Source organism: Gallalistipes aquisgranensis (genome assembly GCF_014982715.1).
In the GTDB taxonomy this organism is placed as follows: Bacteria; Bacteroidota; Bacteroidia; order Bacteroidales; family Rikenellaceae; genus Gallalistipes; species Gallalistipes aquisgranensis.
Map to the genome: position 1 here is coordinate 1,498,687 of NZ_JADCJY010000001.1, position 57,671 is coordinate 1,556,357.

The 57,671-nt window shown below is 61.2% G+C and carries 45 protein-coding genes, 1 other RNA gene and 1 pseudogene (2 of these 47 only partly in view); 13 read left to right on the top strand and 34 right to left on the bottom strand.

Annotated elements, in window-relative coordinates:
• Positions 1–26, top strand: partial view of a hypothetical protein gene (locus INF32_RS06050; RefSeq protein ID WP_226387461.1) — the end only. It extends 1,105 nt beyond the left edge of the window; 26 of the gene's 1,131 nt are visible here — the last part of the coding sequence; its start codon lies beyond the left edge, outside the window; it ends in the stop codon at positions 24–26.
• Positions 27–121: 95 nt separating this feature from the next.
• Here the strand turns inward: INF32_RS06050 and INF32_RS06055 are convergent, their stop codons facing one another.
• From INF32_RS06055 to INF32_RS06085, 7 genes are all read right to left on the bottom strand, one after another.
• Positions 122–1,648, bottom strand: a complete 1,527-nt coding sequence (locus INF32_RS06055) for a hypothetical protein (RefSeq protein WP_226387462.1) — start codon at positions 1,646–1,648, stop codon at positions 122–124.
• 40 nt (positions 1,649–1,688) lie between these two features.
• Positions 1,689–4,328 carry a glycoside hydrolase family 2 TIM barrel-domain containing protein gene (locus INF32_RS06060; RefSeq protein ID WP_226387463.1) on the bottom strand — a complete coding sequence of 880 codons (2,640 nt, stop codon included), beginning with the start codon at positions 4,326–4,328 and terminating at the stop codon, positions 1,689–1,691.
• 146 nt (positions 4,329–4,474) lie between these two features.
• Positions 4,475–6,274: a glycoside hydrolase family 71/99-like protein gene (locus INF32_RS06065; protein WP_394368332.1), complete on the bottom strand. Its 1,800-nt coding sequence runs from the start codon at positions 6,272–6,274 to the stop codon at positions 4,475–4,477.
• Between the two features lie 100 nt (positions 6,275–6,374).
• Positions 6,375–7,910 carry a hypothetical protein gene (locus INF32_RS06070; protein WP_226387465.1) on the bottom strand — a complete coding sequence of 512 codons (1,536 nt, stop codon included), beginning with the start codon at positions 7,908–7,910 and terminating at the stop codon, positions 6,375–6,377.
• A 33-nt stretch (positions 7,911–7,943) separates the two neighbouring features.
• Positions 7,944–8,552, bottom strand: a complete 609-nt coding sequence (locus INF32_RS06075; protein WP_226387466.1) for a fasciclin domain-containing protein — start codon at positions 8,550–8,552, stop codon at positions 7,944–7,946.
• A 21-nt stretch (positions 8,553–8,573) separates the two neighbouring features.
• Entirely contained in the window at positions 8,574–10,013 is a 1,440-nt protein-coding gene (locus tag INF32_RS06080) for a RagB/SusD family nutrient uptake outer membrane protein (RefSeq protein WP_226387467.1), read from the bottom strand.
• A gap of 10 nt (positions 10,014–10,023) precedes the next feature.
• Positions 10,024–13,143, bottom strand: a complete 3,120-nt coding sequence (locus tag INF32_RS06085) for a SusC/RagA family TonB-linked outer membrane protein (protein ID WP_226387468.1) — start codon at positions 13,141–13,143, stop codon at positions 10,024–10,026.
• Between the two features lie 528 nt (positions 13,144–13,671).
• On the opposite strand from INF32_RS06085, the gene rlmD reads away from it, so the two are divergent.
• Genes rlmD through INF32_RS06120 form a run of 7 tightly spaced genes read left to right on the top strand, consistent with a single transcriptional unit; the run spans position 13,672 to position 19,712 of the window.
• Positions 13,672–15,084 (top strand): 23S rRNA (uracil(1939)-C(5))-methyltransferase RlmD, encoded by a 1,413-nt coding sequence (rlmD, locus tag INF32_RS06090; RefSeq protein WP_226387469.1) that lies wholly within the window; start codon positions 13,672–13,674, stop codon positions 15,082–15,084.
• A 39-nt stretch (positions 15,085–15,123) separates the two neighbouring features.
• Entirely contained in the window at positions 15,124–15,822 is a 699-nt protein-coding gene (locus tag INF32_RS06095) for an SIMPL domain-containing protein (RefSeq protein WP_226387470.1), read from the top strand.
• Between the two features lie 48 nt (positions 15,823–15,870).
• Positions 15,871–16,551, top strand: coding sequence for a tRNA (5-methylaminomethyl-2-thiouridine)(34)-methyltransferase MnmD (gene mnmD, locus INF32_RS06100; protein WP_226387471.1), 681 nt, complete (start codon positions 15,871–15,873; stop codon positions 16,549–16,551).
• Between the two features lie 8 nt (positions 16,552–16,559).
• The gene (locus tag INF32_RS06105; protein WP_226387472.1) at positions 16,560–17,015 is read left to right on the top strand and encodes a cytidine deaminase; all 456 of its coding nucleotides are present in this window, start codon (positions 16,560–16,562) and stop codon (positions 17,013–17,015) included.
• A 24-nt stretch (positions 17,016–17,039) separates the two neighbouring features.
• Positions 17,040–17,744 carry an RluA family pseudouridine synthase gene (locus INF32_RS06110; RefSeq protein WP_226387473.1) on the top strand — a complete coding sequence of 235 codons (705 nt, stop codon included), beginning with the start codon at positions 17,040–17,042 and terminating at the stop codon, positions 17,742–17,744.
• Between the two features lie 39 nt (positions 17,745–17,783).
• Complete coding sequence (locus INF32_RS06115; protein ID WP_226387474.1) at positions 17,784–18,743, top strand: glycosyltransferase family 2 protein; 960 nt, start codon at positions 17,784–17,786, stop codon at positions 18,741–18,743.
• A 6-nt stretch (positions 18,744–18,749) separates the two neighbouring features.
• Entirely contained in the window at positions 18,750–19,712 is a 963-nt protein-coding gene (locus tag INF32_RS06120) for a glycosyltransferase (RefSeq protein ID WP_226387475.1), read from the top strand.
• A 113-nt stretch (positions 19,713–19,825) separates the two neighbouring features.
• Here INF32_RS06120 and aspA read toward each other — a convergent pair whose 3' ends face one another.
• From aspA to INF32_RS06165, 9 genes are all read right to left on the bottom strand, one after another.
• The gene (gene aspA, locus INF32_RS06125; RefSeq protein ID WP_226387476.1) at positions 19,826–21,259 is read right to left on the bottom strand and encodes an aspartate ammonia-lyase; all 1,434 of its coding nucleotides are present in this window, start codon (positions 21,257–21,259) and stop codon (positions 19,826–19,828) included.
• Positions 21,260–21,519: 260 nt separating this feature from the next.
• Entirely contained in the window at positions 21,520–24,813 is a 3,294-nt protein-coding gene (gene secA / locus INF32_RS06130; protein WP_226387477.1) for a preprotein translocase subunit SecA, read from the bottom strand.
• Positions 24,814–24,880: 67 nt separating this feature from the next.
• Complete coding sequence (locus INF32_RS06135) at positions 24,881–26,155, bottom strand: DUF2851 family protein (protein ID WP_226387478.1); 1,275 nt, start codon at positions 26,153–26,155, stop codon at positions 24,881–24,883.
• Positions 26,156–26,212: 57 nt separating this feature from the next.
• A complete protein-coding gene (locus tag INF32_RS06140) occupies positions 26,213–26,539 on the bottom strand; it encodes an iron-sulfur cluster assembly protein (protein ID WP_226387479.1) in 327 nt (108 codons plus the stop codon).
• The gene (locus tag INF32_RS06145; RefSeq protein ID WP_226387480.1) at positions 26,536–26,970 is read right to left on the bottom strand and encodes a SufE family protein; all 435 of its coding nucleotides are present in this window, start codon (positions 26,968–26,970) and stop codon (positions 26,536–26,538) included. The genes INF32_RS06140 and INF32_RS06145 overlap by 4 nt, the downstream gene beginning before the upstream one ends.
• A gap of 7 nt (positions 26,971–26,977) precedes the next feature.
• On the bottom strand, positions 26,978–28,594 hold the full coding sequence (locus INF32_RS06150; protein ID WP_226387481.1) for an alkaline phosphatase family protein: 1,617 nt from the start codon (positions 28,592–28,594) through the stop codon (positions 26,978–26,980).
• A 56-nt stretch (positions 28,595–28,650) separates the two neighbouring features.
• Positions 28,651–28,977 carry a hypothetical protein gene (locus INF32_RS06155; RefSeq protein WP_226387482.1) on the bottom strand — a complete coding sequence of 109 codons (327 nt, stop codon included), beginning with the start codon at positions 28,975–28,977 and terminating at the stop codon, positions 28,651–28,653.
• A complete protein-coding gene (locus INF32_RS06160) occupies positions 28,970–29,971 on the bottom strand; it encodes a GSCFA domain-containing protein (RefSeq protein ID WP_226387483.1) in 1,002 nt (333 codons plus the stop codon). The genes INF32_RS06155 and INF32_RS06160 overlap by 8 nt, the downstream gene beginning before the upstream one ends.
• A 10-nt stretch (positions 29,972–29,981) precedes the next feature.
• Complete coding sequence (locus INF32_RS06165) at positions 29,982–31,268, bottom strand: DUF4861 domain-containing protein (protein ID WP_226387484.1); 1,287 nt, start codon at positions 31,266–31,268, stop codon at positions 29,982–29,984.
• Positions 31,269–31,360: 92 nt separating this feature from the next.
• Between INF32_RS06165 and ispE the strand changes: the two genes are divergently transcribed.
• The 3 genes from ispE (at position 31,361) to INF32_RS06180 (ending at position 34,196) form a co-directional block, all read left to right on the top strand.
• Positions 31,361–32,191, top strand: a complete 831-nt coding sequence (gene ispE, locus INF32_RS06170) for a 4-(cytidine 5'-diphospho)-2-C-methyl-D-erythritol kinase (protein ID WP_226387485.1) — start codon at positions 31,361–31,363, stop codon at positions 32,189–32,191.
• 133 nt (positions 32,192–32,324) lie between these two features.
• The gene (locus INF32_RS06175) at positions 32,325–33,869 is read left to right on the top strand and encodes an acyl-CoA carboxylase subunit beta (RefSeq protein WP_226387486.1); all 1,545 of its coding nucleotides are present in this window, start codon (positions 32,325–32,327) and stop codon (positions 33,867–33,869) included.
• A 12-nt stretch (positions 33,870–33,881) separates the two neighbouring features.
• The gene (locus INF32_RS06180) at positions 33,882–34,196 is read left to right on the top strand and encodes an acetyl-CoA carboxylase biotin carboxyl carrier protein subunit (RefSeq protein ID WP_226387487.1); all 315 of its coding nucleotides are present in this window, start codon (positions 33,882–33,884) and stop codon (positions 34,194–34,196) included.
• 273 nt (positions 34,197–34,469) lie between these two features.
• On the opposite strand, the gene tpiA is transcribed toward INF32_RS06180, so the two are convergent.
• Together tpiA and lysS are read right to left on the bottom strand one after the other, a co-directional pair.
• Positions 34,470–35,228: a triose-phosphate isomerase gene (gene tpiA / locus INF32_RS06185; RefSeq protein ID WP_226387488.1), complete on the bottom strand. Its 759-nt coding sequence runs from the start codon at positions 35,226–35,228 to the stop codon at positions 34,470–34,472.
• 38 nt (positions 35,229–35,266) lie between these two features.
• The gene (gene lysS / locus INF32_RS06190) at positions 35,267–36,994 is read right to left on the bottom strand and encodes a lysine--tRNA ligase (RefSeq protein ID WP_226388118.1); all 1,728 of its coding nucleotides are present in this window, start codon (positions 36,992–36,994) and stop codon (positions 35,267–35,269) included.
• A 136-nt stretch (positions 36,995–37,130) separates the two neighbouring features.
• On the opposite strand from lysS, the gene INF32_RS06195 reads away from it, so the two are divergent.
• On the top strand, positions 37,131–39,341 hold the full coding sequence (locus INF32_RS06195; RefSeq protein ID WP_226387489.1) for a hypothetical protein: 2,211 nt from the start codon (positions 37,131–37,133) through the stop codon (positions 39,339–39,341).
• A 69-nt stretch (positions 39,342–39,410) separates the two neighbouring features.
• Here INF32_RS06195 and INF32_RS06200 read toward each other — a convergent pair whose 3' ends face one another.
• The 9 genes from INF32_RS06200 to INF32_RS06240 all read right to left on the bottom strand — a co-directional run bounded on the left by INF32_RS06200 (position 39,411) and on the right by INF32_RS06240 (position 50,992).
• Entirely contained in the window at positions 39,411–39,947 is a 537-nt protein-coding gene (locus INF32_RS06200) for a KdsC family phosphatase (protein ID WP_226387490.1), read from the bottom strand.
• On the bottom strand, positions 39,923–40,696 hold the full coding sequence (locus INF32_RS06205; protein ID WP_226387491.1) for a Rossmann-like and DUF2520 domain-containing protein: 774 nt from the start codon (positions 40,694–40,696) through the stop codon (positions 39,923–39,925). Before INF32_RS06205 ends, INF32_RS06200 begins: the two co-directional genes overlap by 25 nt.
• Positions 40,696–41,997: a YihY/virulence factor BrkB family protein gene (locus INF32_RS06210; protein WP_226387492.1), complete on the bottom strand. Its 1,302-nt coding sequence runs from the start codon at positions 41,995–41,997 to the stop codon at positions 40,696–40,698. Before INF32_RS06210 ends, INF32_RS06205 begins: the two co-directional genes overlap by 1 nt.
• A 56-nt stretch (positions 41,998–42,053) precedes the next feature.
• Positions 42,054–43,304, bottom strand: coding sequence for a class I SAM-dependent methyltransferase (locus INF32_RS06215; protein WP_226387493.1), 1,251 nt, complete (start codon positions 43,302–43,304; stop codon positions 42,054–42,056).
• Positions 43,294–44,769, bottom strand: coding sequence for a ComEC/Rec2 family competence protein (locus INF32_RS06220; RefSeq protein WP_226387494.1), 1,476 nt, complete (start codon positions 44,767–44,769; stop codon positions 43,294–43,296). Before INF32_RS06220 ends, INF32_RS06215 begins: the two co-directional genes overlap by 11 nt.
• A gap of 66 nt (positions 44,770–44,835) precedes the next feature.
• Positions 44,836–46,374: a YifB family Mg chelatase-like AAA ATPase gene (locus INF32_RS06225; protein WP_226387495.1), complete on the bottom strand. Its 1,539-nt coding sequence runs from the start codon at positions 46,372–46,374 to the stop codon at positions 44,836–44,838.
• Between the two features lie 21 nt (positions 46,375–46,395).
• Complete coding sequence (dnaB, locus tag INF32_RS06230) at positions 46,396–47,979, bottom strand: replicative DNA helicase (protein ID WP_226387496.1); 1,584 nt, start codon at positions 47,977–47,979, stop codon at positions 46,396–46,398.
• Between the two features lie 39 nt (positions 47,980–48,018).
• Entirely contained in the window at positions 48,019–49,767 is a 1,749-nt protein-coding gene (locus INF32_RS06235; protein WP_226387497.1) for a YgiQ family radical SAM protein, read from the bottom strand.
• Positions 49,768–49,777: 10 nt separating this feature from the next.
• On the bottom strand, positions 49,778–50,992 hold the full coding sequence (locus INF32_RS06240; protein WP_226387498.1) for an S-adenosylmethionine:tRNA ribosyltransferase-isomerase: 1,215 nt from the start codon (positions 50,990–50,992) through the stop codon (positions 49,778–49,780).
• 65 nt (positions 50,993–51,057) lie between these two features.
• On the opposite strand from INF32_RS06240, the gene rnpB reads away from it, so the two are divergent.
• Positions 51,058–51,439, top strand: an RNA gene (gene rnpB / locus INF32_RS06245) — RNase P RNA component class A.
• Positions 51,440–51,492: 53 nt separating this feature from the next.
• Here rnpB and INF32_RS06250 read toward each other — a convergent pair.
• From INF32_RS06250 to INF32_RS06280, 7 genes and pseudogenes are all read right to left on the bottom strand, one after another.
• Positions 51,493–51,936, bottom strand: a pseudogene (locus INF32_RS06250) (GNAT family N-acetyltransferase); the annotation flags it as partial.
• A 43-nt stretch (positions 51,937–51,979) separates the two neighbouring features.
• Positions 51,980–52,744: a methyltransferase domain-containing protein gene (locus tag INF32_RS06255; RefSeq protein ID WP_226387499.1), complete on the bottom strand. Its 765-nt coding sequence runs from the start codon at positions 52,742–52,744 to the stop codon at positions 51,980–51,982.
• Positions 52,734–53,414 (bottom strand): pimeloyl-ACP methyl esterase BioG family protein, encoded by a 681-nt coding sequence (locus INF32_RS06260; protein WP_226387500.1) that lies wholly within the window; start codon positions 53,412–53,414, stop codon positions 52,734–52,736. Before INF32_RS06260 ends, INF32_RS06255 begins: the two co-directional genes overlap by 11 nt.
• The gene (locus INF32_RS06265; RefSeq protein WP_226387501.1) at positions 53,396–54,559 is read right to left on the bottom strand and encodes an aminotransferase class I/II-fold pyridoxal phosphate-dependent enzyme; all 1,164 of its coding nucleotides are present in this window, start codon (positions 54,557–54,559) and stop codon (positions 53,396–53,398) included. The genes INF32_RS06260 and INF32_RS06265 overlap by 19 nt, the downstream gene beginning before the upstream one ends.
• Positions 54,556–54,960, bottom strand: a complete 405-nt coding sequence (locus INF32_RS06270; protein WP_226387502.1) for a YbaN family protein — start codon at positions 54,958–54,960, stop codon at positions 54,556–54,558. The genes INF32_RS06265 and INF32_RS06270 overlap by 4 nt, the downstream gene beginning before the upstream one ends.
• Before the next feature lie 73 nt (positions 54,961–55,033).
• Complete coding sequence (locus INF32_RS06275) at positions 55,034–57,211, bottom strand: RelA/SpoT family protein (RefSeq protein WP_226387503.1); 2,178 nt, start codon at positions 57,209–57,211, stop codon at positions 55,034–55,036.
• 52 nt (positions 57,212–57,263) lie between these two features.
• Positions 57,264–57,671, bottom strand: partial view of a glycosyltransferase family protein gene (locus INF32_RS06280; RefSeq protein ID WP_226387504.1) — the 3' portion only. Its footprint extends 837 nt past the window's final position; 408 of the gene's 1,245 nt are visible here — the last part of the coding sequence; its start codon lies off the right edge, out of view; it ends in the stop codon at positions 57,264–57,266.

Genomic DNA, 57,671 nt, shown 5'->3' on the forward strand with positions numbered 1-57,671 from the left:
ACAAGAGAAGGAAAAAAGACGACTGATCCCCCCCCGGACACCTCTGCGCATCCGGCCATCCGGATAAAAGAAAAAGTGTGTCCGGCACGAGCCGGACACACCTTATTATACGGACCGTTCCCTACCGGTCGGCCGGTGCCTTGTCATAATAGGAAGCCAGCGCGTAGAGATTGTTGTGGAGCTCTTTCACTGCATCCAGGAAATCGGTATAGGGTTCGTATTTGACCGACACGAGCCCCTTGTTCGAATCGGAACCGTCGCCGTATCCGTCGCCGTACTCGAAGTGCATCCATCCGGCGCAGTTGCGCGTCTCGAGCAGACGCAGGCAGAAGTTCTGGTAGAATCTGCCCCGGTCACGCTGCGTGCGCACCAGCCAGCCGCCCCCCTCGAGGTTCGAATAGGCCGCCCCGTTGTAGGAGGCATCGGCCCCCTTGACGTAAAACTCCGTCACGATGAAAGGCTTGTCGCCGCACCACACGGCCAGATCGGCCATGAAATCGGGTTCGGGCTGCCAGCGGGCGTAGTAGTTGAGCGAAACCACGTCGCAATACCGGGCGCAGGCCTGTACGATGCCCTGCGTGTATTTGCTCCAGTCGTGGAGCCGGACGCCGAGGATCAGATGCTGCGGATCGGCCCGCCGCACCGCTTCGGCCGTCACCCGGAAATAGTGGTCGGCGACCGCCTCGCGGAACCTTTCGCGGTCCGCCTCCGTGATGTCGCTCTCCGAGGCGATTCCCTCCCGGGCCATGAAAGCCTCGGCGAACTCCCGGGCCCCCCGGTACCGGTCGGGCAGGGAGAGGAAGTGTTTCAGTTCGACGCCGTCCACGTCGCTCGCATTCCGGTAGGCGACAAAGGGCAGTTCGTTGTCGAGATAGTACCCGACGAAGTGCCTGTCCCCGGCGAACAGGGCGCACTTCTCGCGGGCCAGATCCTCGACGTACTCCTGGAAGGTCGGCTCGAAAGCCAGGACCAGCCGGTTGTACGTACCGTCTTCGAAAGCGTAGCCCAGATTTTCGGACATGTCCCACATGAACGTCCTCAGCAGGTAGAGGTTCTCGGCATAGGCCATCTTCCGCCGGCCGGGCGAAAGCAGGTTGTCTCGCACCTCCTCCGGAAAGCGTTCGATGCGGTTCGATCCGTAGGAGACGTAATTGAACCCGCAGGAGGCGAGCAGTCGGCCCGTTTCGGCGCTCCATGCGGCATCGCTGCCGAATTCGGAGCCGAAAGCCGCGACATGCTCGTCGGAGGTGCCGGGACGCACGTGCTGTGTGCCGTGCAGGATCGCGGCCCCGCCGTCCGGGTCGAGGAAATACCAGCGTCCGCCCGACTTGCCGATACGGAAAAACCCTTCGGTACCGACCACCGAAACCGGCTGTTCGTAGTCGAGGCGGCCGCCCCAGGCCGTTTCGACATGTGCTGCGACCGGAGAGAACCAGTTCATTCCTCCGATCGTCCGCGTCTCCCGCGAATCGGCCGTCGTCCAGGCCTGAAAACCGCCGTTCTGTTTTTTGCGGTATTCGACCGCAGTATAGGTATATTCGGGCCGGTCGCCGTGTCCCGTCCCGCCGGAGGCTCCGTCGGCATTCTCATCGGCACAGGCCGCGAGCGCGAGCAGGGCTCCGGTCCACAGAAAAGTCATACGATTCATAAAAAACAAATATTCAGGTCAATAGTCGGTTAACAGCGAATCAGTAGTTGCGATAGATGCGGATGGCGTTCAGTACGGGCTCTCCCTCGATGCGGCCGAAATCGACCCGGATTCCCTGTCCGTCGCGGACGATCACCTCGACCTTGCGGACGAGGGCCCGGGCGAATCCGGCTTCGGAAGCGATCGAGAAGTTTTCGAGCACCTTCGTCCCGTTCACCGAGACGTCGAAACGGCGGCCCTTGTAAGCCCGCTGCACGTCATCGGCCCCCAGGTTGTAGGCCAGCGCCTCGCGCTTCTCCACGGCATCCAGTTCGGCCCAGCAGAGATAGAGGGAGTAACACCCGTCCGGGACATCGGCCCGGAACGATTCGATGCCGACCCGCTGTGTCTGGAACACGGCATTGTTCTCCGTGCCGAGAATGTCGGTGGCCGTACCGAGCCATCCCGTTCCGGAACGGCGCAGGGCTTCGCCCCCGACATATCCCCAGCTGCCCGGAACGTAGGGCTGCTCGGGTATCCAGCACAGACCGGCCGTCCGGTCGTCGAAATAGCGCGGGGAACCGAGCATCACGTTCAGTTCGGTGAACGTTCCGGGCGACGCCTGCGCCAGACGGAAATCCACCGTCAGTGCATCGGTCAGCGTCCCGGCCTTCGCCACGAGCCGGTTCTCCCCGTCCGTAAAGGGAACATCGAAAAACGCGACGCCGTCGTCGGGGCGTTTCGTCCCCACCTTGCGGCCGTTGACCCACAGGGTCACCTGCGGACGGTTGGTGAAGACCGGTACGGGCTGCACGCAGCGTCCCCCGCCGTCGTCCGCCCCGCCGCGGTTGATCCACTCCCGGTTGCCGATCGTCAACCGGGGCGTCGCATCGAGCAGTGTGCGGTAATACAGGTACGAATCTTTCAGCTCCCGGTCGAGCCCCGTGATCCCCTTGTTATTGACATGCGGCACGATGTCGGCCCGCGGTTCGGAATAGAAACTGTTCAGGTTCCAGACCGACGAACCCGCCACGAAGGGACGCTGCCGCATCTGCCGCATGTAGTGCCGGTGGTACGCGAGACCGTACTCCTGCGAAAAGTCGAACTGCTCGGGGGCAAACGAATGGACGCGCTGGTCCACGTCGGCACCGTATTCGGTGACCATCAGCACCTTGTCGGGATACTGTGCGTAGAGCCGGTCCAGAATGCGTTCGAACTCGGTGATGTCCGGCTCGTACCACCCCTGGTAGAGGTTCCACCCCTGGATCATCGGGATGCGGGTCAGATTGGCCGCGGCGTACCTGTCCGGCGCATTGTGATAGGCCATCATCGTGTAGCGGGCCGGGTCCTCCCCGCGCACGGTCTTCTCCAGCGTCGAGGCGACCCGTTCGAGCGTCTCGTAATAGGCGGCCCTGCGGACCGAATCCGTATAGGGTTCGCGGAGCAGGATTTCGTTCATGTAGGCCCAGATCATCACCGAAGGATGGTTGAAATCCTGCCGGATCATCTCACGGGCCATCTCCACCGAATTTTCGAGGAATTCATCCGTTTCGGTGATGGCGTTGACCAGAGGAATCTCGACCGAGGCGACGATCCCCAAACGGTCGCACATCTCCATCACCACGGGGTCCTGCGGATAGTGCGACACGCGCAGGAAATTGCCTCCCATCCGTTTCAGCAGGAGAATGTCGCGCTCGTGCATCCCGTCGGTCAGCGCCCACCCTCGGCCCAGGTAATCCTGGTGGCGGCATGTGCCGGCCAGTTTGCGCGGACGGCCGTTGAGCGAAAAGCCCCGGTCGGGATCGAACGAGAACCAGCGGAGGCCCAGCGGATTCGACACCTCGTCCAGCACCCGTCCGTCTTCGTCCACAATCCGCGTGAAGACCCGGTAAAGATTCGGCGAGTCGATGTCCCAGAGCTGCGGCGAGTCGATCCCGACCGTGCACCGCACCGGCACCTCCGACGCACCGGGCGCCAGCTCCACGGTCTCCTGCACCCGGGCCGCCTCCTGTCCCCCGGGCGAAAGGACGAGATGTTCGACCCGTACCCGGGCGGACCGTTCCCCGCAGTTGGTCACCAGTGCGCGCAGCTCCACCGAAGCATGCTGCGCGGAGACTTCGGGCGTGGTCAGGTAGACGCCCGACGAGGCATAGTCGGTCGGCGCAATATGTACCTTGTCGGTCAGCAGCACACTCACGTCGCGGTAGATGCCGCCGAAAAAGGTGAAGTCGGCGGAAAGCGGCGGAATGTTCGGATCATGGGCGTTATCCACCTCCACCGCCAGCAGGTTCTCCCCGCCCGGAACGGCGAACTTCGTGATATCGAACAGGAAACGGGTGTAACCGCCCCGGTGTTCGCCGGCGAAATGGCCGTTGACATAGAGGCGCACCACCTGGTTGGCCCCTTCGAAACAGAGGTACACCTGCTTCGAGGCGGCATCGGCCGGCAGGGTGATCCGTTTGCGGTACCAGGCGGGACCGCGGTAGAAGCCCGGCTCGTCGTCATCGGCATCCTGCGCGTTCCATGTATGCGGAATATCGACCGTCTCCCAGCGGGAGTCGTCGGCCGAAGGCAGGAACGCCTGGTAAGGCGAGCCCTTCGTGAAGCGCCAGGCCTCGTTAATCGTATATTTCACACGGGCATCGACCGTACCTGCGGCCAGTATCCATGCCAAAAAGAGAAACAATCTCGAATATTTCATAACCGTCATTCAAAAAAATCAGCATATACTATCCTCTGCTGCGCCCGGACACTCCTCCCGCCCCGCAACGGACGCGGCACACCCCTCCCCTGCGGAGCCTCCCTCCGCCAGGAGCCGTCTTTCCGGGACAGAGTACGGCGGCGGGATTACCGCACCAGTGTATAATGGAAACTGAGATCGCGCACCTCCACCGGCCCCTTGAACATGAGCGTAAACCCGGGAGCCGTGGTATAGAGCACGTTTTCCGGCGCGAGTTCCACACGCACCCTCTTCCACTGCTTCGAACCGTCGGTCTTGAACTTTGCCACCGTGGCGAAACGGTCCTTCGGCTGGCGCTCCGTACGCGAATAGATGAAACAATAGCTGCCGTTGACCTCCCAATCCAGGTATTCGAATTCGAGATACCCCCGGTGGGTACGCGCCGCGATCAGTTCGCGCGTAACGTTCTCGGGCAGATAGACCTTCAGTTCGGGATCGGCGCTCCACTCGCCGGCCGAAGCATCCTGGCTGAAACGAAGCTGCGAAACGGGGACGTCGATGGTCCGGGTTTTGAGCCCCTTTTCCAATGTTCCGACAGCAGCTTCCGCCTCGGCGAGCCGCTCCCCGGCCCGGGCATATTCCCGTTGCGAGATCAGCCGGGCCGCATCGTCCAGCAGTGCGTCGGCATCGGCCGTCTTGCGGCGGGCCGCGGCGAGAAATTCGCTCCGCTTGCGCAGCCCGAACAACTTCTCCGGCAGCAGGAGACCCGACGTATCGGCGGGAATCTGCTTGAACTCGGCGGCATATTTCAGCGTCGTGCGCAACTCCCGGTCCCCGTTCTCCACCGTCGGTTCGATCTCGTGTCCTTCCGTGTAGTCGCTCCACGAAGCGATGAACACCATGTCGAGACTGTCCTTCGAAGCCATGTTGAATTCCCACATACGTTCGTAAGTGGCGCCGTCAGCCCTCGGGATATAATAGTAGTGCTGCCCGCCCCACCCGGCGCATCCGCTGTTGTCCATCCCGGGCATCACGAAACCCGACTTCACAACATAATCCGGGTCGGAACTCATCCACACCGAATCGCGGAAAGGTTTCATGAACTCGATCAGATCGTCCGGTTCGGCATAATGGTCCCAACGGGGATGTCCGGCATCCATACCGCGCACGCGGGCCGGAAGCCACGCCGTAGGAATCATGCCCAGCCGTTTCCACGACTCGATCTCCTCGCTCCAGCGGACGGGGACGTAGCGGTCGTTTTCGAGCCGGCCCCACTCGGCCCAGCGGCGCAGCACGGCCGGCCGCTCCATCCCCTCCGGCAGACGGAGTTTCGAAGCCGCCGACGCATATTCGGCCGGTTTGGCGCCGGGCCCGAACAGGTAGAAAACGGGGCGACCGTTCACCGTCGGGGCCGTAGCGCCCGACAGGACATGGTCCGCCAGATACTGATAGCACACGGCATAGTAGTCGGTCTTCGCTTCGCGGGTGTCGATCTCGGGGTGCATGCGGGTGATCCAGTCGTAGTAAAGCCAGCCGTCGCACCAGTTCACGCCGACCTCGAAACCGTACTTCGCCGCCACGGTCTGCATGGCCTTGAGCAGCGCGTCGTTTTCATGGCCGATGAACCCCCATTCGATGAAGAAGCCGTCGATGCCGGCCGCCTTGGCCGAAAGTATCTGGTATTCGAGGTAATCCGGATCGAGATTCGACTGCATACCCACCCGCGGATAGGCCACGGCCGCGATGTCGTGCCGTCCGGTCGTGTCCATGAAATCGGCGTTGCGACAGATCGTCCCGCGTCCGGTCTTCGACTTGCGGGTGTCGGCGTGCATCTCCCAGCGCCCCAGCTTGCCGTCGTGGGCACGCGTATAACGCACGCCGTGGTAATCGGCATAGATCTTCTTGCCGTTCTGGGCGGAGACGCCCATCGAGGTGGCCAGGGCCGCCACGCACAATAATCGGAACAATTTCATACTCAAAAAAGTCTCTGTCTGTTTCAAAAGTAGCAAAAAAAACGGAAATCCTTCCGGGCTTTACACCGTAGGATTTCCGTTCCGTTTCAGACGCCTACTCCTTGGGGAGTTTGACGGCGAAGGTAAAGGTTCGTGCGTTCTTGTTCGTTCCGCTCGGTTCGCCGACCGAAACGAGCTTCAGCAACGCGACCTTGCCGGCGGCGGGAGAGGTCGGGGCCAGCTTCACGACCCACACGCTTCCGACCATATCCTCGCCTCCCTGCATGACAGTGGAGATAACCGAAGAGGGGTCGATCGCCTGGATATCGGCGGCCGTGGCGCTCTCGAAATTGAGGCTCGACTTGGCGAACGTCGTGGCATTCTTCACCGTGAAATTCTGGAGATTTCCCCCGGCAGCGGAATACTCCTTCGGTTTGGGGTTCTTGGCGATATCGTAGATACGGATCAGATTAGCGTTTCCGGTCATGTAGTAAACCGCCACGTCGATATGCGACTGCAACGAAGGATCGTCGAAGCAGGCCTGTACCGAATAGGATTTCCGGTCGCTGATCGACAGCATGCGGTTGCCGCCGTCCACACCGTCGTTGGCCGGAGCCGTATTGACCAGAATATTCTGCACATAGTAGAGGTTGACCAGAGCGTCGGCCGTCGCCGTCGCCGAACGGCCCAGCCGGTCGGTGGCTACCACCTTGACACCCGTCGTCTTATTGGTGAAGGTCATGGTCTCGGCATAGGCCACGGAGGTCTCGTTCGAATAATCCGTCGATTTGATCCGCTCCTCGTTCGAGCCTTCCAGCCGGTAAAGCTCGACCTTCGCCAGGCCGCCCTCCGATTCGATCTGCACCTCCACGGCCTTCTGCTCGTCCTTGTCGGCGATGATGGTGCTCTGCGCGAAAGTCAGGACGGGAGGAGCCACGGTCGTATAGTGCACGGGGAGGGTCTGGATAGTCACCTGTCCGTAGCTGTCCACGGCCCTCACCTTCAGCCCCGTGTCGAACTCGTCGTAGGGAATGACCTCGTTGTAGGTCCACGTGCTCCTGGCATCCTCATCCGGATCAAAGGAAACGGACGCATAGTCCACCTGTCCGGTGGTCTTCACACGGGTGAGCTCGACGGAGGCCAGCAGGGCCGAAGTCGTCACCGTGATACCCGTGGCGGGCATATCCACCTGGTCCCTCTCGTCGTACTCGATGGAAGCGGGATCGAACGTAATGGACGGCGCCTCGACGATATCCGTCACGGAGATCGGCATGGAGGACTTCACCCGGCGGTCGAGTTTGTCGACGGCCTCGATCACGGCCTCGGTGTAGTCCGCCTCATACTCCACCTCCTCCGCGAGACTGTAACTCTTGTCGTTGAAAAATTCGGTCACGGTCGTGACGGGAACCGTCTCGCCCTCCGAAGTGAGGATACTGAGCGCCACGCTCTTCAGCCCGGCTTCGGACTTGATGACCGCAACGACCGGCAGGTTGTCGACCAGATTGAGGTCCGCATCCAGTTCGTCGTACACGAACGTGATGACGGGCTCGGCCGAGGAGGGATCTATCGTCTCGTCGTCGTCCTTGCATCCGGCAAGCGACAGGGCGAGGCACCATCCCGCAAGTAAACTTATCAATAATCTTTTGTTCATGGCATTTTCCTGTTTTAAAGATTCACCTCCGTCTTATTTCTTGTAGTAGCAGTAGTTGTCGAAGACATGGATCACCCCGTTGGTGGGCATGATATTCGAGCTGACGGCATGACGCAGGGGAGAGTTGCCATTGGTCCCCGTGTCGTTCACGATGATGGCGCCGGCGTCGGCCATCCAGGGATTCTTGCGGGTGAGCATCGTCATCAGGCCCTGCTCGCCCCGGCGCAGCGTCAGCACGAACATCGCTTCGACCTGCAGTTCGCCGTACCCGCTGTAACGGCCGTCGACGATATGGTAGAGCAGCAGATTCTTCACATCCTCCGCGGGCACTTCGGTAATGCTCGTATAGGTGCCGTAGGAGTTCACGAACGAACTGATAGCCGTATTGGTCAGCGCCAGGAACGTGTACTCATGCCCGGTCTGCGTGTAGTAATCCCTCATGCCGGCGTGGTCGATGGCCGTCATGAAATCGCTGAAAATATCGCTGCGGGACTCGAAATACTCCCATGCCGTCATATTGATATGGGGGTCGAGCACCGAACCGTTGTATTCGGCATCGGTCTGCAGCTTCATGTCGTCGCATCCCGCCGCCAGCAGGAGCACCGCAAAACATGCAATCTTTGCAAATATATTCTTACACATGACTCGTTTGGATTTACGGATTTATTCGGTTGTCGCATAATAGCTGTTCTGCACCAGCTTCGGATTGTGGTCTATGAGCGAATAGTTGATCGGCAGAAGCTCGTTGCCGTCCTCCTGGCAGCCGTTGATGGGACCCATGACCGTTTTCCAGCGGCCCGTGCGCACCAGGTCGAACCAGCGGCGTCCCTCGCCGATAAGCTCGCGCTGCCGCTCGTCGAGGATGAAGTCCACGATCTGGTCCTCGGTACCGAAATCGTCGGCCGTAGGCGTTTCGAGCCCGGCACGGGTACGGATGGGTTTGATCAGGTCGAGCGCCTCCTCCCACTTGCTCTGGCGGGCCTGTGCCTCGGCCTGCAGCAGGATCATGTCCGAATAGCGGTAGATCGGGTAACCGATTTCGCAGGTCTTGTTCAGCGTCGAGGAGATAGTGCCCGATATGTACTTGCGCATCTCCCAGCCCGACTGGTATTCCACGGCCACCAGCGGCAGGCGCAGGTCGGCCGCATCGTACTTGTTGCGCAGCACTTCCGAGACCACGGCGGCACGGTTGCCCGAACCGGTGAACCACTGGTACATGTAGCTGTATCCGTTGGCACCCACCTCGTCCATGTTGAAATGCACGACGAAGATGAACTCCTTGGTCGAATACTCGTCGTTTTCGGGCGTGTTGTCCGACGCCTTGTTGTTGAGCTCTTCGGTGAACATCTTCTTCCAGGTGTTGATATCGGTTTCGAGCGCCATGAAGGTCGCGTCGCCCTTCATCTTCTCGATGGTCTGGTCCGCGAGGTTATACTCGCCCAGCCACATGTAGACGTCGGCCATGATCGCCCACACGCCGTAGATCGAGATACGCTTGCGCTCCTTGTTTCCCGTCCGGTCGATCAGCGACTCGGCCTTCCGGAGATCCTCGAGAATCACCTCGCGCAGAATGTAGTCCTTGTCGGTGCGCTCGCGGTAGATGTCGTCGCTGAACTTTTCGTTCGGCTCGGTGAACAGGGGCACGTCGCCCCACAGGCGCACGGCGTAGAAATAGGCCAGCGCCCGCATGGCATAGGCCTGTCCCAACAGGTCGTTCTGGTCCGTCACCGAGGGCATGTCGACCTTGGGCAGGTACTTGATACAGAGGTTGGCCTGGTTGATGACCGTGTACAGGTCGGACCAGTCGGCGCAATCGAGGTCCGTGGTGAGCTGGTTTTCCATCACGCGCTGCTGCGTGGCCGCCGACGAAGAACCCGGTTCGAAATCGTCCGAACGGAACTCGCCCCAGTAGAAGTAGTTCGCACGCATCGCCGTGCGGAAATAGCTGTAAATCTGGCTGACCCCGGCCTTCGCATCGCGCGAGGAAGACCACATCTGGTTGGCCGGGACTTCGCTGACGGGCTGCTCATCGAGGAACGAGGCACACGAAACGAATCCCGCCGCCAGCGACACAGCGATAAATGTACGATATATATTTTTCATGATCAACGGATTAAAATTTAACGTTCAAACCCAGACCGAACTCGCGTTTCTTGGGATAGCGGTAGGTATCCTTGCCGATCTGCAGGGGATTCGAGGTGGAGAACTCCGGATCGTATCCGCTGTACGAAGTCCACGTCAGGGGGTTGTTCGCAAAGAAATAGACCTGGACGCCCTGGATGCGCAACGGTTTGACCCAGCGTTCGGGCAGATCGTACGACAGGCGGATGTTCGACAGACGGATGTAATCGGCATCCTCGACGTAGAACGAATTGGCGTAACGGGCGTTGTTGTACTCGTCGTTGTAGGGACGCGGGTAGAGCGCCTGGTCGCCGGGCTTGGTCCAGATGTTGTAGATGACGTCGGGCGAAGGGGTCGTCGAACTGTATTGGAACATGTTGCGGGTGTGTTCGGCCGAATTGTAGATCTGCCCGCCGAACGAATAGTAGAACGAGACGAAGAGACTGACGCTCTTGTAGGTGATCGTCGTGCTCAGACCTCCCGTATAGGTCGGAAGGGCGTTGCCGATAATCATACGGTCGCTCTCGTCGATGATGCCGTTGCCGTCGCGGTCCACCCAGTTCACGTCGCCGCCGCGGAACGCCTTGCCGTTGGCCAGCTTCTTCTGCACGATGTCACCCGTATAGACTTCGCCGTTGAGCGTATAGTGGCTGAAAGTGCCGTTTTCGAAAACGGGCGTGAGCTGCTGTCCGGAACCGGGAACGAAGGCGTTCGACTCGTCGTAGGGGAAGATGTTGATCTGGCGGTAGCCGTAGAAGTCGCCCAGCGATCCGCCTTCGGATATCCACCACAGGTCGCTCTCCAGATAGGGATCGCCGTCGGAGAGCTGTTCGATCTTGTTCCAGTTGCGGGAGATGTTGAACGAAGCGTTCCACCGGAAGTTCGGCCGGCGGATCAGGTCGCCCGCGATCGAGAACTCGAAACCTTTGTTGCTCACGGCCCCCATGTTCATCCGCATGGACGAGAATCCCGACTCGCCCGGCAGCTCGCGGTTGGCCAGCAGACCGTCGGTGTATTTGTCATAGTAGTCCGCCGTGACGGTCATGCGGCTGTCGAAGAAGCTCAGGTCGAGACCTACGTCGATCTGCCGGGTCTCCTCCCAGCGCAGATTGTCCACGGCGAGCCGTGCGGGATAGACGCCGCCCACGCCGTCGTAAATGTCGCCCGTCGCATAGGAATAGAGGTAATCGTAGTTGCCGATCTGCTCGTTACCGGTGATACCCCAGCTGACACGGATCTTGGCATCGTCGAGGGCCCGGCGCGAAAACTTCATGAAAGGCTCGTCCGAAATGCGCCATGCCGCCGACACGGAGGGGAAATTACCCCAGCGGTTCTCCTTCGAGAAGCGGGAAGAGCCGTCCCGGCGGAACGTAGCCTGAATCAGATACTTCGATTTCCAGTCGTAGGCGACGCGGGCGAACAGCGACGCCATGGAGTGGTTCTGCTGCCAGGTACCGGTCGAACTGAGCGTAAGGTTCGCCGCGAAAGCGTTCATCGTGGGGATGAAGTCGGTGGAGGAGTTGATACCCTCCATCACATTCGAATCGGTCCGCCACTGCTGTTCGCTGAATCCGACGAGGGCCTGGAAATTGTGGTTGCCCCACTTGTTCTTATAGGTGAGGATATTTTCGTTCAGCCAGTTCCAGTTCAGGTAATCGGTGGCGTAGCCGCTGTTGCTCGTCTGCCACTCGTCGGTAATCATGCTCGGATAGACGCGGCTGCGTTTATTGAGGTAGGCGTTCGCGTTGATACTGGTCTGGAAGGTCAGCCCCTTGGCCAGCTTGATGTCGAATCCCTGGTAGAAATTGGCCTGGTAATACTCCGTGCGGTCGGTGGTGTACTCCACCTGCGCCAGCGGACTCTTCTGTCCCTGGAATACGCCGGCCAGCGTCCCGTCCGGATAGTAGAGGTTGAAATAGGGACGCCGCGAGAGCATGGCGGTCATCAGCTGACCTTCGTTGAGGCCGTTCTTCTGCGAATAGCCCAGCGACAGACGGCTGCGCAGGCTGAGCCACTCGTTGGCCGTGTAGTCGGCATTGATACGGGCGGTGAGACGCCGGAAATCCGTGTTGGGAATGATACCGCGCTCGTTGTAGTAACTCGTCGAGCCGAAATACTTCATCTTTTTCGACCCGCCCGAAACGCTCAGGTCCACCTGGTCTTTCTGTCCCCACTGGAACAGGAGGTCCTGGTAGTCGTTATCCACGTTGAATGCGGCGTTGAGCGAATCCTGTATGATGACCATGTTCTCATTGGGAGAGCCCACCCCGTACTCCAGGAAATAGTCGCGGCGCAACTGGTCGTAATAGCGGCGGTCGGCACGGGTGGCCTGCGCGAGCTTGTGCGACAGCTGGCTGAATGAATGGTAATACTTCAGGTCGATGCGCGGGGTGCCCGTCTGTCCGCTCTTGGTGGTCACGAGGATCACACCGTTGGCCGAACGCGAACCGTACATGGCGGCCGAAGCGGCATCCTTCAGCACCTCGATCGAAACGACGTCGCCCGGGTTGATGGCGTCCATGTCCTCCATCGGGATACCGTCCACCACGTAGAGGGGTTTCACGCCGTCGGCCGAGAAGGTGGAGATACCGCGGATGTTGATCTGGGCGCTCTCACCCGGCTGACCCGACCCGGCCGTGATCTGCACGCCGGCCACCTGGCCCTGCAACGCCTCGAAAACGTTCGAGGGAATCTTGCGCTCGATCGCCTCGGAGGAGATCGAGGCGATCGACCCCGTCACGTCGCGCTTGCGCATGGTACCGTAGGCCACGACCACCACGTCGTCGATCTCTTTCGTATCGGCCTGCAGGGTGATCTTCAGCGAGCTGGCATTCACCGTGAGTTTCTGGGTGAGGTACCCGATGAAGGAGACCTCCACGGAAGCGCCCTTTTTGGAAAGGGTCAGCGTAAACTTACCGTCCTTGCCGGTCACCGTACCGTTGGAGGTGCCGGATTCGACGACCGTGGCGCCGATCAGCGGCTGCCCGTCCCCGGAAACCGTCCCCGAGACGGTGAACTTTTCCCCGCTCTGGGCGACAGCAAGTCCCGCATACAACTGTGCGACCGCCAGCAGGCCGACGTACAGCAAACGAACTTTAGTCAATAGTTTCATTTTAAAATAGTTTTGGATTATGTTGAAAAAAATGGCACTGCAATTCCCCGATCCGTCGCAAGCCGGTATTTTCCGCGACATTTAATAATTAATTATAAACACACACAGGCATTACACTCCGAACCCCCGAACAAGCCATTCCATTAATATAAATTTACACAAATAAAAAAAGATTATTTCTTAAAAGCAACCGACTGGCCCATACATAAATAAGCATTTCGGCTCATTTTTACCCATAAGTTCCTCCGGTCTCCGGTGCCGGGTCCGGGACGGAAAATCCCGGCTAAATCCGTTTATTTCCCGCTTTCGGATTGCAGGAATCCGTCCGGCACCCGACCCGGCCGCCCGTTCCTATTTACGTATTTTTTACGCTAAGAAATTTCGGCCCGGTCCGCCTCGGCCGTACCCGGAATCCGCATGTCACGGCCGTTTCCGGAATCTCCCGGCACCGGAAGGCCGCCCACAATTCTTTTTGTATTACGGATGGGATTCGCTACCTTTGTCATCCATTTCAAATCAGGAACAACCGTGGCAAGAAAGAGAGGAAATCTGCCTCTGATCGAGGCGTTGGAGATCGTGGACATCGCGGCCGAAGGCAAGGCGCTCGGCCGGTACGACGAACAGGTGGTGTTCGTCCCGCTGGCCCTGCCGGGCGATGTGGTGGACGTACAGGTGACCGTCAAACGCAGGCGTTTCATGGAGGGACGGATCGTGCGTTACGTGAAACGGTCGGCACTCGCCGCCGAACCCTTCTGCGAACATTTCGGCGTGTGCGGCGGCTGCAAGTGGCAGAACCTGCCCTACCCCGAACAGCTGCGGTTCAAACAGAAACAGGTGGAGGACCAGCTCTCCCGCATCGGCCGGGTGGAACTCCCCCCGGTGGAGCCGATCCTCGGCTCGGAACAGACGGAGTTCTACCGCAACAAGCTGGAATTCACCTTTTCCCACAAACGCTGGATGACCCGCGAGGAGGTCGAGGCCGGAGGCGAAATAGCCGATCCGGAGGCGCTCGGCTTCCACATTCCCGGCATGTTCGACAAGGTGCTCGACATCCGCCGCTGCTGGCTCCAGCCCGACCCGTCGAACCCGATCCGGCTCGAAGTGAAACGGTTCTGCCTGGAGAACGGTTACGAATTCTACGACATGCGGGAGCACCGGGGAGTGATGCGCAACCTGGTGATCCGCACCGCATCGACGGGCGAAGTGATGGTGATCGCGGTCTTCGCACGGGACGACCGGGAAAAAATCGCCCTTTTGTTGGACCGCCTTGCAACGAAATTCCCCGAAATTACATCTTTGATGTATGTGGTGAACACGAAACTGAACGACACGTTCGGCGACCTGGAAGTCCTGCTGTGGCGGGGACGCGACCATATCTTCGAGGAGATGGAGGGTCTCCGGTTCAAGATCGGCCCCAAATCGTTCTACCAGACCAACTCGGCGCAGGCCCTGAGGCTCTACCGGGTGGCCAGGGAGTTCGCGGAGCTCACGGGCGGGGAAACCGTCTACGACCTCTACACGGGAACGGGAACCATCGCCAACTTCGTGGCCCGGCAGTGCGGCAAGGTTGTTGGAGTGGAGTACGTGCCCGAGGCCATCGAGGATGCGAAGGTCAATTCGGCGATCAACGGCATCGGAAACACGGTGTTCTACGCCGGAGACATGAAGGACGTGCTGAGCGACGCCTTTATCGCGGAGAACGGCCGGCCCGACGTGGTGATCCTCGATCCTCCCCGGGCGGGCATCCATCCGGACGTGGCGGAGACCATCCTGCGGGCGGAACCCCGGCGGATCGTCTATGTAAGTTGCAACCCCGCCACACAGGCACGCGACATCGCCCTGCTGGACGGACTCTACCGCGTGGAGCGGGTGCAGCCGGTGGACATGTTTCCCCACACGCACCATGTGGAGAACGTGGTGAAACTGTCGAGGAGACGATAGGCTACTTTTATTATATACAATAAAAAATAACAGACGATTATGAAAAGGTTATTATTCATGGCAGCCGCGCTGATGCTTTGCAGCGGACTCGCCGCCCAGAACGGAAACAATACCCCTTACATCGAGACTTCGGCCACCGCGTCGCGCGAAGTGACCCCGGACGAAATCTTCGTGCGCATCGTCCTCAGCGAGAACGACACGAAAGGCAAAATTTCGATCGACAAACTCCAGGGCGACATGATGCGGGCCATCAAAAAGGCCGGTATTGATTTCGAGAAGAGCCTCACCATCGACAACATCGAATCGCAATATCAGACCTACCTGTTGCGCAAGAGCGACGGACGCACCACCAAGACGTTCCTGCTGATGGTAGGCGGCGAACAGCTCGCCCCCCTGTTCACCGCCCTGGACGAAGCCGGCATCTCGAACGTGAACATCCAGAGCGCCCGCTATTCGAAAGTGGCGGCTCTGCGCGACGAGCTGCGCGTGGAGGCGGCCAAAGCGGCCCAGGCCCGGGCCCGGATGCTGGCTCAGGCCGTAGGACAGGAGATCGGCAAGGCGATGCAGATACAGAACTACGACAACGGCAACGCCGTGGTCTACAACAACATCATGCTGGCCCGCGCCTCCGCGAAGATGGCCGACGGCATCACTTTCGAAGAGAGCGCCCCCACCGTGGAATTCAAGAAAATCAAGGTAGAGAGTACGGTGACCATCCGTTTCTCGCTGCCCCAGTAAATCCGGATGACGGGCGGGAGCCTCTCCCGCCCGCCGAACAGACTTCCGATGCAGGCGATCCATCCCGCCATAGAACCCACGGAAGACGGGTCGCCCACGCTCCGGCATCCCGTCTTCGGGGAGACGTACCACTCCCTGCACGGGGCGGTGGCCGAAGCGCGGCACGTATTCATCGCCGGAGGTCTGAAAAGGTGTCCGCTGCCGCACGTGCACATTCTGGAGGCGGGTTTCGGCAGCGGGCTCAACGCATGGCTCACACTGCGGGAGGCGGAAGAGAGCGGACGAACGGTATGGTACACGGCCGTGGAAGCCTATCCCGTGGACATACGGACGGCCGAAGCGCTCCGCTACGCGGACGATCCGCTTTTCGGGGCGCTGCACCGGGCCCCGTGGGGCGAGCCGACGGAGATCACGCCCCGGTTCCGGCTCGAGAAACGGGCGGAAGATTTGGTTTTCGCCCGCATGGACGCTATCTTTGATATCATCTATTTCGACGCCTTCGCGCCCGACACCCAACCCGAACTGTGGACGGAAGGACTCTTCCGGAAACTGTTCGCCCAGACCGCCCCCGGCGGCGCACTGGTCACCTACTCCGCCAAAGGGACGGTGAAACGGGCCCTGCGTGCGGCCGGCTATGAAGTGACCCGACTGCCCGGAGCGCCCGGCAAACGCCACATGGTGCGCGCCGTACGGCCCCGGAAAAACGAAAGCGACGCAAACCTCAAATGAAACGCACTATGGAACAGACATTCAGTTTCGACTATCGCCACTACGATTCGCTGGCCGATCTCTCCCCCCGGGACCGGGAACTGGTAGATCGGGCCAAAGAGGCCTGTGGAACGGCCCATGCTCCCTATTCGAATTTCCGGGTCGGTGCAGCGGCCAGGCTCGCCAGCGGCAAGATCATCACGGGAAGCAACCAGGAGAGCGAGGTTTTCCCGGCGGGTGTCTGCGCCGAACGCAGCCTGCTCTACTATCACCAGGCACACCACGCCGGCGATCCGATTGAAACGCTGGCCATCGCCTCGCTGCCCGACCGGCGGGAGTGCTACCCCTGCGGCATCTGCCGGCAGGTCATCAACGACACCCAGCGCAGGCAGGGGTCCCCGATCCGCGTCATCATGTCCGGAGCGGACAGCGCCACGGCGATCGACACGGCCACCCACCTGCTTCCCTTCCTTTTCGAACTTTAACCGATCCACGCCCGACCCGAACGTATGTTCCGCCCCGAAGACATCCTCTACGAAGACAACCACCTGCTGGTGGTCAACAAACACGCAGGCGACCTGGTGCAGCCCGATCCGTCGGGCGAAAGCGCCCTCGAAGACCAGATCAAGGCCTTTCTCAAACGGAGGGACGACAAACCCGGCGAGGTGTTCCTCGGAGTGGTGCACCGCATCGACCGCCCGGTGAGCGGCGCGGTCCTCTTCGCCAAGACGAGCAAGGCGCTGGTGCGGCTGAACGAGATGATCCGCCGGGGCGAGATCGGCAAGACCTACTGGGCCGTGACCGAACGGATGCCCGGGAAGACGGAAGACACTCTCGTCCATTACATCGTACGGGACGGGAAGAGCAACCGTTCGCGGGCTTATGACCGCCCGGTGAAGGAGGGCAAGGAGGCCCGGCTCGAATACACCGTGCTGGGCAGCGGCGAACGTTACCACCTGCTGGGCATCCGCCTGCTGACGGGACGCCACCACCAGATACGCTGCCAGCTCGCCCGGATCGGCTGCCCGATCCGCGGCGACCTGAAGTACGGCGCAGCCCGTTCGCTGCCCGGCGGAGGCATCTCGCTCCACTCCCGGACGCTGGAGTTCGTCCACCCCGTCCGCCGGGAACCGGTACGCATCACCGCCCCCGTACCGGCCGAAGACCGGCTCTGGGTCTTCTTCGAAGAGACCTGCGGCGGAAAAAACGATTGACCCCACGTTGCAACAACCCCGATAAAACCGTTATTTTACATGAATATACCCAAAGTCAGCGTCATCATACCCGTTTACAACACGGAGCAATGGGTCGGACACTGCATCGAAAGCCTGCTGGGGCAAACTTTCCGCGATTTCGAACTGATTCTCGTAGACGACTGCTCGACCGACCGGTCGCGGGAGGTGATCGCCTCCTTCCACGACGAACGCATCCGCTTTTACAGGAACGAACGGAACCTAGGGGCCGCCGCCACGCGCAACCGGGCGATCGACCTGGCCCGCGGGGAGCTGCTGGCCCAGCAGGATTCGGACGACTACTGCACACCCGACCGGCTGGAAAAACAGGTCGCCTTTCTGGATGCCCATCCCGAAATCGACTTGTGCAGCACGTGGTACCGGATGGTGGACGGAGCGGGACACCTGCTCTTGAACATTCAGGCGCCTACGGGTCCGGACGACCTGAAGGTCCATACGCTGTTCGGCTCGGTATTATCCACCTCGGGAGTGATGATGCGCCGGGAGAAGTTTCTGGCCACGGGCGAACGCTACCGCGAAGGCATGGCCGAGGATTTCGACCTGTGGAACCGGCTCGCCTTCCACCTGCGGTTCGCCAATATCCCGGAACACCTGCTCTACTGGGTACGCTGGGAAAACCAGATCTCGACACGGCTGAAACATCTCCAGGACGAAAGCGCCAAAAAAGTGTTCGCCGAAACGTTCGACCGTCTGAACATTCCCTACACCGAACAGGAGCTGGACCTGCACACGCACATGTACCTCGACAGGGATTTCCGTTTCACCCGTTCCGATCTGAGGCGCCACAGCCGTTTTCTCCGGACGATTTTCCGCGCGGGCTGCGCATCGGGCGAACTGAGCCCCCTGTTCCTCAAGCGGAAGATCATGGGCGACTACAAACAATTCCATCTGAAACTGTACCCCCATCCGCTGGTCAGTATCCAGAAAAGAATTTTCAAACTCCGTCTCAAACATTTTTAACCGGCCATGTTGTTATCCATCATCGTTCCGCTCTACAACACGGAAAAATATATAGTCAAATGCCTCCGGTCGGCCGCAGACCAGGACATTCCCGCCGAAGACTACGAGATCATCGTGGTCGACGACGGTTCCACGGACCGCTCCGGCGCCCTGGTGCGGGAGATGACCGCCGAACACCGGAACATCATACTCATCCCACAGCCCAATGCCGGCATCGGCACGGCCCGCAACACGGGCCTGGCACAGGCCCGGGGCCGCTATATCCTGTTTCTGGATTCGGACGACTACCTCGAACCGAACACGCTGGGCGGACTGCTCCGCATCATGGAAGAGGAGCGGCTGGAAGTCCTCTGTCTGAACTTCGACCGCGTCACACCCGAAGGCACCCTGCTGGAAAAGGACCCCTATCTGGTCCGGGCGGAACAGAACCCGACCGGACGGATGCGCGGCCGGGATTTCCTGCTGGCCGACCGCTACGTCGTCATGGTCTACTGCTATATCTACCGCCGGGATTTGCTCGAACGTCATTCGCTGCGGATGGTCCGCACCCTGCATGAGGACGAGGAGTTCACTCCCCGGGCGCTTTTCCTCGCGCAAAGTATCCGCTACGTGCCGAAAGTGGTGTATCACTATGTTGCCCGCGAAGGTTCGTGCACCCACAGCGTCCGGTTCCGGAACCGGATCGAGCGGCTGATGACCATGAAGAGCCTGTCGGACTTCGTCACGGAGAAAGTGGAGGCAGGCGACCCGGAAGCTGCAGCACTCCTGCGTGCGAAAATCGGATATTTCGTCCGTTCGGTCTTCCAGGAGTCCCGTGGAAACCGGAAAGAATTGCTGGCACTCCTGCGTTACTGCCGGGAATCGGGCCTGGAACCCCTCTCATCGCCCTTGTCCGGCCACAAGCGGTTCCTGTACAGGCATTGCATGCCGCTGTTCCTGGCCTACTGCCGCTACCGAAAGAAGCTCTGAAACCGGACAACGGACCGGCAAAAAGCACGCCCCTGCCGCTGGTGTTTGCGGCAGGGGCGGAACCGTTTGAAGCGAACCGGCCACACGCGGACCTTATCCGGTTTCTCCGGCTCCTATTTGTGCCAGAACTTCCGGGGTTTTATCATATTCTCGGGACGCAGGACGTTGTCCAATTCCTCCTGGCTCATCAGTTTTTTCTCCAGCACCAGATCATAAATGCCCCGGCCCGTCTTCAGCGCCTCGCGGGCCAGTTCGGTCGAAGTCTCGTAACCCAAGTAAGGATTGAGGGCCGTGACCAGCCCGATACTGTTGTAGACCATGTTGCGGCAGACATCTTCATTGGCCGTGATACCCGCCACGCACTTGTCGCGCAGGGTGTTCATCCCGTTGACCAGCATCTCGATGCTCTCGAAAATCGAATGGACGATGATCGGCTCCATGACGTTGAGCTCCAGCTGTCCGGCTTCGGCGGCGATGGTTACCGTCAGGTCGTTGCCGATCACCCGGAAAGCCACCTGGTTCACCACCTCGGGAATCACGGGGTTCACCTTTCCCGGCATGATCGAAGAGCCCGGCTGCATCGGCGGCAGATTGATTTCGTTAAGCCCCGTACGCGGTCCCGAAGAGAGCAGGCGCAGGTCGTTGCAGATTTTGGATAGCTTGACCGCCAACCGCTTGAGGGCCGAAGAGTTCATGATGAAGGCACCGGTGTCGTTCGTGGCCTCGATCATGTTGCTGGCCGCCACTACGGGCAAGCCCGTGATCTCCCGCAGGTGTTTGATACAAAGGGGCGAATAGTCGGGATCGGCATTGATCCCGGTACCGATGGCCGTGGCGCCCATGTTCACCTCCAGAAAGAGCTTCAGATTCTGTTCCAGCCGATCGACCTCTTCCGAAAGAGTGGCCGCATAGGCCTCGAACTCCTGTCCGAGAGTCATCGGCACGGCATCCTGCAACTGGGTACGTCCCATCTTGATCACCCCCGCGAACTCCACGCCTTTGGCCCGGAATGCCTCCACGAGCCACTTGATCGACCCGACCAGCTTCCCTATGCTGCGGATCAGGGCGATCTTCACCGCCGTGGGATAGGCGTCGTTCGTAGACTGAGAGAGGTTGACATGGTTGTTGGGATGGCAATATTTGTATTCGCCCCGCTCGTGCCCCAGAATTTCCAGCGCCCGGTTGGCAATCACCTCGTTGGCATTCATGTTGGTCGAAGTGCCCGCTCCGCCCTGCACCATGTCCACCACGAAATGGTCGTGCAGCGCCCCGCCCTTGATCTCCTCGCAGGCCGCGATGATCGCCGAGGCGATCGTTCCGTCCAGCTGTCCCAGGTCGCGGTTGGCCATGGCGGCAGCCTCCTTCACGTCGGCCAGCGCCCGGATCAGCTCGGGAAAGAAATAGAGCCGTACGCGGCTGATGTGGAAATTCTCCAGCGCGCGCATGGTCTGGATTCCGAAATAATACTCTTCGGGGACGTTCATGTTCCCGAGCAGGTCATGTTCCTGACGGGTCTTGCCCGAGAGGGGCCGAAGTGTTATATCCATACTAAAAAGAATTAGTTTGTGATAATCTTCTACAAATCTATAAAATTTTGTTACAAATTATCTTCATCCCTCTCTTTTATATCATATATTTTTCCGGACGGACGGAGATGGCCCCTCCGTAAAAACGTTCTCCTATTCCGGCCCGTACCACGAACACACCCCGGCCGCATATCTTCGCAGCCGGGGTGTATTCCGTTCCGGGACCGTCATTCCGTCCCGCTATTTTCCGCCGGGAAATCCCCCGGCACGGAGAGGACGGATCATTCGCCCCGTCCGTGGCAGTTCTTGTACTTCTTGCCGCTGCCGCAGGGACAGGGTTCGTTGCGCCCGACCTTCTTCTCCACGTGGACCGGAGCCGGCTTGCCGCGGTCCTCGGCCCCGGCATTACGGGCGGCTTCCATGCGGGAGGTCTGGAGCTTGCTCATGTCGGTCTTGGGACGCTCCGGCTCGCGGCGCTGCTGCATCGCCTCGCCCGAACTGTCCCGCACGGGGATATATCCCTTGTTGAGCACGGCCAGCACTTCGCGGTTCACCTTGTTCAGCATCTTGCTGAACAGTTCGAACGACTCGAACTTGTAGATCAGGAGCGGGTCCTTCTGCTCGTAGGTGGCGTTCTGCACGCTCTGGCGCAGGTCGTCCATCTCGCGCAGGTGCTCGCGCCAGTTGTCGTCGATCGTGGTGAGCATCACGATCTTGCTGAACACCTTGTAGATCTCGACACAGCCGTTCTCGTAACACTTTTTCAGCTCGACCGGTACGTTGTACCCCAGCGTACCGTTGGTCATCGGCACGTAGATATTCTCATACTGGCCGCCCTGGTTCTCATACACGTTTTTGATGACGGGCATCGCGGTCTCGGCCACGGCCTGCGCCCGGCGGGCATAGGCGGCCTGAAGATCGGCCACAATCCGGTCCGCGAGCTCCTCCTTCCGGGAGTTCTTAAACGTCTCCTCGTCGAACGAGGGCTGCACGGCCACCTGGCGGATCATCTCCAGCGAGAAGTCCTCGAAATCGTCCCCGCCGTAATTCTCCACGAAAGTCTCCGCGAAATCCATCATGATGTTGTTCAGGTCGATCTCTACCCGTTCGCCGTAGAGGGCATGGCGGCGGCGCGTGTAGATCACCTCGCGCTGGGCGTTCATCACGTCGTCGTACTCCAGCAGCCGCTTCCGGATACCGAAGTTGTTCTCCTCCACCTTGCGCTGGGCGCGCTCGATGGCCTTCGACATCATGCCGGCCTGGATCACCTCACCCTCCTTGAGTCCCATGCGGTCCATCAGCCCGGCAATACGCTCCGAACCGAACAGACGCATCAGGTTATCCTCCAGCGAGACGAAGAACTGCGACGAACCGGGGTCTCCCTGACGTCCGGCACGGCCGCGCAACTGGCGGTCCACGCGGCGCGATTCATGGCGTTCGGTACCCACGATGGCCAAACCTCCGGCAGCCTTCACCTCCGGAGTCAGCTTGATATCGGTACCGCGGCCGGCCATATTGGTGGCGATGGTCACCTGGCCCGTGCGCCCGGCTTCAGCCACCACTTGGGCCTCCAGCTGGTGCTGCTTGGCATTCAACACGTTATGCTTGATACCGCGCAGTTTCAGCATGCGGCTCAACAGTTCGGAAATCTCGACCGAGGTGGTACCCACCAGCACGGGACGCCCCTCGCCCACCAGTTTCACGATCTCCTCGATCACGGCGTTGTACTTCTCGCGCTTGGTCTTGTAGATCAGGTCGTCGCGGTCGTCGCGGATCACCGGTTTGTTGGTCGGGATCACCACCACGTCCAGTTTGTAGATGCTCCAGAACTCGGATGCCTCCGTTTCGGCCGTACCGGTCATACCGGCCAGCTTGTGGTACATACGGAAATAGTTCTGGAGGGTGATCGTGGCAAAAGTCTGCGTAGCGGCCTCGACCTTCACGCGCTCCTTGGCTTCGATGGCCTGGTGCAGCCCCTCCGAATAACGGCGGCCTTCGAGGATACGGCCCGTCTGCTCGTCCACGATCTTCACCTTGTTGTCCATCACCACGTACTCCACGTCGCGCTCGAACATGCCGTATGCCTTGAGCAACTGGTTGACGGTGTGCACCCGTTCGCTCTTGACGGCATAGTCGTTGACGATCTCGTCCTTCTTGCGGGCCTTCTCCTCGGCCGTCAGACCGGACTTCTCCAGATCGGCGATCATGGCTCCCACGTCGGGCAGCACGAAGAACTTGTCCTCGCCCACGGCCTTCGAAAGCACGTCGTGTCCCTTGTCGGTCAGCTCCACGGAGTTGAGTTTCTCGTCGATCACGAAGAAGAGGTCGTCCACGATCTCCGGCATACGGCGGTTGTTGTCCTGCATGTAGACATTCTCCGTCTTCTGCATGAGCGCCTTCACGCCCTGCTCGCTGAGGAACTTGATGAGCGGTTTGTATTTGGGAAGCCCCTTGTGGGCCCGGTAGAGCAGCACGCCGCCCTCCTCGTTCTTCCCTTCGCCGATCAGGCGGCGGGCATCGGCCAGAAGCTGGGTCACCAGGTTCTTCTGCATGTTGTAGAGCTGTTCGATGGGGGCGCGGTACTGCTCGAACATCTGGTCGTCGCCCTTGGGCACCGGACCGGAGATGATGAGCGGCGTCCGCGCATCGTCGATCAGCACGGAGTCTACCTCGTCGACGATGGCGAAATGGTGCTTGCGCTGCACGAGGTCCTCGGCCGAAATGGCCATGTTGTCGCGCAGGTAGTCGAAACCGTACTCGTTATTCGTACCGAAGGTGATATCGGCCATGTATGCCTTGCGACGCGCTTCCGAGTTGGGTTCGTGGCGGTCGATGCAATCCACCGACAGACCGTGGAACTCGTACATCGGCCCCATCCACTCGCTGTCGCGCCGTGCCAGGTAGTCGTTCACCGTCACCACGTGCACACCCTTGCGGGCCAGTGCATTGAGAAACACGGGCAGCGTAGCCACGAGGGTCTTTCCCTCACCCGTGGCCATCTCGGCGATCTTTCCCTTATGGAGCACCACGCCGCCGAAAAGCTGACAGTCGTAGTGCACCATATCCCAGGTGATCGGGCTGCCGCCGGCATTCCACGTGTGGCTGTACACGGCCTTGTCGCCCTCGATCCGCACGAAATCCTTCGTGGCGGCCAGTTCGCGGTCGAAATCGTTGGCCGTCACCACCACCTCCTCGTTCTCCTTGAAACGGCGGGCCGTGTCCTTCATGATGGCGAACGCCTCGGGCAGAATTTCCTCCAGCTTCACCTCGATATCCTCGTCGATCTTCTTGGTCAGGCGGTCCACCTCCTTCGAGATGCGCTCCTTATCCTCGAGCGAGGTGTCGGCATGTTCCAGCTCGGCCTTGAGCTCCACGATCTTCTCCTCGTCGGGGCGGATATACTCCGCAATAGCCCTCTTCAGCGCCTCCGAGCGTTCGCGGAGCTCGTCGTTGGAGAGCTTCTCAATGGAGGGGTAGACGGCCTTGATCTTCTCCACGTAGGGTTCGATCTCCTTGCGGTCCTTGTCGCTCTTGGTGCCGAAGAAGAGCTTTATCAATCCTGATAAAATGTCCATAATGTATGCTTACTTTAAATTTTTTCGGTTAAGAAGGTGTAAATATACGATTTTTCCGGGAACATACCTATGCGAAACGCCGTTTTATTAGATATTTACCCAATCCGCATTCGGCGCACCGTTTCTGCCCGCAGTACAGACGGGTCAGCTCCAGCATGGCCTGCGAGTCGAAGGCGTTCCCTATCTCCACACCGCACGCCTGCCACCCGGCGACGATCCGGTTCCTCTCGCAGGGAGTCTGTTCCAGCAGGGCGATGGCCGCCTCGCGCAGCCGGTCGTCATCCCGGCTGTTGGCATAGGCGAACTGGAGCACGCTCACCAGATTGATCCCGAGCAGGTTGGCCTTTTCCGTCCCGATCCGTTTGGGCGTGAACGCCGAACGGCGCGAAGGGGTGAAGTGGGTGGTCCAGTACCCGGATGCCTCGGCACTGAAGAGGCGCTGCACGTCCTGCGGCGTACGGCAGGCAAGCAGGTTGTCGAACACGAACTCCTTCGCGGTCAGGAAAGCAGCCATCTGCACGATCCGGAGCACCGGGGCATTGTAGGGTTGTATACCGCCCAGTTTCCAGGCGATCGGCCGCATCGGAACGATTCCGTACTTGCGCCGCAGGTACTCGAACTCTTTCCGCAGATGTAGGATATAATCGTCCTCGCTGCGGGTTTCGAGCAGTCCCGAACCGCCCAGCAGCAGGGCTTCGACCGAAAAGAGCGAGCCCCGCTCGCGTGAGACCGCAGTGTAAGGCACCGTACGGGCCAGACGCGTGAACGCCTCCTTGTTCCGGTTGTCTCCCATCGCACGGAAGAGCATCACATAAAGCGTTTCGTTCCAGTTCTCCCCGCCCCCGGCATGAATCTCCATCAGTTCGCAGCTCTTGCGGTGGAGGCGTTCGACCTGCAGCCGGGTCATCAGCGACAGACGCTTGAAACCGTCCATCCGCGCGATCTCCTCCCCGCACCGGCAACTGCCCGCCCGGGAAAGCAACTCACCGTAAACCTCCAGAACGGACTCCTCCACGGCCATCACCGCCTGGGGCAGCGGATCGCCGCCCGCACGGCAGACGGGCACGGAAGGAGCGGCCACCACCTGAAGCACCGCCCGGTCGGCAACCGCGCGAAGCCGAGGGTTGCGATCCCCTCCGCACTCTCCCACCAACACGTCTCCGCGACATACGGCACCCTCCAGCACGATCTGGGCTCCGGTGAAAGAGCCCGTCACATCGTCCGGATCGCCCGGGGAAACGACCTCGATACGTCCCCCGTCGACAAGGTTCAGCCTCTCCGGACGATAGAGCCGTTCGCCCCACACCAGACGGAGCAGCCGATTGTCTGCGTTAGGTTTCATGTTCGTCGGGTTTTAGAGTCAGACAACGATGCGTCCCCACCCCGGGAACGCCGGAAATCACAGCATGCCCAGTTCGAGCAGCGCCTCCTCCGAAATCATGTTCCGGTCCCAGGGGGGATCGAACGTCAGTACGACATTCACCTCGGTCACGCCTTTCACTTTGGCCACGTTGTTGTTCACGTCCTCCACCAGCTGGTCCGCCATGGGACAGTTCGGGGCGGTGAGCGTCATGCGGATGTTCACCACGCCGCCCGGCTCCACGTCGATTTCGTACACCAGTCCCAAGTCGTAGATATTGACCGGGATTTCCGGGTCGTAAATGTTTTTCAGCGTGAGGATAATATCCTGCTCCATGCGCAGGATTTCCTGCGGAGTGGTCGTCATGCCGCGCCTCCTTCCTCCCTGGCGGCGAACGCCACGGCGTACATCTTCATCTGCCGGATCATGGCCAGCAACCCGTTGGAGCGGGTCGGGGAGAGGTTCTCCGAAAGGCCGATCCGGTCGATGAAATAGAGTTCCGTGTCGATGATCTCCTGCGGCGTGCGTCCGTTGAGCACTTTGATGAGCAGGGCGATGATCCCCTTGGTGATGATCGCGTCGCTGTCGGCGGCGAAGTACACCCGGCCGTCGCGCAGCTCGGCATCCACCCACACCCTCGACTGGCACCCCTTGATAAGGTACTGTTCGGTGCGGTGCCGTTCGTCGATCGCGGGGAGCTCGCGGCTCAGTTCGATCAGATAATTGTATTTGTCCAGCCACTCGTCGAAGACGGAGAAATCGTCTATGATCTGTTCCTGTACGTGATCTGTCGTCATGGCAAATTTACTCTTCAAGTAGTGATACAAGCGCTTCGATGGGTTTGCCCTCGGAAGCTACGGGTCTCGTGATTCGCAGGATACGTGCCAAAGTGGGCGCCACGTCCCGCATATCGGCGGGTGCCCGCACCCGGCAGGCGGGAATACCGGCTCCCAGCCACATCAGCGGCACATGGGTGTCGTAGTCGTAGAGCGAACCCGACAGGGCCCGCGCCTGTTCGTCCTCTTCGATCCATCCCGGCATCAGATTGATGAGCACATCGCCCGAGCGCTTGGGATAGAAACTGTTCTGCATCCGCTTGCCGTACCCCTCGGCGAACGACCCGCCGCTCAGCGCGGTGGCCGTCAGCGCATGGGAGACGCCCCGGAACTGGAGAGCGAAGGCCGCCGTGCGGTTCTGCACCTCCTCCAGCGAAAGGTTCTGGCTGTAAATCAGCGTCCGGTTCAGGTAGAGCTGCCGGTCGCGGTATCCCACGACCCACTCGCCCGATCCGTATTGGGCACACAGGAAGCCGTTCACGATCACCCGGAACTGCGCCGCGTTGAACCGCTCCCGGGGACGGGCCCCGGCGTCGAACGGATCGCTGACCCCGTGATCGGACGTCAGCACGACCAACACATCCTTTTCCGGCACCTGCGCGTAAATAAAATCGAGCAGGTCGGCCAGTTCGGTGTCCATGCGGTAGAGCATGTCCTCCCGTTCCATCGACCCGCCTCCGAAAGCGCTGCCGATATATCGGGGCGTATCGAAACAGATATTGAGCAGGTCGGCGTGTTCGTCCTTGCCCAGGTCCTCGTAGATGACCGCCTGCTTGGCGAAATCCTTCACCAGCGTGATACCGGCCGGTGTATGGGGAATCCGGGCATAGTCGCGGGATATCTCTTTCCTGCGCAGGAAGCCCAGCGCCGCGATCTTTCTGAAACGGCTCTCGGGTTCGAAGTCGATCACCGAATAGCTCTCATTGCGATAGCTCTCCCGGTGGTTGAGCAATTTCCACTCGTAGTCCAGATAGGTATCGGCCAGCCGCTGCCCGTTGTAGCGGACGACCCAGTCGGGCAGCGTCCGCATATAGGCGGTCGAGGATATCCAGGTGCAGCGGGTGGTGTCCATCCAGTAGACGTCGGAGGTCTGTCCTCCCATCACCACGGCCGACACGGGATCAGACGCGACGGTCACCACCTTGCTGCGGGGGCTCTCCTCCTTCAGCCGGTCGCCCAGCGTGGGCACCACCACATGAAGGGGGGAATAGCGCCCCACTCCGGCATCGCACTCCAGTCCGGAGACGGAGGGATCGTCGGCCAGCGAGACCGGCTTGTTGTTCACGTAGTCGTACCACCCCGCATTCACCACTCCGTGCGCCGAGGGATTGGCCCCCGTGGTAAGGGTGGCCAGACCGGCCGGCGTGGTGGTCTGCATATAGTCGTATTCGCTCTCGGTAAAGGTCATGCCCTCCCGCAGAAAACGGTTGAAACCGCCCTCGGTGAACTTGTCCCCGTAACGAACCAGATCGTCGTAGCGCAACTGGCTGACCACGACGTTGACCACCAGCCGGGGCTTGCGGACACCCTGGGCCGAAGCGCCTACGGTGATTATCGAGAGGAAAAAGAGGGAAATCGCACGCATGGATGACAGACATTAACCGCGCAAAGGTAGCAAAAACTATCGTCTTTTTACCATTTTTATTTCGTTTTGCCGCATTTTCGGAGCAACCACCAGCGTCTGAGCCAGAAACCGTAGAGCAGCCACAGAGGAACGATCCCCAGCGCCAGCAGCGGCAGCGAAAGGGAGGAGAGGAGCCACGCGCCGAGATTGACCGTCACCAGCGCCAGCGAAAGGGCCAGCCCGAAGAGCGACGCCCCCGTTTTGTAGCCCGTTTTGAAGACCCTGCGGCACTCCGGACAGCGGAATACCCGCTCCACGCCCGCGCACCACGACCCCGGCAGGCGCACCTGAGCCCCGCATCCCGGGCAGGGAAAAGTCCGTTTCAGCGAAAAGAAGTTACTCACGGAACCGCTCCATTTCGGCGCTCATGTCCACCGGGGGACACTCCTGCATCAGCAGACGCGCCTGTTCGTAATAAGTGTGCCGGAAGCGGCGGGCAGCCTCCGTGTCCGGCCGCAGCGGACGGTGGGCGGCCGCCCGGACGATCTCCCCGATCCGGTCGGCCAGCGCACGTGCGGCGGGAGAGAGGGCCGCCTCCCGAAAGAGCTGCCAGACATATTCGGCCGCCGTCTCCGACGGATGCACCATGTCGGCGGCATAGAACCGGTAGTCCCGCAGATCGTCCGTCAGGATTTCGTAGGCCGGGAAATAGACCGTATCGGGATAACGCTCCGTCAGCTCGTGAACGGCCACGAGCAGCATGGCCTTGCTCAGCGCGTTTTCCGCCAGCCCGTCCTTCAGGTGACGGACCGGACTCACCGTAAAGATCACCTTCTTTCCGCCCAGGCAGCCGCCGGAAGCACGGCCGTCTTCCCCCTCCGGCGCCTTTTCGAGCAGAGGTGCGAAGGCCTCCACGACCTCCCGCACCGAAAGCCGGCGGCGGACAAACTCCGAGGCGGGGAAACGGTGGCAGTTGGCCACGACGGCTCCGTCCGCCTTCCGTTCGTACACCCAGGCCGTTCCCAGCGTGACGATCACGTAGCCGGCACCGTGCAACGCCTCTTCTCCGGCTGCCGAAGCACGGGCGATCCGCTCCAGCACCACGTCCGGATCGGGATCGGAAAAACTGCCGTGATGGTCGAAGCTGACCCAAAGCTCCCCGTTGCGCACCAGATCGGCCCTGCCGTAGCGGCGTCCTCCGGCCAGCGACCGGAACATGCCCGCCACCGAGAGCGGATTGTACAGCACGCCGAACGGATTGCACACGACGGGGAATTTCGCCCGGGCCAGCCGCCCGGCGATCTCCTCGGCGAAGCAGGAACCCACGGCCAGCCCCGGAACCGAATGGTCGATTCCGAAACCGAACGCGGGAATCCGTATCGGGGTGCGGAACTCCATCGTATGCGCGCTATTCGGTCAGTTCGCGGGGCAGTTCCTCGGCCACGAAAGCGCGTTCGCGCGTAATGCCGTCGGCGGCCGTCACCATCTTCATGCGGCCCACGCCGATCCGGGCGGGCCGGGTCCCGGCCCACGCCTTCACGTAATCGAAAAACTGTTCCGCGCTCTTATATCCGAAACTCTCCTTCTCGGCGGCCACCGTCATGCGGTAGTCGATCCGGCCCCGCGCGTCGGGACGGAGCAGGTAGAGATAGTTGACCTTGTCGTCACGGCGCTCCTTGATGTACTCCGGAGCGATGGCCACGGCCAGCCCGCAGGTCTGTTTGGGGTATTTCACGGTGTCGTTCACCGGATAGTCCGTTCCCCACACGGCGGCGACGCCCCGATCGTCCACATAAGAGGTGTGCTCGGCCATCTTCATCACGCCCGTGCAGAACACGAGGTTCCGCAGGTCGCCCCCGAGCGTGTTCTGCACCTGGGCATCGCGGTGCCCGGCCCAAAGAATGTACCGGGAGTTCATATCAATGTCGCGGCCGTTGTATTTCCAGCCCTTCACCTGCATATCCACCACCGTGCGCACGGGACCTTTGGCCAGAATCCGCGCCTGACGCTCGGTCATCGGGGCGATATGGATCGCCTGCTGCCCGATGTTGTCCCAGCCCTTGAGGGCACCCACGCCCACGCTGCCGAAAACGCGGATGATGTCGTCGCCCATCCCCCGGGCCAGTTGCTCGTCGGTGGGGTACCACATGGTTTCGGCCAGCTCCAGTCCCTTGTTCTTTTTACCGTATATATCTATCGTCTGCTTCTTGTCGAAGTAGATGCGGTAAGCGATCATGTCCGACTCGAACGCCGGACCGTGGTGATGCAGCCTATTGTACATGTTGTCCTCGGTGGCCGTCACCACATCCGTAGCCGTCAACTCCCTGGTCCCGGGGTCCTTCAGAAACATCTGGGCATGCACCCGCGAAGGATAGCGGTCGGCGGAGACGCTCCTGTCCGAATAGACGATCTTCAGCTCCTTCTGTTCGCGGGGCTCCAGATCGACCACGAAAGCCAGCTCCTCGGCCCGTCCGTCGCGGTCGAGATCGTCCATCTGAGAGGGAATCTCCTTCCCGTCCGCATAGACCGTGGCCGACTTCACCCACGAAGCCGAAACGGGAATCACCACCGGCTCGTCCTTGCGGGGCTCACTGTCGGGATTGGTCACCACATAGTTCACCTTCACGTTCTTCGCGGAAACCGCACCCACCAGCAGCAGCGACACGGCCCATATACACGTTTTGCTGAAATTCATAGATTCGTCCGTTTTTTTGAAAGATAACGGTCAAAGGTACGAATTTATTCTCGAATATCACTACCTTTGGACTTCACTCATGCGCACACGCCATGCTCTTTTTCGCCAACTGTAAAATCAACATAGGGCTCGACATCCTCGCCCGGCGGCCGGACGGTTACCACGACATCGAAACGCTGATGCTCCCCGTGCGCGGGCTCTGCGACGCCGTGGAGGCGCTCCCCGCGGAACGGGACGCCTTCTCCTGCGCGGGCCTCGCCGTAGATTGCCCGCCCGAAAGGAACCTCTGCCTGAAGGCGCTCCGCCTCGTGCGGGAACGGCATGCCGTCGGCCCCGTATCGCTCCACCTGCTCAAGGCTGTCCCGTTCGGGGCGGGACTGGGAGGCGGATCGTCCGACGCAGCCTTCACGATCCGGCTGCTCGACGCACTCTTCTCGCTGGAACTTTCCGACGAAGAAATGGAATCGCTGGCGGCCCGGCTGGGAAGCGACACGGCCTTCTTCATCCGCAACCGGCCGGCCCTGGCCTCGGGCCGGGGCGAAATCCTCACTCCGTGGACGGAGGACGGATCGGTTCCCGAACCCTTGCGCGGCAAATACCTGGCCATTGTCAAACCCCCGTTCGGCGTAGGCACGGCCGAAGCCTACCGGGACGTGCGGCCCTCCGTGCCGGAAACTCCGCTGCGCGAACGGCTGGCCGCCCCGCTGCACAGGTGGAGGGAGACGGTGGTCAACGCCTTCGAGCCCTCCGTGTTCGCCCTCTATCCGCAGTTGGCGCAGATCAAACGCGGCCTTTACGATGCGGGCGCCGTATACGCCTCCCTCTCGGGCTCGGGCTCGGCCTTGTACGGCATTTTCGAAAACGAGGTTCCCCGGGCGGCCTTCCCCAATAAATGTTTTGTATACCAGGAACTTATCCGGTAGTCGGACACGATTCGGGACGGAAAATGCTCCGATTTGGAAAATAATTCGTAAACTTGCAACGGAACTTTCCCGTCCCCCGGGGCGGGAAAGGAAAATTAACGGACTCAATTCTAACCACTTAAATAGGATTCTTATGTCAGAAGACAAAAAGGTTCTCGACCTCGAGCAGCGTAAACAGAAGATTTTCTGCGGAGGCGGAACGAAGGCCATCGAGAAGCAGAAGGCCATGGGTAAGCTCACGGCCCGCGAGCGAATCATCGCCCTGTTGGACAAAGACACCTTCCAGGAGTACGACATTTTCGTCAAGCACGACAACATCGACTTCGGAATGCAGGACAAAGACCTGCCCGGCGACGGTGTTATTATAGGTACGGGCGCCATCTGCGGATCGCCCGTGGCCGTTTTCGCACAGGACTTCACCGTGGCCGGCGGCTCGCTCGGCTTCATGCACGCCCGCAAGATCACCAAGATCATGGACTACGCGCTGAACATGCGCATTCCGCTGATCGGCATCAACGACTCGGGCGGCGCCCGCATCCAGGAGGGAGTGAACGCCCTGGCCGGATACGGCGAAATCTTCTTCCGCAACACCCTCTCGAGCGGCGTGATTCCCCAGATTTCGGTGATCCTCGGCCCCTGCGCCGGCGGTGCCGTCTACTCGCCCGCCCTCACCGACTTCGTCTTCGTGGTGGAGAACATTTCGAAAATGTTCATCACGGGCCCGGCCGTCATCAAGACCGTGCTCGGCGAGGAGATTTCCGACGAAGAGCTCGGAGGCGCCCGCGTACATGCCGAGCAGACGGGTAACGCACACTTCTTCGCCCACAGCGAGGACGAGTGCTTCGAGCAGATCCGCACGCTCATCAGCATGCTGCCCGCCAACAACACCCAGAAAGCCGAAAAGGTAGCCCCTGCCGAACCGCTGGCCAAATACAAGATCGAAGAGGTCGTTCCGGCCGATCCGTCGCAGCCCTACGACGTGCGCGACGTGATCCGTTCGATTGTGGACGACAGCGAATTCATGGAGGTGATGGAGTTCTTCGCCGCCAACATCGTGGTCGGCTTCGCCCGGATCAACGGCGAGACCGTGGGCTTCGTGGCCAACCAGCCGCTGGTACTGGCCGGCGTGCTCGACTGCGACTCGTCGGACAAGGCCGCCCGCTTCATCCGTTTCTGCGACGCATTCAACATTCCGATCGTCACCCTCGAAGACCTGCCGGGCTACCTGCCGGGCATCGACCAGGAACATGCCGGCGTGATCCGCCACGGAGCCAAAATGCTCTACGCTTACAGCGAGAGTACGGTGGCCAAGATCACGATCATCATGCGCAAGGCCTACGGCGGCGGTTACATCGCCATGGGTTCGCGCCACCTGCGTTCGGACTTCGTCTTCGCATGGCCGCAGGCCGAAATCGCCGTGATGGGCGCCGAGGGCGCCGCCAACATCATCTTCCGCAAGGAGATCATGGACGCCGAGGACCCGAAGGAGATGCGCAAGCTCAAAATCCAGGAGTACCGCGAGAAGTTCGCCAACCCCTACGTAGCCGCTTCGAAGGGTTATATCGACGCCGTGATCGCCCCGGCCGAAACCCGTAAATTCATCGTGGAGGCCCTCAAGGTCGCCGCAACCAAAAACGTGGGCCGTCCCAAGAAAAAACACGGTCTGCCCCCGTTCTAAACCGCCGAAGCCATGTCAGAGAAGAACTACGAAGTACTTTCGACCGAAAGCGGCGAGTTCCGGACGACCTTCAACAAGGCCTATCTGAACCGGAAAAAATGGGAGCCGGCCAATCCCCGGCACATTCTTTCGTTCATGCCGGGTTCGGTGGTGGAATACCGCGTGAAGGTGGGCGACAAGGTGCGCAAGGGCGACTGCCTGATGACCTTCCGGGCCATGAAGATGAATAACAACGTGCTCTCCCCGATCGACGGGGTGGTGAAGAAGATCGACGCGGAAGTCGGGGCCAACGTACCCAAGGACACGCTGCTGATCGAATTCGAATAGGCACAGTCTCCGTGATAAGAAACCGCTTCTTTCCGAAGCGGTTTTTTTTGCTCGCTCCCCCCCCGGGACGGGGAGATGCCAACCCCGGACCGTCCGGCAATCAACCGCCGCATTCGCGGAAAACCCTTCCCGACGACCAGCATCCACACATCCACAACCCCTCCCGCATGACCTGTCCCGCCAAACACCTCTCCAGAAAAGGTTCCCCAAAGAAAAAAGCGAGGGGCCGTCCGTTACCGGACGGCCCCTCGCTTATCTTTTCGGAATATCCGACTATTTCGCAAATCCCTTGCCGATAGCCAGAAAATCGGCAGCTACCAGCGATGCGCCCCCGATCAGACCGCCGTCCACATCGGGTTTGGCGAACAGTTCGGCGGCATTCGACGGCTTGCAGCTGCCTCCGTAGAGGATCGGAGTCTGCTCGGCCGCGGCACCGAATTTCTTGCGGAGCACTTCGCGGATATGCGCATGAATCTCCTGTGCCTGCTCGGCCGTGGCGGTTTTACCCGTACCGATGGCCCACACGGGCTCGTAGGCGACAATCACGTTGGCGAACTGCTCGGGCGTGAGGTTGTAAACCACCTCCTCGATCTGGGCCGTCACCACGTCCAGATGCTTGCCGGCCTCGCGCTCGGCCAGATTTTCGCCCACGCAATAGATCGGCCGGAGGCCGTTGGCCAGCGCCAGCGCCATCTTCTTGTTGAGCGTAGCGCTCGTCTCACCGTAATACTGGCGACGCTCCGAATGGCCGAGGATCACGTATTCCACACCCAGCGAAGCGATCATGGCGGCCGAAACCTCGCCGGTATAGGCCCCTTTGGCCTCGTCGGCACAGTTCTGGGCCGACACGGCGATACCGGTTCCGCGGGTCGCTTTAACCACCTCCGACAGGTGGGTGAAGGGAGGGGCTACGATAAAGTCCACGCACGGGCACACCTCGCCTTTGCCGGCGGCCACGGCTTTCGCCAGTTCCACGCCTTCGACGGGCGTGGTGTTCATCTTCCAGTTTCCTGCAACGATTTTCCTTCTCATAATCTTTCGTTATTTTGATTCGATATTGTTCGTTCCGGTCATTTCTGCTCCACCCAGGCCTTCACTTCATCCGGCGTCGGATTTTTCAGCCCCAGTTTATTCTTTTTGTTGAACCCGCACAGGTCATTGAACAACTTGCCGGGAGCAGGCTTGGAGAGCGACTCGACCGTCACGTACCCCATCTTCTGCAGGACGGGGACCCACTCCGCCGGAATCCCCGCGGCCACGTACTTCTCCTCGGCATCCTTCACGGCCGCCTTCTCCGGACGCATCTGCGGGAAGAAAAGCACATCCTGGACCGAGGGCTGGTCAGTCATGAACATAGTCAGCCGGTCGATACCGATTCCCATGCCCGAACAGGTCGGCATCCCGTACTCCAGGGCACGCACGAAATCCATGTCGATGAACATCGCCTCGTCGTCACCCTTTTCGCTCAGCCGCAACTGCTCCTGGAAACGCTCCAGCTGGTCGATCGGGTCGTTCAACTCCGAATAGGCGTTGCAGAGCTCCTTCCCGTTCACGAAAAGTTCGAACCGCTCGGTCAGTTCCGGATTGCCGCGGTGGCGCTTGCACAGGGGCGACATCTCGATCGGATAGTCCGTCACGAAGGTCGGCTGCACCAGATCGTCCTCGCAGAACTGCCCGAAAATGGCGTCGATCAGCTTGCCCTTGCCCATCGTTTCGTCTGTCTCGACGTTCAGCTTCCTGCAGGCCTCGCGCAACTCCTCCTCGTTCTTGCCCGTAATGTCGAAACCGGTCTTCTCCCGGATGGCGTCGGTCATGGTCACCCGGCGGAACGGACGGGCGAAACTGATCGCCCGGCCGCCGATCGTCAGCTCGGTCGTACCGTTGACGGCCATGGCCACCCGCTCGAGCATCTCCTCCACGAAGTTCATCATCCAGACATAGTCCTTATAGGCGATGTAAATCTCCATCACCGTGAACTCCGGATTGTGCGTACGGTCCATGCCCTCGTTACGGAAATCCTTGCCGAACTCGTACACCCCGTCGAAACCGCCCACGATCAGCCGCTTGAGGTACAGTTCGTTGGCGATACGCAGATAGAGCGGTATGTCGAGCGTATTGTGGTGCGTGATGAACGGACGGGCCGACGCGCCGCCCGGAATGGGCTGGAGAATCGGAGTCTCCACCTCCAGATAGCCCCGCGCATTGAAGAACTCGCGCATGGTGGAGATGATTCTGGCACGTTTCACGAAAACCTCCCTCACCTGGGGATTCACGACCAGATCGACATAGCGCTGGCGGTAGCGCATCTCCGGATCGGTGAAGGCATCGAACGTCTGCCCCTCCTTCTCCTTGACGATGGGCAGCGGACGCACCGACTTGCTCAGCAGACGGAACTCGCGGCAGTGGACGGACAGTTCGCCCGTCTTGGTGATGAACGCAAACCCGCGTACCCCCACGATGTCGCCGATGTCGAGCAGTTTTTTGAAGACCTTGTTGTACATCGTACTCTCGGGATCGCCATCGCACACGTCGTCGCGGCGGATATAGACCTGGATGCGGCCCGTATGGTCCTGCAACTCGAAAAACGAAGCGCTGCCCATGATACGGCGGCTCATGATGCGGCCGGCCAGCGTCACGTCGGCGAAGTTGCCCTGTTCGGGATCGAAGCCGGCGGCTATTTCGGCGGCCGTGGCCGTCACTTTCCACTCCGCTGCGGGATAGGGGTCGATTCCCAGCTCACGCAACTGAGCGAGGGAGTTCCGGCGGATTTGTTCCTGTTCGCTAAGTTCTGCCATAATCTTACCTGATAGTTCGGTGGTTGATACAAGGGACAAATGTACGAAATTTGCCCGAATTTTTAAATTAATTTACTATATTTGAGAGTCGGCATCCGAAAAATGAACGCAGAAGGAGCCGTCAACCGGCAAAGACATCATGACAGAAACGAAGAACATATCCCTCCGGCGCATCTGCGGGCTGCTTCTCGCAGGGGGCATGCTGCTGGCGGCCGGATGCGCGAAGAAGGCCCGGACGATCGACGTGGAGTACGTGCCGCAGTTCGAAAACGTCAACCACCCGCAGATCGCCTGCTGGGTCCTCACGCCGCAGGATCTGAGCGAAAGGCAATACCTGTCCGACCTGGACACGCTGGCCCGCCACGCACCTTTCGACCTGCTCTTTCTCACGGCCCGCCAGGGAACCGACTTCTACGATTTCGACAGCATGGAGCCCGTCTTCTCGCAGATCGTGGAACGCGCCCATGAAAAGGGACTGAAAATCGGCCTTCTGCTGGGAGAGGACCGGCATGCCTCCCCCGCACCCGACCAGGCGCAGTGGGTCGTCACCGAACAGGAAATCACCCTCGACGGAGAAGGGTACGGCCGCGTGTGCGACTCCGTACGCCACCTGAGCGAACCGGACCGGATCACGGGAAGCGAACTCTACCGGGCCTGGGCGTTCCGCAAGACGGCCGACGGGGAGTACGAACCCGGATCGCTCATCGACATCACCCCGCGCTGCAAAACCGACTCGGCCGGCTCCCGCCGGGCCGCGATCGAGGTGATCGGCAGTCCCGAACTGGGCGGGTACACGGCCTACATCCTCACCCGCCACACATCGGATGCCTGCGCCCCCTACGACAAGAGCTCCGCACAGCACTTCGTCCGTGCGCTCCAGGCCTACCGGCACATCCCCTTCGACGGCGTGGGTCTGGAGGGTTTCACGAACCTGGGCATCCTGCCCCCGTCCCGGATGAAGGGCGACACGCTCACCGAACGCTACTGCTCGCAGGCCATGTCCGAAGCCTTGAACCAGAAATACTGGATGGACATGCCCCGGACGCTTTTCGACATGCGGTACGTGCCGGTCGGGAAGCCCGAAATACGCATGAAAGCCATCAACGCCTACATGGACATCATGCGGGGAAGCGTCCTGCGCACGGAGAAGACCGTCGCTTACGAAGCCCGGAAGCTCTTCGGCGAGAAGACCTTCATAAGCCGTTATCTGACCGCCCGCGACCTTCATTCGGAACAGTTCGGGCTCAACGGCGAAAAGATATGGACGACGGGGCTCAAGGAGTGGTCCTCGCCCTGCGACTACACGTACAGCGACGGCAACGGTCCCCTCGGCCTGCAACTGGGACTGGCCATGTCGGGAACGGGCAACCTGCTTTACCGCACCACCCGCGACGAAGATATCGACCGCATGATCGGCCGGGCCCTCACCGGGCTCCGGTACGGCATACGCACCCACTACATGCTCGACCGCAGGACAGACATCGACGATCCCCTCACCCGTTCCCGGCTGCGGGCCATCGAGCAGTGCACCCGGCTGCTGAACCGTTTCGACCCGGCGCTGCCCGACGTGAAACTGCTGGTCGTCTTCGGAGTGGAGGCCCTCTCGAACTGGTATCCCGACCAGGAGAGCCGCGGAGCCTACGACATCAACTGCAAACTGGCCGTCGAAGAGAAGATCGAACGGCTCTGGCAGGCGGGCTACATGCACGCGCTGGTGCCGAGCGACGTGATCGTGGACGGGAAACTGCAGCTGGACGCCGACAACAAACCCACCATGAACGGCCACACGTTCGACGCCGTCATCTATCTTTATCCCGAATACGCCCGCAGCGAAGTGGTCGACTTTCTGGACAAATACGTGAGCCGGGGAGGTAAACTGATGATCGAGGGCAACACCTCGCACGATTTCCGGGGCGAGAGGATCAACACCTCCCGCTGGCTGAAAATCTACCAGCTGGCCAAATCGCTCACCTTTTCGTTCGAGGAGGTGTTCCCCTCGCTGGGCGTGGAACGCAGCGACGATGCGGAGGGAGTCCGCATGGAGGACGGTTCATGGATATTCACCGACCGGCAGTCGCTCACGGGCGACCGCCCCGCCGCCTTTGCCTTCACAGTGGGCGACGACCGCTACACGGGTCTCTATCACGGCATGGCAGCCGTGCAGGCCGATCCTGGAAAAGGATTGCAGAAACTGGCCGCCCACCGCTTCCGCGAGATCGCCTGCAACGGGAAAATGCTGCTGAGCCTTCCCGAACCGGCCGACATTTATCTGGAAATCGGGAAGGACGCGACCCGTATCATCGTGGCCGACACCACGGACCGGATCAAACCCCTGCTGGACAATCTGTAAAACGAAACCCGGCGGCAGACGGCTCCTGCCGCCCGGCCCGCCGGGATACATTCCGCTCTTCCGCCGGTCCTACGCCGAGGCCACGCAGTTGACCCCGCGCGAATCCTTCGCCCAGTCGCCCCGGGCACGCAGCACCTGCTCCACCACGTCGCGCACGCATCCGCGGCCGCCCGCGAATCCGGAGACATAGCGCGACACCCCGATCACCTCCGCCGCCGCATCGGCCGGACAGACGGGCATGCCCGCGTAGGCCATGGCCTCCACGTCAGGAATGTCGTCGCCCATGAAAAGCACCTCCTCCCGCTCCAGACCGAAATCGGACATGAACTCCTTCAACGCATCGATCTTGTCCCGGCAGTTGGCATACAGACGAGTGACGCCCAGCATCTCGAACCGCTTTTCCAGCCCGCGGCCCCGGCCCCCCGTAATGATACATACCGGATAGCCCGCCTTCAGGGCATAGGCCACGGCATAGCCGTCCTTGGCATAATACTGGCGGATGAACTCCCCTTCCGGAGTCACGGTGATCCCCCCGTCGGTGAAGACACCGTCCACGTCGAACACGAAAGCCCTCACCCGGGCTATATCTTCTTTGAAGTTTCCCATATGTTTTTGCTCAGATTGATATAGATGTTACGGTAATCGGGCCTCTCGACCAGCATGTCGCAATGGCGGCTCTTGGTCCGGTAGTCGTTGCGCACGGCGGGCCCGGTCTGGATCATCCGGGGCGAGGAGGCATCCACGGCTTTGAGCGCCGTCTCCCGGATCAACGGTTTGAGCAGGTCGAACGGCAGCCGGGCCGACGAGAGCAGGTCCTCGCCGATCGTGTACATATAATTGGTGAAATTGCACGCGAAGACGGCGGCCAGATGCAACTGCGCCCGCTCCTCCGACGAGGTCTCCCGCACGTTCGACGAGAGCGCCGACGCCACCTCCGACACCGCATTCAGCGCCGTGGACGTGGCCCCTTCCACGAGGAAAGGCACGTCGTCCAGAGCCACTTCGCGTCCCCGAGTAAATGTCTGGAGCGGATAGAGCACCGCCCGGTGGACGATGCGGGGCGAGAGGGCCTCCAACTCCACGCTCCCGGCCGTATGGGCCACCACGGCCCCGCCGAAATCGAGCTGGGCGGAGAGCTTTCCGATCGCCCGGTCCGACACGGCGATCACGTAGAGCCCCGCCGGAGCCAGAGCCGCAGGATCGTCCGTCCACGGACATCCGCACCGGGCGGCCAGTTCCGGCCCCGTCTCCCGGTTGCGGGCGAAAATCTGCACGGGACCCATTCCCTTCTTTTTCAGCGCCAGGGCCAACGCTTCGGCCACATTGCCGCTTCCGATCACAACGATTTCCTTCATCAGATATCCATTAACAGCCGGTTCGACGGCGAATCGACGGCACACAGCCGCACCCCGTCGACCAGTTCGTTCACTTTCCTCATCTCGGGACTCTGGTCCCATTCGATATTCGACTCACCGTGGCCCTCTACACAGTTGACCACGTCGAATACCGTGATCGCATGCACGTCGTGTCCCGGCATGTACATGTTCACCCGCTCGTCCCGCTCGTTCTCCACCGCCACCAGCATACCGCACTGCTCCAGATCGAAAATCACGTCGCGGACGATCCGCACGGGAAGGTCCAGCTGCCGGGCCACGATCTCCGTGGAGACGGGGCCCTCCCCCTTCAGGAAATGCCGCACGGCCACCAGCATCACGGCCACGGTCACCTTGCGCCGGTGGTCGTAGCTCATGTTCATTGCCTGCCGCTCCTGCTCGTACTTGTCGATATTCTGGTAGGCGAACGAGAGTTCGCCGCCGAACAGCAGAATCTGCCAGCTGGTCTGCAACCAGATCAGAAAGAGGGGCAGCGCCGCGAAACTTCCGTAAATCGCATTGTAGGAGGATACCTGCGACTGGATATAGAAATAGCCGATCTGAAAAAGCTGGAAAACCGTACCGGCGATCACACCGGCCATCAGGGCGCTGCGGAACCTCACCTTCGTGTTGGGCATCACCCGGTAGATCAGGGCGAACATGATCCAGATCGAGACCAGCGAGGCCAGCCCGAACAGGAGGTCCACCCAGAACGACCCTGCCACATCCGTAAGGCTACGGCGCAGATAGATCGAGATGCTGTTGGAAATGGCCCACAGGATCGGCGCCACGAAAACCACGGCCATGTAGTCGCTGAACTTGCGGGTGATGCTGCGGGCCTTGCGCACTTCCCAGATATTGTTGAAGGCGCTCTCGACATTGCCGAACACCTTCATCACCGACCACAGCAGCACCACGAAGCCCACCGAGGCGATCACGCCTCCCCGGGCCCGGATCAGCATGTTGTTGGCGAAGTCGATGATCTGATCGATGATCAGGGTGTACTGCGGATACTCGCGGTAGAGGTATTCGTTAAAACTGTTCTCCATGCCGAACCCCTTGATGACCCCGAACACGAGGGCCGCGATCGGCACGATCGACATGAGGGTGTAGAACGTCAGCGCAGCCGAACGCACCGCCAGGTTGTGCTCACCCAGTCCCCGCGCCATGAAGATGACGACCTTGAACTGGCGCACGGCCCAACGCATCTTGCGGGACTTGTAGTCGTTCTCCTTCGTCTGCCAGATGCCTTCGGTGATGAATTCTATGATCCGCTTTATCATGGTGCGTGCGCAGTTTTATCGTACCGGCCGGTGTGCAAAGATAGCATTTTCGCCCGTTAATCGACCCAGACGACCAGCAGTTTTTCACCTGCCCGGGTAAAGACCGCCTGCATCGTTCCCCCTTCCTTCACGCCCAGCGCCGCGGCGATCTGCCCGTTGGAGAAGGGAAAGTCCCTCCGCAGGATGGTCAGGCGGGCGATACCCTGCTCCTTCATCCGCCTCTTTATCTCTTTGGGCCGGTAGGGCTCCGCGGAGACGATCCGAAGGGCCCGACCCCACAGTCCGCCTTCCGGCAGTTCCTCTGCAAAAACGCAGCCGTTCTCGCCGCCGCACCAGAGGCCCGGCCCGTCGTAATGACGGCACACGAGCCGCGCCTTCTGCAACGCCACGTCGGGCAGGATCAGCCACCGGAACCGCTCCCACGAAGAGGGCGCGGGATGCCTCATATCCCGTTCCCCGACCGCGGGAAATTCCATGCGGCCGATGCCGACCGCACGCACGGCCTTCGTCGGGGAGACGATCCCCTCCCCCGTCTCGATCACCACCTGTTTGCACTCCCCTCCCTCGGAGACCGCCTCCACGCGGCAGGCCGGCCCGAACAGACGGAAAGCCTCCTCCACGTCAAAAAGCGGCGAACACTTGACCACCACCCGACGGGCCAGGGCCAGCAGACGGGGCATCAGCGCCATCACGTCCGGCGAACAATCTTCGAGCAGCACCCGTTTCTCGCCCTTTCCACCGCGGCGGTCGGGATCGACGTAAATCAGATCGACGGGCAGCACAGGGAAAGCCGCACGCCGGGGCTCTTCCTCCCCTGTACAGGACCGCACACACGGAAAACTCCCGTCTCCGCCCTCTTCCAGCCACCGGACGAATTCCTCGGCCGAAGCGTTCACCACTTCGATGCCGGAAGCCCCGAGCAGCCTGAAATTGGATGCCGCCAGCAACGCCACGGCAGGGTCGCGCTCGACGCTCACCACACGGGCGAAACGACGCGACAACCCGAACGAATCGACACCCAGTCCGCAGGTCAGGTCGATACAACAGGCTCCCTCCCGCTCCGGGAAATCGGCGCACGCCTCGCTGCTCGACTGCTCGAAAGCCAGCGGAGGCAACACACACCGGACCACATAATAGGACGGGAGCTTTTTCCGGGCCCGTTGCAGGTACTTCACCTGCGAGGCAGCCTCCGCAGCGTCGGGACCACCCGCACGCAGGGCCACCTGCACCGGATCGGAACCGATGTACCGCTCCACGAGTGCCCTCACACCGGGCGAGAACAGGCGTTTTATATCATCAGGCGTCATATTCCAGGGAGAATTTACGGTCGTCCCGCCCGTACCACCAGACGGCGAGCAGAAGATAGACGAGGTAATATCCAGCCACGAACCAGAGCGGAATCCGCACGTCGAAAGCGGCCCACGGCAGCTCCGCACACCATTTCACCACGGCGTTCTGGAGCCAGGCACACCCTTCCAGCCCGGCCGAGAAGACACCAGCCAGCACCGGGAAGGGAAGGATCATCCACCCCACGGCCAGCAGCACGATCAGATGGGCCGTCAGCACCACCGCCGGATTGATGAGCATACCCACCAGCGGAAAACTGCCGAACTGCCACACCACCAGCGGAGCGGTGCCCATCGTGGCGACCACGCCGATAATCACGACCGAAATCAGCAGGTTGAGCGGCCCGCAGCGGGTGCGCAGCCGCCGGTAAAGCGGACCGAAAGCGACGAATATGGCCAGTACGGCCAGGAACGAAAGCTGGAAACTGATGTCGAACAGGTAGTTGGGGTCGATGGCCAGCATGACGGCCGCCGTGGCGAGCATCGTATTGACCGGATTGCGGTACCGGGTGGCCGCCAGTGCGACCTGGATACCGGAAAACATGAACGCCGCACGGATCACCGAAGGTGAAAGTCCCGCCGCCGCGGCATAGAGCCAGATCGCCGCGACCGCCGCCACGTTCTTCGCAATATGTCCCCTCCGCACGGCCGGCAACAGATAGAAAAGGACATTGACCAGCGAAAAGACGATCCCCACGTGCAGTCCCGACACGGCCAGCAGATGCGAAGCCCCCACCCTGCCGTACGCGGCCCGAAGCTCAGGGCTCATCTCCCGCTTGTCGCCTACCGCCATGGCCGAAACCACGGCCCGCGCATCGTCCGAGAGCGAAAGCCGTCCGAGCAGACGGGCCGCACCGCCCTGTACCCTACGGGCCCAGGAGAGCGGCGTCGCGGTCTGCGCCGGACTGCGGGTCAAGAGCCTGCCGGGCGTGACGAATACCTTGCCGCAGAAACCGCGCGTACGCATCAGCTTCCCGTACCCGCTCCGTGTCGTGTCGATCGGATTCACGTAGGCCAGCGCGGCGTACTGTCCGCCCTGTTCCACCCTCTGGCAGGTATCCACCCAAAGCAACACCCGGGCACGGGCCGCCCGCCACCGGGCCTTTTCGTCCTTTTCATACCGGAAATACCCCACATCGGCCGCCGTCCGCTGCCAACGTCCGCGATCGGAAGGATTTTCGATCACCTGGAAGGTCAGCAGCAGACGCTCGCCCTTGGGCAGCGGATCGTTCGTGCGGTGCAGCTGGGCCAACAGCACAGCGGAGAGAAAGACGGAGAGCGTGACATAGCACCAGGACTCCCGCCGCCGGTATCCCGCCCAGGCCAGCAGCCAGGCCGCCGCGAGCGATCCGCACAGCACGCCCCACGGGAGCGTGTAGCTGCGGGCCACGACGATTCCCGCGATCATCGGCAGGATGATCCGCAAAAAAGGGGTATTCCGTATGCCATTGGCCAGACCGCCCTCCATGATCGTGATTCTATGTATGTCCCGTTACAGTCCCCATGTCTCCCGGTCGAGGCTCCGGTAACGGATCGCCTCGGCGATATGCGCCGTCCCGATGTCGGGCTCTCCCTCCAGGTCGGCGATCGTCCGGGCCAGTTTGATGATCCGGTCGTAGGCCCGAGCCGAAAGGTGCAGCCGCTGCATCGCCTTCTCGAGCATCGAGGAGCACCCGGCCGTCAGCGGACAGAAGCGGCGGATCATGGCCGAAGTCATCATCGCGTTGGTGTGGATGCCCTCGTACTCCCCGAAACGCATCCGCTGCACCTCCCTCGCCCGCACCACGCGCTCCCGGATCGCCTCGCTCGGCTCCTCGGGCCGGCTGTCGGCCATCTCGCTGAAGGCCACGGGCGTCACCTCCACGTGCATGTCGATCCGGTCGAGCAACGGCCCCGAAATCCGGTTCATGTAGCGGACCACCGCCCCCTGCGAGCAGACGCACCCCTTGGTCGGGTGGTTGTAATATCCGCAGGGACAGGGATTCATCGCGGCTACGAGCATGAAGTTGGCAGGATATTCCACATTGTATTTAGCCCTCGACACGGTGATCGTCTTCTCCTCCAGCGGCTGGCGGAGCACTTCGAGCAGGCCGCGCCCGAACTCGGGCAGTTCGTCCAGAAAAAGTATCCCGTTGTGGGCCAGCGAAATCTCGCCCGGCTGGGGATTGGCTCCGCCACCCACGAGCGACACCCGCGAAGCCAGATGGTGCGGAGCCCGGAACGGACGGCGCGTGAGCAGACCCGCTTCGGTACCCAGCTTGCCGGCCACGGAATGTATCTTGGTTGTCTCCAACGCCTCCTCCGGCGTCATCGGGGGCATGATGGTCGGGATACGCCGGGCCAACATGGTCTTTCCCGAGCCGGGAGAGCCGATCATCAGCACGTTATGCCCTCCGGCCGCCGCGATCTCCAGCGCCCGTTTCACATGGGCCTGGCCGCGCACGTCCGAAAAATCCTCCCCGTGGCGGCCGGTCGCGGCGGAAAAAAGCTCCGACATGTCCAATCTCACCGGCTCCAGGGGCCGCTGCCCGCTGAGGAAACCGACCACTTCGGTCAGCGAACGCACGCCGATCACCTCCAGTCCCTCCACCACGGCCGCCTCACGGGCATTCACCGCAGGCAGGATCAGCCCGGCGAAACCCTCCTCCTTCGCCTTCAGGGCGATCGGCAAGGCACCCCGGATCGGCATCACCGAACCGTCGAGCGAAAGCTCCCCCATGATAACGTAACGGTCCAGCCTGTCGGGCACGGCCTGCCCCGTGGCGGCCAGAATGGCCACGGCGATCGGCAGGTCGTAGGCCGAACCCTCCTTGCGCAGATCGGCCGGAGCGAGGTTCACCACCACCTTCCTGCCCGTCATGCGGAATCCGCTGTTGCCGAAAGCGGCCCGGATACGCTCCTGGCTCTCCTTCACGGCATTGTCGGGCAGGCCGACCAGAAACATGCCGATCCCCATGGAGATATCCACCTCCACGGCCACCGTCACGGCTTCGATCCCCACGAGGGTACTGGCGAAACTCTTTACGAACATATCCTGCGCTATTGATCCGGATCAGAACGGGGCATCGCCGCCCCCGCCGAACGTCCCTCCGAAATTGCCTCCCGAGGGGAGGTCGAATCCCGTGGCGGGCCCGGCCGCGAAACCTCCTCCGCCGGAAGGAACGTCGAAATCGGCATTCATCCCGGCCGACGGCACGTCGCTCAGACTGCTGTCCATCGTGCTGTAAGCCAGCGAATCGTCCTCGTCGTAGTCCATGAAACGGGCCTGTTCCTTGCGGAAGCGCAGTTTCACGGTGTCCACGGCGCCGTTACGGTGCTTGGCCACGATGATCTCGGCCATACCCGCCGTAGGCAGCCCCTCCTCGTCCACCGTCAGTCCGTAATACTCCGGACGGTGAATGAACGCCACAATGTCGGCGTCCTGCTCGATGGCGCCCGACTCCCGCAGGTCGCTCAGCTGGGGCCGCTTGCTGCCGCCGCGCGACTCCACCGAACGGTTGAGCTGCGAAAGGGCGATGATCGGGATGTTCAGCTCCTTGGCGATCGCCTTCAGCGAACGCGATATGGAGGCCACCTCCTGCTCGCGGTTGCCCCGGGTTTCGGGCGTTCCCGTCATCAGCTGGAGGTAGTCGATGATAATCAACTGAATGTCGTACTGGGTCTTGAGCCTCCTCACCTTCGACCGGAACTCGAAGACCGAAAGGGCCGGCGTGTCGTCGATGAACAGCGGGGCGTTGGCCAGCGGCTTGATCGAGGTCTCCAGATGCTTCCACTGCTCGGGATTGAGGTTTCCGTTGCGCACGTCCCGCGAGTCGAGCCCCGATTCGGCCACCACCAGACGGAGCATCAGCTGCGTGGAGCTCATCTCGAGCGAGAAGAAGGCGACCCCCTTGTCGTGATCGACGCAGACGTTGCGCGCCAGCGAGAGCACGAAAGCCGTCTTGCCCATCGAAGGACGCGCGGCGATGATGATCAGGTCGGAGGGCTGCCACCCCAGCGTCAGCCGGTCGAGATGGGTGAATCCGGAAGGGACGCCGCTGAAACCTCCCTCGCGTTTGGAAGCCTCCTCGATCGCCTCCATCGTACGGGCCAGGATATCGCGCGACTTCTGCACGTCCTTTTTCACGTGCCCCTCGGCCACCTTGAATATCTCCCCCTCGGCGAAGTCGATCAGATCGGTCACGTCGGTCGACTCGTCGTACGACCGGCGCTGAATCTCGGTCGTGGCCCGGATCAGCTCCCGCTGCACGTATTTCTGGGCGATGATCTTGGCGTGGAACTCCACATGGGCGGCCGAACCGACCTTCTGGGTGAGCTGGGCGAGGAAGGCCGCCCCGCCCACGGCCGTCAGCTGGCGCTTGAGCTTCAGCTTCTCGGTCACGGTGTAGAGGTCGATGGGTTTCAGCTCCATCGACAGTTCGAGGATCGCCTTGTAGATGATCTGGTGCGCTTCCTTGTAGAACGCTTCGGGCACCACGAACTCCTGCACGGCGATCACGGCGTCCTTTTCGAGCATCAGCGCACCGAGCACGGCCTCTTCCAGCTCCACCGCCTGCGGCGGAACGTTGGCCCCCGTTTCGGTCAGGGCTGCGTAGCTCTCCCGGTTGCGCTGGGAGGGAGTATAATTTTTTGCCATTTACAAAAGGATTGGGAGCGTAAAGGTAGTGTTTTTCCGCTATTTTTCCCGGAGAAAGAAATAACTTTTTTGCTTCCGTTTATCGTCCTGATTCCGGGCCACATAGAGCCTGCGGCCCGTGTAGGGGTCACGGCCCGTGCGGAACATCACCGAGGAGAGGGTCATGGGCGTGGGCGTGAGGTCCTGCACCTGCTCCAGGCGCATGTGCAGCGACCGGGTCTTCTGCGACAGACGCCGCATGTCGGCCTCCGTACACCCCGGATGACTCGATATGAAATAGGGGATCAGCTGGTAACGCAGCCCCTCCCGGCGGCAGATGCGCCCGAAATCGGCGTGCAGCCTCTCGAACAGGGCGAAAGAGGGTTTGCGCATCAGTTTCAGCACCTCGTCCTCCGTGTGTTCGGGCGCCACCTTGAGTCGGCCCGAAGTATGGTTTACCACCACCTCGCGCAGATAGGCCCCACCGTCCGAGGGATCGAACAGGTCGTAACGGATGCCGCTCCCGATGAAGGCCTTCTTCACCCCCTTGACACGACCCACTTTCCGGTAAAGCTCCAGCAACCGGGCGTGGCTGTTGTCCAGGTTGGGGCACACCTTCGGGAAAAGACACGAGGGACGCACGCACGCGGCGCACGCCTTCAGGTTCCGGCCGCCCATGCCGTACATATTGGCGGAAGGTCCTCCCACATCCGAGAGATACCCCTTGAATCCGGGCATCCGCACCACCCGCTCCACCTCCTGCAGGACGGATCGCTCCGACCGGCTGCTGACGAACTTTCCCTGGTGGGCCGAAATGGTGCAGAAACTGCATCCGCCGAAACACCCCCGGTGAATGTTGACCGAGAACTTGATCATCTCGAAAGCCGGTATACTGCCCTTTCCGTCGTAACGCGGATGCGGCAGGCGCGTATAGGGCAGGTCGAACGCGGCGTCGATCTCCGCCTCCGTCAGCCGGGGATGCGGAGGATTGACCACCACGAAGCGGTCGCCCACGGGCTCCACCAGCACGGCATCCTGTTCCAGCCGGTTCGACTCGGTCTCCATCGTCACGAAATTCTCCGAAAAGGCCCGGTCGTCCTCCGCACACCGCTCGTAGGAGTGCAGCCGGATCGTCCGCTGCGGATCGAGCCGGTCCACGTAGGTGCGGTCGGCCATGAAGGCCACCTGCCTCAGTTTCCGCAGCAGTTTGGCGTTGTATCCGTTGGCCATGGCCCGGGCCACCTCGCCGATGGCCTTGTCGCCCATGCCGTAGATAAGCAGGTCGGCGCCGCTCTCGGCCAGCACCGAAGGCTTCACCGTGTCGCTCCAATAATCGTAATGGGCGAGCCGCCGCAGCGACGCCTCGATCCCGCCGATCACCACCGGGACGTGGGGATAGAGCCGCTTGAGTATCCGCGTATAGACCGTCACGGCATAGTCGGGACGGAACCCGGCCTTGCCTCCGGGCGTGTAGGCATCGTCGCTGCGCAGGCGCAGGTTGGCCGTGTAGTGGTTCACCATCGAATCCATGCTTCCGGCCGAAACGCCGAAAAAAAGACGGGGCACCCCCAGTTTCCTGAAGTCGCGCAGATCGTCCTTCCAGTTGGGCTGCGGCACGATGGCCACACGATAGCCCGCGGCCTGCAGCAGGCGCCCGATCACGGCCGGTCCGAACGACGGATGGTCGACATAGGCGTCGCCGCTGAAAAGGATCACGTCGAGGTAATCCCACCCCAGCGCCTTCACCTCCTTGACGCTCGTGGGCAGCCAGTCACCCGGCCGGAAAGTATGTGTCGTCCGTTCTGCCATAACCAGCCCGTCAGCGCCCCCCGCCCAACAGCAGGGAGCTGTCCCCGTAACTCAGAAAGCGGAAACCGTTCCGCAGCGCATAGTCGTATATCCGACGCCACTCCTCCCCCACGAAGGCCGAGACGAGCAGCAGCAGCGTACTTTTCGGCTGGTGGAAATTGGTGACGATATGATCGACCACGCGGAAACGGTAGCCCGGCATAATCATGATCTGCGTGGCCGCCTTGAGCTTCTCCGTCCCCGTGCGCCGCATATACTCCGCGAGGGCCTCCAGCAGCCGGCGGCCGTCGTACTCCTCCGGAATGTCGTACAGTTCCCACTGACCGACCGTCTCCTCCGGCCGGGGCTCTCCCCCGGTCAGCGTCCGGTACCCCAGCGCCGCGAGGCTTTCGAGCGTCCGCACCGTGGTCGTTCCCACGGCCACGACCGCCCCCCGTTTCTCCAGCAGGCGTTCCACGGTCGCCGGCGTGACTTCGAAATGCTCCGTGTGCATGGCGTGCTGCATGACATCGTCGCTCTTCACGGGCAGGAAGGTTCCCGCTCCCACGTGCAGCGTCACTTCCGCGAACCCGAACCCGGCCCCCTTCAGGCGCCCGATCAGCTCCTCCGAGAAGTGAAGGCCCGCCGTAGGCGCCGCCACCGATCCCTCGAACCGGGAATAGACCGTCTGGTAACGTGTATTGTCGATCTCCTCGCTCTCACGGTTCAGGTAGGGAGGAATCGGAATCCGCCCCAGATGTTCGAGCAGCTGTCCGAACGTCACCGGTGCGTCCCACTCGAAACGCACCACCTGTTCCCGTCCGTCGTTACGCACCCTCCACGCCCGAAGGCGGCAGGAGGCTCCTCCGTACCCGAAGGGAATCTCGAGCGGCCCCTCCTTCCACTTTTTCGAATTGCCCACGATGCAGTGCCACGTGCACCCGCCCCGCACGGCGAACGCCCGTTCGTAGTCGGCCGGCTCGCAGGGTTCGAGGCAGAAGATCTCCACCCGCGCCCCGCTGGGTTTGTGCATGACGATGCGGGCCCGCACCACCTTCGTATTGTTGAAGACCAGAAGCGCCCCGGCCGGAAGCACCTCCCCGATGTCGCTGAAATGCGTCGGGGCGATCTCTCCGCCGCCGTAGACGAGCAGGCGCGACATATCCCGCCTCTCCAGCGGGAACTTGGCGATCCGCTCCTCGGGCAGGTCGTAGTCGTAATCGGATATGCGTACGTTATGTTCCATTTCGACAAGATGACACCGCAAAAGTAATACTTATTCCCGATTTTTGACTACTTTTGCCCCGAACACAGCAGGGAGGCTCTGCCGCTGCCCCGCAAGGGGGAGAGGAAAGTCCGGGCAACGCAGAGCGCCGTCCTTCCTAACGGGAAGATCTCCGAGAGGGGATAGCAAGCGTAACAGAAAACAACCGCCACGAAACCGCCGAACGGTCGCGTGGTAAGGGTGAAAAGGCGGGGTAAGAGCCCACCGCGGATGTGGTGACACGTCCGGCCGTACGTCTGACGGGTTGCAAGACCATGTATACCGACGCCGTAGGGTTGCTCGCCCGATGTCGGGGGGTAGGTTGCTGACGAGCCGCGGAGGAGACTCCCGGCCTAGATAAATGGCAGAGGCCCGCAGGGGAGCGATCCGCTCCGGGCACAGAACCCGGCTTACACGCCCTGCTGTGTTCTTTTTTTCCGGAACCGTCCGCCGGAACCCGGAACGGCCCGGGACGGGGGTTTGTATTCCATTCTGTACAGATCGAACCCCTCGGCCCAATAGTCCCTCCGTATTTCTTTCAGTTCGACCCCCCGTTTTCTGTAAAATCCGCAGGCCAGCTGCGAAGTACGCACGGTTATTCTCCTGACGGTGCCGAAACTCCCGAGCACTCCGAGTCTGTGCCGGAGCAGCCGGGTCCCCAGCGACCGTCCCCGATAACCGGGGTGCACCATGTCCCAACTGATTTTTCCCTCCGACCCGTCATTGGCGAAGTTGATCCCGCCGCAGCCGACGATCGCTCCGTCGCACAGCAACACGTAGTAAAGTTCTCTTTCACGGTCCAGATAGGCAGCGAAATCCGCCTCCTCCGCCGGCGCGAAATACTCCGGAATGTTCAGACGGATCAACCCCATGACAGCCTCCCTGTCTGCCGGCACGTACTCCCTGATCGTTACGGACTCTTCCATTTTCCTGCAATGTTCGATGGCATCAAAACAACCTTTCCCGTTCCTACCCTTTCCGGGCGACCAGCAGCACGGGGTGATAGGTCAGAGGGACACGGCCGTCGCGGTCCGAAGAGGCAAACCGTTCGCCGTACTCCTCGCAGAACTCCCGCAGGCGGCGGGGCGTCCAACTCTGTCGCACGGTGGCATTCACACCCGTCTCCCGGATGTGGCGGAGCACCTCCACCGGAGAGGAGAACCACAGCGTACGGCAGTAGGCCCGCTGCCACAGCAGCGTGAAACCCGCACGGCGCACCAGCGCGGAGAGGGCATCCGGCGCATAGTAGCAAAGCCCCTCCCCCGTAAGCGCCCTGATCTGCGAAAAATTATCGGGGCCGAAAGTCGAAAGGGCCAGGAAACCGCCCCTGCGCAATGCGGCGAAACTCTTTCCGAGAAACCGCGGCAAATCGTCGAACCACTGCACCGTGGAGGCCGACACCAGCAGATCGAGCTCCGGAGGAAACTCCGCCGTCTCGGCATCGCCCCACAGATACTGCGCCTCCACTCCGCCCGTATAGCGCCCGACATACTCCCGCGAGGCGGGAGCCAGATCGTTGAATACCCACGCCGTACGCGGAAAATACTCCACCAGCCGGCGGGTCAGGAACCCGGTGCCCGCCCCCACTTCCAGCGCCCGGGCGACGGTGCGGGGCACGTGGCGCATCACGGCGCCGGCCAGTTCGTCGCAAATTTCCTGCTGGACGAGCGCCAGCGTATCGTATCGTTCGAATCCGGCGGCGAACCGCTCCCGGATCAGTTCCTTATCGGCCATTTATTTCCCGTTCGATCAAATCCGAATCCCCGAAGGGATAGTGGGGCAAAGGTAACACTTCCGCCCGTTCGCCCCAATAGGCGGTCAGGTTTTCGACGGGAAAAATCACATCGTCCGTCCCCACCACGGCCCGGTCCCAGCGGATCGAAGGCTCGTAGGGCTCGAGCGAACCCTCGCACAGGCCGATCAACTCGCATTCATTGGCTTCGCGGTCGCGGAACGGAAGCCACGGCGCCAGACGGGCATACTCCTTCGGCCCGTACATCCTGCGGTTGAACTCGTCGATTCCGTATTTATGAATTCCGCGAAGGGTGACATTCATCCGTTTGGGGTCGATTCCCCTGCGGGCGTCCACCGGATAGGGCGAACCGCACAGGGCCACCGCCCGCGTCCATTCCACCCTCGTGAAAATCCGCTCGGCCACCCATACGCCGAACGACCAAGCGAACAGATAGCGCCTCGGATAGTCCGCCAGCGGCAGCCCCGGATCGGCGATCTCTCCCCTGAAATCGAAGAGGCAGACCACATCGCATCCCGCAGGCCGCACGTGTTCCACACACCGGGGCGCACAGGCCCATCCCAGCACGATCACCACGACCGCATCGTTGGGCCGTCCGCCGGACACCGGCACCCCGCGGTCCCGCGTCCTCACTAACCAAGCCGTTTCCATACCTCCGCAAAACGTTCGACATCCTCCGCCGACAGGGCGGCACTGAGCGACACACGCACACGGGCTTCGCCCTGCGGAACGGTCGGGTGACGGATCGCCGTCGTCCAGAACCCCTCCTCACGGAAACGGGCGGCCATCTCCAGCGCCCGGCCGTTCTCATAGGCCATGACGGGAACGATCTGCGTAGCGGCGGGATCGTCCGAAAGCAGCGACACCAACCGCCGCAGGTGTTCCCTCCGCTCCCCGAAACCGGGCAGCCGCCGCACCAGAAAATCGCTCCACAGGAGCGTGAGCGGAGGAAGCGCCGTCGAAAAAATCAGCGTCCGCATACGGTTGACCAACACCCGGCGCGTCAGCGGATCGGTCACCACGAATGCCCCGGCAGACGAAAGGGCCTTGCCCAGCGTGGCCACGATCACATCCACCTCCTGCGCCACACCCTCCTGCGCCGCACACCCCGCTCCCGAAGGGCCGAACACGCCAAAGGCATGCGCCTCGTCCAGATAGATGCGGAACCCGTACTTCCGTTTCAGCCGCACAAGCTCCGCCAGCGGGGCCCGGTCGCCGTCCATGCTGAAAACCGACTCGGTCGCCACCCATATCCGCCGGCCCGCACCGTATTTCCGGAGCAGCGACTCCAGATGTCCCGTATCGTTATGCCGGAAGCGCATCCACTCGGCCCCCGACAGTCTCAATCCGTCGATCAGGCTGGCATGCAGCAGTTTGTCGCCCAGGACAAGGTCCCCCTTCCCGGTGAGGGCCGGAAGCACTCCCGTATTGGCCAGATAACCGCATCCCACCACGAGCACCTCGCGGCCGGGCCACAGCGCCGCCAGCGAACCCTCCAGCCGTTCGTACTCGGGACTGTTTCCCGTCATGAGCCGCGAAGCGGGATTGCTCATCATGAAACGCCCCGGAAACTCTCCCTGTCCGGCGAGTTCGGCGAAAAAACCGCGTTGCAGCGCCTCGTCCGACAGCCCCAGATAATCGTTGGACGACAGGTTCAGATACCTCCCGCCTGCCTCGTCCTCAATGTATTTCCCTTCACACCGCGTACGGCGCAGTACGCGCAGATTGTTTTCCTCTTCGAGCCGCCTCAACAGCTCCTCCATCGGGTCCGCGCCCCCGTTTTCGTTTCGTATCATCGTATCTTCTCTTTCCCGGGGGTCTCTCCCTCCGGAAGGTTCCGTTTGGTCTTTTGTCCTGCGATATGCACCGTCACCCCGGCCGCCACCGCGAGCAGCAGGATGCTGAGCCACCGCACGTCGGTCAGCACGAAAGCCGACAGCAGGATCGTGCTCCAGAGCAGGAGCAGAATATACCACTTCACCCGCCGGGGAATACCCCGGCCGCTGCGATAGTCGTCCAGATAGCGTCCGAACAGGGAGTTGGTGAGCAGCCACCTCTCCAACCGTCCGCTGCTGCGCGAAAAGCACCACAGCGAAAGCAACAGGAACGGAGTGGTGGGCAGCACCGGAAGCGCCATGCCCAACATTCCGAGCCCGAGCGACAACAAGCCGCCCGCAAGACAGAGCGTTCTCAGCATCGGCCGCCCTCCCCCGCCGTATCCCGGAGAGGTTCCGGCCGCGAAAAACGCCCCCTCGTCTCTCCCTCCATGGCTAATTGTTGACGCGGAACACTTTCTGAACCCCCTTGATCCGCATCAGGGAATAGATCACCGTATCGACCACGCCGGCTCCGGGCACCTCCACGTTCACCAGCCCGGAGAGCGTTCCCCCGGCCGAGGAGAGGTTCATCGAACGGATATTGAGCTTCAGGTCCCGGTTGATGACCTCTGTGATACGGTTGACGATTCCGGTCGCATCCTCGGCCACCACCTTGAGCGACACGCGGAAGGCCCCCTGCTGCGTATCGCTGCGCCAACGGGCCGGCAGCACGCGGTAGGGATAGCGTTCCTGGAGGCGCAGGGCGTTGGGGCAATCCGTCCGGTGGATCGTAATGCCCGCATTGACCGTGATAAACCCGAAAATCTCGTCGCCGAAGATCGGGTTGCAACACTTGGCCAGTTTGTATTCCAGATGGTTGATCGTCTCGTCGATCACCAGCGCGTCCGGGTTCTTCGCGGCGGTCTTCACCGTAGAGGCCGGGGCCCGGGTCCGCGTCTCCGTCAGCTCGCCGCTGAGATGCTTCCCGATGATCTCCTTCACGTCCGCCAGGCCGATCTTCTCCGAGGCAATCTGTCCGTAGAGTTCCGTTCCCGTCCGGAGTTTGTAGTATTTGCAGAGCACCGTCACGGCGTCGTCCATCGTCACGGGCAGCTTCCAGTTCTTGATCTTGCGTTCCAGCTCCTCGCGCCCCAGATTGGCCGCCTTGGCCTGCTCCTCGCGCATGTAGGCCCTGATCTTGTTGCGGGCCTTGCTCGTGGTGACGAAATTGAGCCAGTCGGCCTTGGGTTTCTGGTTCTTCGAGGTGAGCACCTCCACAATGTCGCCGTTGTGGAGCACCTCCTTGATCGGCACGTTGCGGTGGTTGACCCGTCCGCCCGTGCAGGTGGCGCCCAGATTGGTGTGGATATCGAAGGCGAAATCGAGTACCGTGGCCCCTTCGGGCAACTTGCGCAGGTCGCCGTTGGGCGTGAAGACGAATATCTCGCCCGAAGCCAGCTTCGTGTCGAACCGTTCGGCGATATGGTTCGTATCGGTGCTCTCCATCAGTTCGCGCAGTTTGCCGAGCCACTGCTCGCTGCCCAGTCCGCCCTGGTTGACCCCCTTGTAGCGCCAGTGCGCGGCGATACCCCGCTCGGCTACGGCATCCATCCGCTCGGAGCGGATCTGTATTTCGACCCAATGGCCGTCGGGCGTCACCACCGTCGTATGGAGCGACTCGTAACCGTTCGACTTGGGAATCGAAATCCAGTCGCGCATCCGGTCGGGATTGGGAGTGTAGAAATCGGTGACGATGGAGTAGACGCTCCAGCACAGGGGTTTTTCCTGCTCGGGCGGACAGTCGATGATGATCCGCAGGGCGAAAATGTCGTACACCTCTTCAAACGGGATGTGCATGCGACGCATCTTCGACCAGATGGAGAAAATCGACTTGGTGCGGCTTTTGATATGGTACTTCAGACCGCTCTGGCGCAGTTTCGCCTCGATCGGTTCCAGAAATTTCGCGATGAACAGGTTCCGTTCGCGGGCCGTCTCCTCGAGCCGCGTATGGATGTAGTTGTAATCCTCCGGCTCCAGAAAACTCAGGGCGATGTCCTCCAGTTCGCTTTTCAGCGTATAGAGCCCCAGCTTGTGGGCGATCTGCGCATAAAGGTTGAGGCTCTCCCACGACTTTTTCTTCTGCTTATCCGGGGGGAACATGGAGAGCGAACGCATCACTTCCAGCCGGTCGGCCAGCTTGATGAGAATCACGCGCGGATCGGTGGAATAGGAGACGATCAGCTCCCGGAAATTGTCGGCCTGCTCGCTCGATATCTTGGGATCGACATCCGAGATATTGCACAGTCCTCCGAGTATCCCCACGCAGGCATCGCCGAACATACGGCCCGCCTCCTCGGGCGAAAGCATCCTCATCCGCACCACGTCGTGCAGCAAGGTCGAAATAGTGGAATTGCGCCCCAGCCCGATTTCGCCGATCACGATCTGCGCCGTAGCTACCGAATGGCCCAGCAGGGGCGTCCCGTCGTAACGGGTCAGCCCGGAGAGTTTCTCTTCGGCCAGCTCGAGCGCCCGGCCGATCATCTCTACGCTCCGGGCGCTGAAATTGGCCTCCGCCAACTCGAAAAGAGGACGATACCTCTCCCGGATTCCTGTTACCTCCGCATTTTCCATAACCGTCTCTGTGTGGTTCGAAAGATACGAAAAAAATATGGAAAAACCCGCATCAGCTCACTGTCAGCTCCTCCTCCCGGCACCCGTCTTCCTCCTCCCGCTCGGAAAGCACCAGTTCCATCACGGCATAGAGCCGCTGCACGCAGTCGCGCCACGAAAAGGTCCGGGCGAAACGGGCCCTTTCGCGGCGCAGTCCCTCCGGAGGAGGTTCGAAGAGCGCCCTCTCCAGCAACTCCAGGAAATGTCCGTCGCTGCGGGCCAGCGCCAGGTGCTCCCCGAAGGGGAACAGCGGATCGGTAGCCGTCGCCACGACGTTTTTTCCCAGTGCCAGATAGCGCACCACGCTGTCGGGATAGGATGCACGGGTATGCCCGTTGCGCGCCTCGGGACTGATGCACGCATCGAACTGGGCGACATAGGCGGGCAACTCCCGGTCCGCCTTCGCCCCCATGAAAAAGAC

Coding starts and splice junctions, on each gene's coding strand:
- INF32_RS06075 (WP_226387466.1), bottom strand. CDS start 8,552: ATGTGTAAGAATATATTTGCAAAGATTGCATGTTTTGCGGTGCTCCTG.
- INF32_RS06195 (WP_226387489.1), top strand. CDS start 37,131: ATGACAGAAACGAAGAACATATCCCTCCGGCGCATCTGCGGGCTGCTT.
- INF32_RS06120 (WP_226387475.1), top strand. CDS start 18,750: ATGTTGTTATCCATCATCGTTCCGCTCTACAACACGGAAAAATATATA.
- INF32_RS06225 (WP_226387495.1), bottom strand. CDS start 46,374: ATGTTCGTAAAGAGTTTCGCCAGTACCCTCGTGGGGATCGAAGCCGTG.
- INF32_RS06160 (WP_226387483.1), bottom strand. CDS start 29,971: ATGGAGTTCCGCACCCCGATACGGATTCCCGCGTTCGGTTTCGGAATC.
- INF32_RS06235 (WP_226387497.1), bottom strand. CDS start 49,767: ATGGCAGAACGGACGACACATACTTTCCGGCCGGGTGACTGGCTGCCC.
- INF32_RS06205 (WP_226387491.1), bottom strand. CDS start 40,696: ATGAAGGAAATCGTTGTGATCGGAAGCGGCAATGTGGCCGAAGCGTTG.
- INF32_RS06175 (WP_226387486.1), top strand. CDS start 32,325: ATGTCAGAAGACAAAAAGGTTCTCGACCTCGAGCAGCGTAAACAGAAG.
- INF32_RS06255 (WP_226387499.1), bottom strand. CDS start 52,744: ATGGCCGATAAGGAACTGATCCGGGAGCGGTTCGCCGCCGGATTCGAA.
- secA (WP_226387477.1), bottom strand. CDS start 24,813: ATGGACATTTTATCAGGATTGATAAAGCTCTTCTTCGGCACCAAGAGC.
- INF32_RS06095 (WP_226387470.1), top strand. CDS start 15,124: ATGAAAAGGTTATTATTCATGGCAGCCGCGCTGATGCTTTGCAGCGGA.
- INF32_RS06060 (WP_226387463.1), bottom strand. CDS start 4,328: ATGAAATATTCGAGATTGTTTCTCTTTTTGGCATGGATACTGGCCGCA.
- INF32_RS06165 (WP_226387484.1), bottom strand. CDS start 31,268: ATGAATTTCAGCAAAACGTGTATATGGGCCGTGTCGCTGCTGCTGGTG.
- INF32_RS06215 (WP_226387493.1), bottom strand. CDS start 43,304: ATGACGCCTGATGATATAAAACGCCTGTTCTCGCCCGGTGTGAGGGCA.
- INF32_RS06140 (WP_226387479.1), bottom strand. CDS start 26,539: ATGACGACCACTCCGCAGGAAATCCTGCGCATGGAGCAGGATATTATC.
- INF32_RS06135 (WP_226387478.1), bottom strand. CDS start 26,155: ATGAAACCTAACGCAGACAATCGGCTGCTCCGTCTGGTGTGGGGCGAA.
- INF32_RS06240 (WP_226387498.1), bottom strand. CDS start 50,992: ATGGAACATAACGTACGCATATCCGATTACGACTACGACCTGCCCGAG.
- ispE (WP_226387485.1), top strand. CDS start 31,361: ATGCTCTTTTTCGCCAACTGTAAAATCAACATAGGGCTCGACATCCTC.
- INF32_RS06200 (WP_226387490.1), bottom strand. CDS start 39,947: ATGGGAAACTTCAAAGAAGATATAGCCCGGGTGAGGGCTTTCGTGTTC.
- INF32_RS06070 (WP_226387465.1), bottom strand. CDS start 7,910: ATGAACAAAAGATTATTGATAAGTTTACTTGCGGGATGGTGCCTCGCC.
- INF32_RS06265 (WP_226387501.1), bottom strand. CDS start 54,559: ATGATACGAAACGAAAACGGGGGCGCGGACCCGATGGAGGAGCTGTTG.
- INF32_RS06150 (WP_226387481.1), bottom strand. CDS start 28,594: ATGCGTGCGATTTCCCTCTTTTTCCTCTCGATAATCACCGTAGGCGCT.
- INF32_RS06080 (WP_226387467.1), bottom strand. CDS start 10,013: ATGAAAAATATATATCGTACATTTATCGCTGTGTCGCTGGCGGCGGGA.
- INF32_RS06180 (WP_226387487.1), top strand. CDS start 33,882: ATGTCAGAGAAGAACTACGAAGTACTTTCGACCGAAAGCGGCGAGTTC.
- INF32_RS06115 (WP_226387474.1), top strand. CDS start 17,784: ATGAATATACCCAAAGTCAGCGTCATCATACCCGTTTACAACACGGAG.
- INF32_RS06055 (WP_226387462.1), bottom strand. CDS start 1,648: ATGAATCGTATGACTTTTCTGTGGACCGGAGCCCTGCTCGCGCTCGCG.
- INF32_RS06210 (WP_226387492.1), bottom strand. CDS start 41,997: ATGATAAAGCGGATCATAGAATTCATCACCGAAGGCATCTGGCAGACG.
- INF32_RS06270 (WP_226387502.1), bottom strand. CDS start 54,960: ATGCTGAGAACGCTCTGTCTTGCGGGCGGCTTGTTGTCGCTCGGGCTC.
- INF32_RS06145 (WP_226387480.1), bottom strand. CDS start 26,970: ATGACGACAGATCACGTACAGGAACAGATCATAGACGATTTCTCCGTC.
- INF32_RS06110 (WP_226387473.1), top strand. CDS start 17,040: ATGTTCCGCCCCGAAGACATCCTCTACGAAGACAACCACCTGCTGGTG.
- INF32_RS06275 (WP_226387503.1), bottom strand. CDS start 57,211: ATGGAAAATGCGGAGGTAACAGGAATCCGGGAGAGGTATCGTCCTCTT.
- INF32_RS06105 (WP_226387472.1), top strand. CDS start 16,560: ATGGAACAGACATTCAGTTTCGACTATCGCCACTACGATTCGCTGGCC.
- mnmD (WP_226387471.1), top strand. CDS start 15,871: ATGCAGGCGATCCATCCCGCCATAGAACCCACGGAAGACGGGTCGCCC.
- dnaB (WP_226387496.1), bottom strand. CDS start 47,979: ATGGCAAAAAATTATACTCCCTCCCAGCGCAACCGGGAGAGCTACGCA.
- INF32_RS06260 (WP_226387500.1), bottom strand. CDS start 53,414: ATGGAAACGGCTTGGTTAGTGAGGACGCGGGACCGCGGGGTGCCGGTG.
- aspA (WP_226387476.1), bottom strand. CDS start 21,259: ATGGATATAACACTTCGGCCCCTCTCGGGCAAGACCCGTCAGGAACAT.
- tpiA (WP_226387488.1), bottom strand. CDS start 35,228: ATGAGAAGGAAAATCGTTGCAGGAAACTGGAAGATGAACACCACGCCC.
- INF32_RS06085 (WP_226387468.1), bottom strand. CDS start 13,143: ATGAAACTATTGACTAAAGTTCGTTTGCTGTACGTCGGCCTGCTGGCG.